Annotated in this window: 49 protein-coding genes (1 of these 49 running past the window's edge); 16 read left to right on the top strand and 33 right to left on the bottom strand. The window is 54.2% G+C overall.

The window, feature by feature from the left end; translation table 11 throughout:
- Both yejM and KGP16_RS17040 read right to left on the bottom strand, forming a co-directional pair.
- Nucleotides 1-1,390 carry the 5' portion of an LPS biosynthesis-modulating metalloenzyme YejM gene (gene yejM / locus KGP16_RS17045; RefSeq protein WP_094981900.1) on the bottom strand. The gene continues 395 nt to the left of window position 1, outside the view, so the window shows 1,390 of its 1,785 coding nt (coding positions 1-1,390); the start codon lies at nt 1,388-1,390; the stop codon falls past the left edge of the window.
- Nucleotides 1,391-1,399: 9 nt separating this feature from the next.
- Complete coding sequence (locus KGP16_RS17040; protein ID WP_021805879.1) at nt 1,400-1,627, bottom strand: YejL family protein; 228 nt, start codon at nt 1,625-1,627, stop codon at nt 1,400-1,402.
- Nucleotides 1,628-1,788: 161 nt separating this feature from the next.
- Between KGP16_RS17040 and yejK the strand changes: the two genes are divergently transcribed.
- The gene (yejK, locus tag KGP16_RS17035; protein WP_024486230.1) at nt 1,789-2,793 is read left to right on the top strand and encodes a nucleoid-associated protein YejK; all 1,005 of its coding nucleotides are present in this window, start codon (nt 1,789-1,791) and stop codon (nt 2,791-2,793) included.
- A gap of 83 nt (nt 2,794-2,876) precedes the next feature.
- Here the strand turns inward: yejK and rplY are convergent, their stop codons facing one another.
- Together rplY and KGP16_RS17025 are read right to left on the bottom strand one after the other, a co-directional pair.
- Nucleotides 2,877-3,161, bottom strand: a complete 285-nt coding sequence (rplY, locus tag KGP16_RS17030) for a 50S ribosomal protein L25 (protein ID WP_024486231.1) — start codon at nt 3,159-3,161, stop codon at nt 2,877-2,879.
- A gap of 150 nt (nt 3,162-3,311) precedes the next feature.
- Entirely contained in the window at nt 3,312-5,069 is a 1,758-nt protein-coding gene (locus KGP16_RS17025; protein WP_223500032.1) for a DEAD/DEAH box helicase, read from the bottom strand.
- A gap of 285 nt (nt 5,070-5,354) precedes the next feature.
- Here KGP16_RS17025 and rsuA point away from each other — a divergent pair, with 285 nt between their 5' ends.
- From rsuA to KGP16_RS17010, 3 genes are all read left to right on the top strand, one after another.
- On the top strand, nt 5,355-6,068 hold the full coding sequence (rsuA, locus tag KGP16_RS17020) for a 16S rRNA pseudouridine(516) synthase RsuA (protein WP_021805876.1): 714 nt from the start codon (nt 5,355-5,357) through the stop codon (nt 6,066-6,068).
- A gap of 30 nt (nt 6,069-6,098) precedes the next feature.
- A complete protein-coding gene (locus KGP16_RS17015) occupies nt 6,099-7,295 on the top strand; it encodes a Bcr/CflA family multidrug efflux MFS transporter (protein ID WP_021805875.1) in 1,197 nt (398 codons plus the stop codon).
- A 783-nt stretch (nt 7,296-8,078) separates the two neighbouring features.
- Nucleotides 8,079-8,423, top strand: coding sequence for a YejG family protein (locus tag KGP16_RS17010; protein WP_021805874.1), 345 nt, complete (start codon nt 8,079-8,081; stop codon nt 8,421-8,423).
- A gap of 9 nt (nt 8,424-8,432) precedes the next feature.
- Here the strand turns inward: KGP16_RS17010 and yejF are convergent, their stop codons facing one another.
- From yejF to KGP16_RS16970, 8 genes are all read right to left on the bottom strand, one after another.
- On the bottom strand, nt 8,433-10,028 hold the full coding sequence (gene yejF / locus KGP16_RS17005; protein WP_021805873.1) for a microcin C ABC transporter ATP-binding protein YejF: 1,596 nt from the start codon (nt 10,026-10,028) through the stop codon (nt 8,433-8,435).
- Nucleotide 10,029: 1 nt separating this feature from the next.
- The gene (locus KGP16_RS17000; protein ID WP_021805872.1) at nt 10,030-11,055 is read right to left on the bottom strand and encodes an ABC transporter permease; all 1,026 of its coding nucleotides are present in this window, start codon (nt 11,053-11,055) and stop codon (nt 10,030-10,032) included.
- A complete protein-coding gene (locus tag KGP16_RS16995) occupies nt 11,052-12,146 on the bottom strand; it encodes a microcin C ABC transporter permease YejB (RefSeq protein ID WP_021805871.1) in 1,095 nt (364 codons plus the stop codon). Before KGP16_RS16995 ends, KGP16_RS17000 begins: the two co-directional genes overlap by 4 nt.
- 10 nt (nt 12,147-12,156) lie before the next feature.
- Nucleotides 12,157-13,965: an extracellular solute-binding protein gene (locus KGP16_RS16990; protein ID WP_223500031.1), complete on the bottom strand. Its 1,809-nt coding sequence runs from the start codon at nt 13,963-13,965 to the stop codon at nt 12,157-12,159.
- Between the two features lie 134 nt (nt 13,966-14,099).
- Nucleotides 14,100-15,689, bottom strand: a complete 1,590-nt coding sequence (locus tag KGP16_RS16985) for a cyclic di-GMP phosphodiesterase (RefSeq protein WP_115158164.1) — start codon at nt 15,687-15,689, stop codon at nt 14,100-14,102.
- A 331-nt stretch (nt 15,690-16,020) separates the two neighbouring features.
- Nucleotides 16,021-16,602 carry a bifunctional murein DD-endopeptidase/murein LD-carboxypeptidase gene (mepS, locus tag KGP16_RS16980; RefSeq protein WP_021805868.1) on the bottom strand — a complete coding sequence of 194 codons (582 nt, stop codon included), beginning with the start codon at nt 16,600-16,602 and terminating at the stop codon, nt 16,021-16,023.
- Nucleotides 16,603-17,010: 408 nt separating this feature from the next.
- Entirely contained in the window at nt 17,011-17,721 is a 711-nt protein-coding gene (locus tag KGP16_RS16975) for a phosphatase PAP2 family protein (protein WP_024484957.1), read from the bottom strand.
- A 45-nt stretch (nt 17,722-17,766) separates the two neighbouring features.
- On the bottom strand, nt 17,767-18,741 hold the full coding sequence (locus KGP16_RS16970; protein ID WP_021805866.1) for a GTP-binding protein: 975 nt from the start codon (nt 18,739-18,741) through the stop codon (nt 17,767-17,769).
- Between the two features lie 316 nt (nt 18,742-19,057).
- Here KGP16_RS16970 and KGP16_RS16965 point away from each other — a divergent pair, with 316 nt between their 5' ends.
- Together KGP16_RS16965 and KGP16_RS16960 are read left to right on the top strand one after the other, a co-directional pair.
- Nucleotides 19,058-19,366, top strand: a complete 309-nt coding sequence (locus KGP16_RS16965; RefSeq protein ID WP_037375456.1) for a fimbrial protein — start codon at nt 19,058-19,060, stop codon at nt 19,364-19,366.
- Nucleotides 19,367-19,685: 319 nt separating this feature from the next.
- Nucleotides 19,686-19,997: a type 1 fimbrial protein gene (locus KGP16_RS16960; RefSeq protein ID WP_094983245.1), complete on the top strand. Its 312-nt coding sequence runs from the start codon at nt 19,686-19,688 to the stop codon at nt 19,995-19,997.
- Nucleotides 19,998-20,055: 58 nt separating this feature from the next.
- Here KGP16_RS16960 and KGP16_RS16955 read toward each other — a convergent pair whose 3' ends face one another.
- The gene (locus KGP16_RS16955; RefSeq protein WP_179253671.1) at nt 20,056-21,537 is read right to left on the bottom strand and encodes a mannitol dehydrogenase family protein; all 1,482 of its coding nucleotides are present in this window, start codon (nt 21,535-21,537) and stop codon (nt 20,056-20,058) included.
- Nucleotides 21,538-21,878: 341 nt separating this feature from the next.
- On the opposite strand from KGP16_RS16955, the gene uxuA reads away from it, so the two are divergent.
- The gene (uxuA, locus tag KGP16_RS16950) at nt 21,879-23,069 is read left to right on the top strand and encodes a mannonate dehydratase (protein ID WP_218519143.1); all 1,191 of its coding nucleotides are present in this window, start codon (nt 21,879-21,881) and stop codon (nt 23,067-23,069) included.
- A gap of 39 nt (nt 23,070-23,108) precedes the next feature.
- Here the strand turns inward: uxuA and yeiP are convergent, their stop codons facing one another.
- The 4 genes from yeiP to KGP16_RS16930 form a co-directional block, all read right to left on the bottom strand.
- Nucleotides 23,109-23,681 (bottom strand): elongation factor P-like protein YeiP, encoded by a 573-nt coding sequence (yeiP, locus tag KGP16_RS16945; protein WP_021805861.1) that lies wholly within the window; start codon nt 23,679-23,681, stop codon nt 23,109-23,111.
- 121 nt (nt 23,682-23,802) lie between these two features.
- The gene (gene mtr / locus KGP16_RS16940; RefSeq protein ID WP_021805860.1) at nt 23,803-25,047 is read right to left on the bottom strand and encodes a tryptophan permease; all 1,245 of its coding nucleotides are present in this window, start codon (nt 25,045-25,047) and stop codon (nt 23,803-23,805) included.
- 447 nt (nt 25,048-25,494) lie between these two features.
- Nucleotides 25,495-25,788, bottom strand: a complete 294-nt coding sequence (locus tag KGP16_RS16935; RefSeq protein ID WP_371822209.1) for a DUF1240 domain-containing protein — start codon at nt 25,786-25,788, stop codon at nt 25,495-25,497.
- 129 nt (nt 25,789-25,917) lie between these two features.
- Nucleotides 25,918-26,211, bottom strand: coding sequence for a DUF1240 domain-containing protein (locus tag KGP16_RS16930; RefSeq protein ID WP_223501544.1), 294 nt, complete (start codon nt 26,209-26,211; stop codon nt 25,918-25,920).
- A 254-nt stretch (nt 26,212-26,465) separates the two neighbouring features.
- On the opposite strand from KGP16_RS16930, the gene KGP16_RS16925 reads away from it, so the two are divergent.
- Entirely contained in the window at nt 26,466-26,720 is a 255-nt protein-coding gene (locus tag KGP16_RS16925) for a YkgJ family cysteine cluster protein (protein WP_021805859.1), read from the top strand.
- On the opposite strand, the gene setB is transcribed toward KGP16_RS16925, so the two are convergent.
- The 4 genes from setB to KGP16_RS16905 form a co-directional block, all read right to left on the bottom strand.
- Nucleotides 26,684-27,895: a sugar efflux transporter SetB gene (gene setB, locus KGP16_RS16920; protein ID WP_223500030.1), complete on the bottom strand. Its 1,212-nt coding sequence runs from the start codon at nt 27,893-27,895 to the stop codon at nt 26,684-26,686. The genes KGP16_RS16925 and setB overlap by 37 nt on opposite strands.
- A gap of 161 nt (nt 27,896-28,056) precedes the next feature.
- Nucleotides 28,057-30,537, bottom strand: coding sequence for a trimethylamine-N-oxide reductase TorA (torA, locus tag KGP16_RS16915; protein ID WP_223500029.1), 2,481 nt, complete (start codon nt 30,535-30,537; stop codon nt 28,057-28,059).
- A gap of 12 nt (nt 30,538-30,549) precedes the next feature.
- The gene (locus KGP16_RS16910; protein WP_021805856.1) at nt 30,550-31,710 is read right to left on the bottom strand and encodes a NapC/NirT family cytochrome c; all 1,161 of its coding nucleotides are present in this window, start codon (nt 31,708-31,710) and stop codon (nt 30,550-30,552) included.
- A 227-nt stretch (nt 31,711-31,937) separates the two neighbouring features.
- Nucleotides 31,938-32,399 carry an NUDIX domain-containing protein gene (locus KGP16_RS16905; RefSeq protein WP_024528058.1) on the bottom strand — a complete coding sequence of 154 codons (462 nt, stop codon included), beginning with the start codon at nt 32,397-32,399 and terminating at the stop codon, nt 31,938-31,940.
- 209 nt (nt 32,400-32,608) lie between these two features.
- Between KGP16_RS16905 and fruB the strand changes: the two genes are divergently transcribed.
- From fruB to fruA, 3 genes are read left to right on the top strand one after another with little or no spacing between them, the layout of a single operon-like run.
- On the top strand, nt 32,609-33,742 hold the full coding sequence (gene fruB, locus KGP16_RS16900; protein WP_223500028.1) for a fused PTS fructose transporter subunit IIA/HPr protein: 1,134 nt from the start codon (nt 32,609-32,611) through the stop codon (nt 33,740-33,742).
- Nucleotides 33,739-34,677: a 1-phosphofructokinase gene (gene fruK, locus KGP16_RS16895; protein ID WP_021805853.1), complete on the top strand. Its 939-nt coding sequence runs from the start codon at nt 33,739-33,741 to the stop codon at nt 34,675-34,677. The genes fruB and fruK overlap by 4 nt, the downstream gene beginning before the upstream one ends.
- A gap of 14 nt (nt 34,678-34,691) precedes the next feature.
- Complete coding sequence (gene fruA / locus KGP16_RS16890; RefSeq protein WP_223500027.1) at nt 34,692-36,380, top strand: PTS fructose transporter subunit IIBC; 1,689 nt, start codon at nt 34,692-34,694, stop codon at nt 36,378-36,380.
- A gap of 64 nt (nt 36,381-36,444) precedes the next feature.
- Here the strand turns inward: fruA and nfo are convergent, their stop codons facing one another.
- A complete protein-coding gene (nfo, locus tag KGP16_RS16885; protein WP_094981625.1) occupies nt 36,445-37,284 on the bottom strand; it encodes a deoxyribonuclease IV in 840 nt (279 codons plus the stop codon).
- A 106-nt stretch (nt 37,285-37,390) separates the two neighbouring features.
- The gene (locus KGP16_RS16880; protein ID WP_223500026.1) at nt 37,391-38,470 is read right to left on the bottom strand and encodes a YeiH family protein; all 1,080 of its coding nucleotides are present in this window, start codon (nt 38,468-38,470) and stop codon (nt 37,391-37,393) included.
- Nucleotides 38,471-38,728: 258 nt separating this feature from the next.
- On the opposite strand from KGP16_RS16880, the gene yieE reads away from it, so the two are divergent.
- Entirely contained in the window at nt 38,729-39,616 is an 888-nt protein-coding gene (yieE, locus tag KGP16_RS16875) for a DNA-binding transcriptional regulator YeiE (RefSeq protein ID WP_021805849.1), read from the top strand.
- A gap of 134 nt (nt 39,617-39,750) precedes the next feature.
- Nucleotides 39,751-41,232, top strand: coding sequence for an amino acid permease (locus KGP16_RS16870; protein ID WP_021805848.1), 1,482 nt, complete (start codon nt 39,751-39,753; stop codon nt 41,230-41,232).
- A 126-nt stretch (nt 41,233-41,358) separates the two neighbouring features.
- Here the strand turns inward: KGP16_RS16870 and KGP16_RS16865 are convergent, their stop codons facing one another.
- The 5 genes from KGP16_RS16865 to puuR form a co-directional block, all read right to left on the bottom strand.
- Nucleotides 41,359-43,344, bottom strand: a complete 1,986-nt coding sequence (locus KGP16_RS16865; RefSeq protein WP_094981622.1) for a ligand-gated channel protein — start codon at nt 43,342-43,344, stop codon at nt 41,359-41,361.
- 245 nt (nt 43,345-43,589) lie between these two features.
- Nucleotides 43,590-44,585 (bottom strand): ABC transporter permease, encoded by a 996-nt coding sequence (locus KGP16_RS16860; RefSeq protein WP_223500025.1) that lies wholly within the window; start codon nt 44,583-44,585, stop codon nt 43,590-43,592.
- Nucleotides 44,582-46,093, bottom strand: coding sequence for a sugar ABC transporter ATP-binding protein (locus tag KGP16_RS16855; protein ID WP_037375584.1), 1,512 nt, complete (start codon nt 46,091-46,093; stop codon nt 44,582-44,584). The genes KGP16_RS16860 and KGP16_RS16855 overlap by 4 nt, the downstream gene beginning before the upstream one ends.
- A gap of 161 nt (nt 46,094-46,254) precedes the next feature.
- Nucleotides 46,255-47,535 (bottom strand): FAD-binding oxidoreductase, encoded by a 1,281-nt coding sequence (locus KGP16_RS16850; protein WP_223500024.1) that lies wholly within the window; start codon nt 47,533-47,535, stop codon nt 46,255-46,257.
- A 20-nt stretch (nt 47,536-47,555) separates the two neighbouring features.
- Nucleotides 47,556-48,113 (bottom strand): HTH-type transcriptional regulator PuuR, encoded by a 558-nt coding sequence (puuR, locus tag KGP16_RS16845; RefSeq protein WP_021805845.1) that lies wholly within the window; start codon nt 48,111-48,113, stop codon nt 47,556-47,558.
- A gap of 397 nt (nt 48,114-48,510) precedes the next feature.
- Between puuR and KGP16_RS16840 the strand changes: the two genes are divergently transcribed.
- Together KGP16_RS16840 and KGP16_RS16835 are read left to right on the top strand one after the other, a co-directional pair.
- A complete protein-coding gene (locus KGP16_RS16840; RefSeq protein ID WP_094981620.1) occupies nt 48,511-49,929 on the top strand; it encodes a glutamine synthetase family protein in 1,419 nt (472 codons plus the stop codon).
- Nucleotides 49,930-50,415: 486 nt separating this feature from the next.
- Complete coding sequence (locus KGP16_RS16835; RefSeq protein ID WP_021805843.1) at nt 50,416-51,789, top strand: APC family permease; 1,374 nt, start codon at nt 50,416-50,418, stop codon at nt 51,787-51,789.
- Between the two features lie 97 nt (nt 51,790-51,886).
- Here the strand turns inward: KGP16_RS16835 and KGP16_RS16830 are convergent, their stop codons facing one another.
- The 4 genes from KGP16_RS16830 to KGP16_RS16815 all read right to left on the bottom strand — a co-directional run bounded on the left by KGP16_RS16830 (nt 51,887) and on the right by KGP16_RS16815 (nt 55,488).
- Nucleotides 51,887-53,359, bottom strand: coding sequence for an IS1182 family transposase (locus KGP16_RS16830; protein WP_223500023.1), 1,473 nt, complete (start codon nt 53,357-53,359; stop codon nt 51,887-51,889).
- Nucleotides 53,360-53,513: 154 nt separating this feature from the next.
- Nucleotides 53,514-54,941, bottom strand: coding sequence for an exodeoxyribonuclease I (sbcB, locus tag KGP16_RS16825; RefSeq protein ID WP_223500021.1), 1,428 nt, complete (start codon nt 54,939-54,941; stop codon nt 53,514-53,516).
- A gap of 82 nt (nt 54,942-55,023) precedes the next feature.
- A complete protein-coding gene (locus tag KGP16_RS16820; protein WP_021805841.1) occupies nt 55,024-55,227 on the bottom strand; it encodes a DNA polymerase III subunit theta in 204 nt (67 codons plus the stop codon).
- 75 nt (nt 55,228-55,302) lie between these two features.
- A complete protein-coding gene (locus KGP16_RS16815) occupies nt 55,303-55,488 on the bottom strand; it encodes a hypothetical protein (RefSeq protein ID WP_021805840.1) in 186 nt (61 codons plus the stop codon).
- A gap of 244 nt (nt 55,489-55,732) precedes the next feature.
- On the opposite strand from KGP16_RS16815, the gene KGP16_RS16810 reads away from it, so the two are divergent.
- On the top strand, nt 55,733-56,842 hold the full coding sequence (locus tag KGP16_RS16810; RefSeq protein ID WP_021805839.1) for an SDR family oxidoreductase: 1,110 nt from the start codon (nt 55,733-55,735) through the stop codon (nt 56,840-56,842).
- A 55-nt stretch (nt 56,843-56,897) separates the two neighbouring features.
- On the opposite strand, the gene KGP16_RS16805 is transcribed toward KGP16_RS16810, so the two are convergent.
- Nucleotides 56,898-57,644, bottom strand: a complete 747-nt coding sequence (locus tag KGP16_RS16805) for a helix-turn-helix transcriptional regulator (RefSeq protein WP_223500020.1) — start codon at nt 57,642-57,644, stop codon at nt 56,898-56,900.
- Between the last annotated feature and the right edge of the window lie 27 nt (nt 57,645-57,671).

Below are 57,671 nucleotides of genomic sequence, written 5' to 3'. Positions count from 1 at the left end.
CTTTACCGGTATCGTTGAATTCTATGCCGTGCTCAGCGGTGATCACCACCACGGTTTTATCCAACAGGCCTTTTTCTTTCAGCGTTGCCAGCACCTGCTCGATCTGCGCATCGACGTCTTTCGCGCCAGTACGATAGAGCTGGGTAAAGGCTTCCGGCGAGAGCTTATTGTCGCCTTCTGGGAACGTTGCACCGCTGAAATTGATATAGGAGAACCAGGGGCTATTTCCGCTCTGTGTGGCCAACCAGCTCTGCCACTGATGCGTGGTGGCAGCATCGCTCTGCACGAACGGTTCCGGCGGGAGCGAGAAATCGGTCAATAGTGCCTGGCGGTAAAGCGTGGCGTTGAAACCGTCTGAAGAGAACAGGCCGAACTGATAGCCTTGATCGCTCAGTGCGCTAATCAACGCGGCCGGTTTGCGCCCGGCCAGAATACCATCCAGATAGGTAGGTGAAATACCGTAGAACAGGCCAAACAGGCCGGTGTCCGCATGGTTACCGGAGCTGTAATGGTCGCTGAAGCGGATGTTTTCTTGGGCAAAGCGGCTCAGGCCCGGCATGTCTTGCGCCATATCCTGGGTACGCACGCCGTTCACCACGATCATCAGCAGGTTGTAGCCGCTGCCTTTATCGCTGTAGTTCAGACTATTGAGCGGGTATTCAACGGCAGCCGCTTCTGGATTGCCCTGTTGCATCAGGCGGCGCTCATATTCTTGCTGATCGAGCAGGCCGTGTTTTTCCAGGAACTTACGCGCCGTCATGGGGTAAGAGAGCGGTAAGTTGGCGCGTTGCATGGTGATCGGCCGATAGAAATTGGCATCTGCCCAAATATAAATCAGGTGCGAAGCAAAGAACGAACAGATGAACAGCACCGCCAGCGGTTTGCCGAAGTTGCGCCGGTTCAGGCTGCGCAGTTTCTGCCAGCTCCAGGTCGCAAACAGCATTTCGATCAGGAATATCACCGGCACGCAGATAAACACCAGCTGCCAGTCGCGCGCTAGCTCACTTTGGTCCGGGTTGATAACCAACTCCCACACCACCGGATTAAGGTGCAGGTGGAAGTGGGTAAAGACTTCGCTGTCGACCAGCAGCAACGTCAGCCCAGCGGTGGCCAACGTCGCGGAAATAAATCGCAGCAGGCGCTGCGACATCACCACAAAGGTGAGCGGGAAGATGATCAGCAGGTAGGCGGCAAAGACAATAAAGCTGAACTGCCCAATCAGGCTGACCAACGCATAGACTCGCCCCAGCAGTGAGGACGGCCAGTCGGTAACAAACAGGTAGCGGCTGCCCAACCCGATACTGAGCAGAATATTAAATAAGGCGAACCAGTGCCCCCAGCTAATCATCTGGGAGACTTTTTCACGATAACGCTGACGGTTTGTCACCATAAGTAATTATTAATGCGCTTTATCTTCACGGATAGAAGCCTGCAGGGCTTCAGCAAACGATCTGGCCAGTGTCTTCCGCTGTGCGGGAGCAATACTGGTGTTGATCAAATTGGTTACCATGTTGCCCAGTACCATCAAAGAGAGATCGGTGGGAGTATGGTGTTTTTCCAGAACGTTGACCAGCTCAGAGAGCAGTTGTTCAACGTGTTCGTCACTATAACGAGATGATTGTGGCATAAATATTGTGCTCAAAGCTCGACAAAGTCCCATATCTTACCGTATGGAGCCGTGATTTTCCGCTCTTTTATAGCGTGAAGATCGTTAAGGCATTGCCATGCCCGTTGTCTTTCGGCTTCGTCAGTGCTTGAATACGCGCTCAAAGAACAGGAGGATTGATCATGAGTCTGGATATCGAGCAGATTGCACTGCACCAGTTGGTAAAACGCGATGAGCAGACGCTGGAAGTGGTGTTGCGCGATTCCCTTCTTACCACCAATGCGGCGGTGGAAGAGATGATGGCAGAGCTGCATCGCGTTTACAGCGCCAAGAGTAAGGCTTACGGTCTGTTCAACGAGCAGAGCGAACTGGCGGACGCGTTGCGTAACTGCCGTAAGGGTGATGACGATTTCCTCGCATTTAGCCGTGCTGCTACCGGCCGTCTGCGCGACGAATTGGCCAAATATCCGTTTGCCGACGGTGGCGTGGTGCTGTTCGCTCATTACCGCTATCTGGCGGTGGAATACTTGCTGATCACTGTGCTGAACAGTTGCAACAGTACGCGTGTCAATGAAGAGTTGGATATCCGCACCACCCACTATCTGGACATCAACCACGCGGACATTGTGGCGCGTATCGATCTGACCGAATGGGAAACCAACCCGCAATCGACTCGCTACCTGACATTCCTCAAAGGACGGGTAGGGCGCAAGGTCTCCGATTTCTTTATGGATTTCCTGGCGGCGTCAGAAGGGCTGGATACCAAAGCGCAAAACCGTGGCTTGTTACAGGCGGTGGATGATTACTGTGCCGATGCTCAACTAGGCAAACACGAACGCCAGACGGTGCGTCAGCAGGTTTACAGCTACTGTAATGAGCAGTTGCAGGCCGGTGAAGAGATCGAACTGCAGGAGTTGTCGAAAGAGATAGCCCCGGTGGGCGAGAAGGATTTCCTGCAGTTTTCCAGCGAACAGGGCTACGAGCTGGAAGATAGTTTCCCGGCGGATCGCGGCACGTTACGCCAATTGACCAAATTTGCCGGCAGCGGCGGCGGTATCAGCCTGAACTTTGATGCGATGCTGCTGGGGGAGCGCATTTTCTGGGATGCGGCCACCGATACCCTGACGATCAGAGGTACGCCACCGAATCTGCGCGATCAGTTGCAACGTCGCACGGGCGGCAAGTAAGCATCGCAGAATGATAGCCAATAAAAAACGCCGCAATTGCGGCGTTTTTCACTTCGGCGTCCCGAAAATCGATAACGTGGCGATTAAACGCGAACGAAGTCGATGTGAGCCAGTTTTGGCTTGAACGGGTGACGCTGTACAGCCTGAACCTTAACTTTGGTTTCTTTACCGTCGACAACCAAAACTACGGCTTCGCTGTAGAATTCTGGTTTAACTTCCATGTTCTTGACAGAATCATGGTCTAGTTCGATAGCAATCGCAGCTTCTTCGCCACCATAGATGATAGCTGGGAATTTGTTTGCTGCACGCAGGCGGCGGCTCGCACCCTTACCCTGGTCTTTACGTACTTGTACGTTGATAGTGAACATTGTTTTTTCTCTTAAAAGAAAATTTACCCTGCTACAGGCGACCCAGTAACAGGCTCGATAACCTGCTTTCACACTGGGCGAACCCAGGTAAAGCGGGCGGCATTTTAACGGAAAGCCGCTCGCTGGGCAATGAAAACCTGCCGCTCGGGCCTAATACAGCTCATTGGCACGGCGAAAGCGGCCCTGATAATCAAAAACTTTTTCACGTATTTGCCAGAACTGGCCGCGTTTACGTGCGACGACAAAGTCTGGATGGCGCAACAGCGCCTGCTGAGCCAGAATGTCCGCTGCGTTTTGCCAACCGAAGGGGACGCCTGGTGCCCGTTGGTGCGGGCGCAGGAACAGCATCTCGAAGGCCTTGCGTTGTGCGGGCGTTTGCAGGCGGAACCGTTCGCTGGTGCTGGTGCCATCTTCGTCATAATAGGTGGCTTTCAGCCATTCCCCTTTGTCGTCCTTGCCGCTTTGCAGTTCCATTCCGCCACAGCGCAGGACTAGCGCATCCTTCAGCTTCAATGCGGCCTTCAGCATATCATCCGGATCGACCAGCACTTCCTGGCACTGATGGCAGCGGCGTGCCGCAATGTCGTTCTCTGCGCCGCAGTGCGGGCAGCATTTGAAACGGAAGCGATAGTCACACTGCTCGCGATGCCCCTCATCATCTTCCAGCCAGCCCTGACAGCGACGGCCATAGTGCTCGATGATGTCGCCGTTCTCGGTGCATTTGCCCCAAAACAGGTTGGCAAAACCGCAGCCAGGGCAAAAGACCTGCACCGGTTGGCTGTCTGAGTGGGGTTTGCTGACGCCGACTTCCGGCGTGAACAAATCATGGGGATTGCCTGCGTAGTCCAGGATCAGGCAGTCGGTCTTGCCTGGGGACAGCCGTAAACCGCGCCCGACGATCTGCTGATACAGGCTAACAGACTCGGTGGGCCGCAAAATAGCGATCAGATCGACATGAGGCGCATCGAAACCCGTCGTCAGCACCGCCACGTTGACCAGGTAGCGCAACTGCTGTTGCTTGAAGGCTTCGATTAGTGCGTCGCGTTCGCCGGGGGAAGTTTCTGCACTGACCAGCGCCGCCTCCCCGCTTGGCAACAAGCCATACACTTCACGGGCATGCTCCACCGTGGAGGCAAAAATCATCACGCCTTTGCGGGTTTCGGCGTATTCAACGATCTGGCTGATGATATGGGGCGTAATGCGGTTTTGCTGTTTCAGCTCGCGGTTAAGATCCGCTTCGCTGAACAGGCCGTTACTTCTGGCCTCCAGGCGGCTAAAATCGTATTGCACGATCGGCATATCCAGCCGTTCTGGCGGCACCAGGAAGCCGTGTTTAATCATATAGCGCAACGGCAGTTCATAAATGCAGTCGCGAAACAGGCTGTTGCCGTCGCCACGGGTGATGCCGTGGTAGTGATATTGATAGATCCAGCCTTTGCCCAGCCGGTAAGGGGTGGCCGTCAGACCAAGCAGGCGCAGCTGTGGGTTGGTTTTTTGCAGGTGTTGAATAATCTGTTGGTATTGGCTGTCGTCATCGTCGCTGATGCGGTGACATTCGTCGACGATCAGCAGGGAAAACGCGCCATCGAACAGCGATAAATTACGTGCTACCGATTGCACGCTACCAAACACCACCTTGCCGCTGCTCTCTTTTTGCTGAAGCCCGGCGGCGAAGATGTCGGCCTCCAGGCCGTAAGCGCAGTATTTACTATGGTTTTGCGCCACCAGCTCTTTAACGTGGGCCAGTACTAACACCCGGCCACGGGCGCGTTTTGCCAACTCGGCGATCACCAGGCTTTTGCCTGCGCCGGTTGGCAGCACGATCAGGGCCGGTTCAGGATGCTGGCGGAAATGCTTGATGGTAGCGTCGACCGCTTCCAACTGATAGGGGCGTAGGGTAAAAGCCATGCGTTAGTACCGCTCGCTGAAGTGGGCTGTAACATTCCACTGAAATTGTGACATTTTGCTCCTCAGACGGCGGAAAAATTTCTATTATTATGCCCTCTGCGGCTACGCAGTGCGAGAAGCATGGAAATTACCCCTGTTATGGCATCGTTTCCGTCGCTATACTAAGCGGCTTCCCTACGCGAACATCCTCTTCGAACCTGTTTTCTGCACCTGGTGCGACAACGGGGCGTCATATTTAGCAACCAGATCAATGCGATCATAACAACGACAGGCAAAGCAGATTCAATGCGACTGGACAAGTTTTTATCTCAGCAGTTGGGTATCAGCCGTGCGCTGGTAGCGCGTGAACTCCGTGCAAAACGTGTCACCGTAGACGGTGAAGTGGTCAAGAGCGGGGCGCTCAAGCTGGCTCCGGAACAGGAAGTGCGGTTTGATGGCAACGTGTTGTCACAGCTGAACGGGCCACGTTACTTCATGCTCAATAAGCCACAGGGGTATGTGTGCTCAACCGACGATCCGGATCATCCAACCGTGCTCTATTTCCTGGATGAACCCGTTGCGTACAAGCTGCATGCGGCAGGACGGCTGGATATTGATACCACCGGCCTGGTGCTGATGACCGATGACGGCCAGTGGTCGCACCGTATCACCTCACCGCGCCACGAGTGTGAGAAAACCTATCTGGTGACGTTGGAACATCCGTTGGCCGCTGATACCGCTCAGCAGTTCGAGCAAGGCGTGCAGCTGCATAACGAAAAAAATCTGACCAAGCCAGCGAAGTTGGAAAAAATCGAAGATACCCTGGTGCGCCTCACCATCAGCGAAGGGCGTTACCATCAGGTGAAGCGCATGTTTGCAGCCGTGGGTAACCGGGTCATCGAATTACACCGTGAGCGCATTGGCGCCATTGTGTTGGATGACGATTTGGCACCGGGGGAATATCGCCCGCTGACCGAAGAAGAGATTGCCAGCGTAGGCGCACCGCACCTGCTGGATTAATTTTTGCGACCGACCAAGGAGTCGTTGAACGTGCAACAGAACCGGACCTCTCACCTCGGTTTGATCTTTATTCTGGGCCTACTGTCCATGCTGATGCCGTTGGCGATCGACATGTACCTGCCCAGCATGCCGATAATCGCCCAGGAGTTTGGCGTGGAGTCGGGCCGGGTGCAGATGACGCTCAGCGCCTATATGCTGGGCTTTGCCGTAGGCCAACTGTTCTATGGGCCGATGTCCGACAGTATTGGTCGCAAGCCGGTGATCCTGTGGGGCACGCTGATTTTTGCTATCGCCGGTGGGGCCTGTGCGATGGCCCAATCCGTGGAGCAACTGATCAACCTGCGTTTCCTGCACGGCCTGGCCGCTGCGGCGGCAAGCGTAGTGATCAACGCCCTGATGCGTGACATGTTCACCAAGGATGAGTTCTCACGCATGATGTCGTTCGTGATCCTGGTGATGACCATTGCGCCATTGCTGGCTCCGATGATCGGTGGTGTGCTGCTGCTATGGTTCAGCTGGCATGCCATCTTCTGGACCATGGGGGCTGCGGCGTTGTTGGGGTCGGTACTGGTGGCGTTCTTTATCAAGGAGACGTTACCCAAGGAGCGGCGGCAAAAATTCCATCTGCGTACCACGCTGAGGAATTTCGGCTCGTTGTTCCGCCACAAGCGCGTGTTGAGCTATATGCTGGCCAGTGCTTTCTCGTTTGCCGGGATGTTTTCTTTCCTCAGCGCCGGGCCGTTTGTCTATATCGAGCTGAATAACGTTTCACCGCAGCATTTTGGCTATTACTTTGCGCTGAACATCGTGTTTCTGTTCCTGACAACCCTGATCAATAGCCGCAACGTGCGACGCCTAGGGGCAGTAAAAATGTTCCGTCTTGGTCTGTTTGTGCAATTGACGATGGGCGTGTGGTTGCTGGCCGTCACCGCCAGCGGGCTGGGTTTCTGGGCTTTGGTGCTTGGGGTGGCGGTTTATCTCGGCTGTATCGCCATGATCTCGTCTAACGCGATGGCGGTGATCCTGGACGATTTCCCCCATATGGCGGGAACCGCTTCTTCACTGGCCGGGACGTTGCGCTTCAGCATTGGCGCGCTGGTTGGGGCAATACTGTCCTTGGCCCCAGGTAAGAGCGCGTGGCCGATGGTTTCATCGATGGCTCTGTGCAGCATCGTTGCGGTGTTGTTCTATTTTTATGCCAGCCGTCCGCGCAATAATCCTGCCTGATTACCCCTCACCCTAACCCTCTCCCACAGGGAGAGGGGACCGATCGAGCTATTTTATCGATACTGAGATCACCTTGGCTCTTCCAATGAATGTGCCACCACTTTACGCCTGAACCCTACCACAACACCTGACTCCCTCGGGACCGGATGTGCCATAGGTTAAATCCTGCACCTGATTACAGCTCCGGACCAGCTCCCTCTCCTTAGGGAGAGGGTTGGGGTGAGAGAGATCAAATGCAATTAGCCCCCAATCTGCCTGCTTGCAAGTTTAAGTTTGTTGCTAAATATATGCAGGCTAACTAAACGTCGGCCAAACGAACTGTAGTTTTTTTGTTAAATATGACGGCGTTATTTTCCCTGGTGGCCAGAGGTGCAACCCGTTGGCTGATGGGGCATTTCCTTGGCGGTTAATCGGGCTAATATTGTTTTAAATCAAAATATTATTGATTTAACCTGCCTTGGGTATTTGAGCGAGATGTTTGCACAATGTAAAATTATACCGATTGTAAAGTAACCGCATTGCAAGAAAAAAATGTTGAGATCGCGGCGGGAAAGGGTTACATATAACGCAAAAATGCGAGCTGAGTCGCAAAACGCCGTGAGAGAACCTTCTACGGTGGAGAAAAACTGAGTGATATCAGCAAGCGCAGGATGTGGTTAATTGTTTGTTGCAAATTTTACTTTAAAATAACATTTGTAGGCGGCAAAGTCGGATGATCCCGGCTATAACTAAGTCATCCTGTGATGTAAAAAGTGTTTCATCTTTTCATACTAGGGATTTCATGTGGACAGTTTCCAGCTTTCGGTAGTGCATCGCTTGCCGCAAAGTTATCGTTGGCTATCAGGTTTTACCGGCAGCAAGGTTGAACCGATTCCGCTTAGCGGCATAGACGAAGATAACGATCTGATCGGCCTCAAGCTGCTCAGCCATGACGGGCGCGAAGCCTGGCGGGTCATGCAGCAGCTCAACCTGTCTCTGCAAGAGATCCAGGTCAACTGCTCCATTGTTGAATGGGAAGGCGAGCCTTGCCTGTTCGTTCATCAATGTGATGAAAGTGCCGCCATGTGCCGCTTGAAAAACGTCGGTGCGGCGATTGCCGAGCAGCTCAGCGCGCAGTACCCCTTCTGAATGATGCCGCTAATCAACCAACTGCAATAACTGCTGTGTATAGGCAGCAGCAGGTGCGTTGAAAATCGTCTGGCAGTTACCCTGCTCCACGACTTCTCCCTGACGCAGTACGATCACCTGATGGCACAACGATCGTACCACCTGCAAATCGTGGCTGATAAACAGATAGGCCAGCCGGTGACGGAGCTGAAGCGACTTCAGCAGCGTCAGGATCTGTGCCTGCACCGATTTATCCAGTGAGGACGTCGGTTCATCCAGGATCAACAGCTGCGGCTGCAGGATCAGCGCACGCGCGATGGCGATACGTTGTCGCTGCCCACCGGAAAACTCCGTGGGATAACGATAGCGCAGGGCCGGATCCAATCCGACTTCCTCCAACGCCTCAATCACCCGCTGTTCGCGTTGCTCTGCGGTCAGTTGCTGGTGGATCTCCAGCCCTTCGGCGATGATTTGCAGCACGTTCAGGCGTGGATTCAGCGCGGAATAGGGGTCCTGGAACACGATCTGCATCCGGCTGCGGTAAGGCAACATCTGCTGGTTATTGAACTGATGCAGCGGTTGGCCATCAAACCAGATCGCACCTTTGGAGCTCAACAGGCGCAGCAGCGCCAGGCCAGTCGTGCTCTTACCTGAACCCGATTCGCCTACCAGGCCCACGCTTTCCCCAGGCCGTATTTCGAAGCTCAGATCTTTCAGCGCGTAGTTCTGATCGACGATACGCCGTAACAGGCCACGTTTGATCGGGAAGCTGACCTGCAGGTGTTCCACTTTGAGCAGTGGCATAGGCTTATCGTTGGCTGGTAGTGGCAGAGGCTCGCCTACGTCTTCCGCAGCCAATAACTGACGGGTATAGGCGTGTTGTGGGGCACTAAACAGCCCATCGCGGCTATTTTGTTCTACGCACAACCCTTGGCGCATTACCGCCACGTTATCCGCCAACCGGCGCACGATGTTCAGGTTGTGGGTGATGAACAGCAATCCCATCCCCAGCTCCTGCTTTAACTCTTTCAGCAGCATCAGGATCTGCGCTTGAATGGTCACGTCTAGCGCGGTGGTCGGCTCATCGGCAATCAACAGCTTGGGCTTGGTCAACACCGCCATGGCGATCATCACGCGTTGACGTTCTCCGCCTGAGAGTTGATGGGGATAGTCCTTCAGGCGCGCTTTGGCGTTACGTATTCCCACCCGATCCAGGCACTGAATGATTTCGGCACGGGCGCTGTCACGGCGCATACCCATGTGGAGCATCAGCACTTCGGCCAGTTGCTTTTCGATGGTGTGCAGCGGGTTGAGCGACACCATCGGCTCCTGGAATATCATTGAGATCTGGTTGCCACGTACTTTGCGCAGTTCGGCTTCCGATGCATGTAACAGTGAGTTGCCGTTAAACAGAATATCCCCACCGGGATACACCACCGGCGGGGAAGGCAGCAGCCGCAGCACGGAGAGGGCGGTGACGCTTTTGCCTGAGCCTGATTCACCCACCAACGCCAGCGTTTCCCCTTGTTCCACCTGTAACGAGACGCCGTTGACCACCTGATTCAAGCTGCCTCCCTGGCGGAAGGCGATGCTGAGATCCTGAATAGCGAGCAGAGGAGTGGTCATATTAATGCGCCTTGCTTGGGTCGAAGGCGTCGCGCACCGCTTCGCCGATAAAGATTAACAGTGAGAGCAGCACCGCCAGCACCAAGAAGGCGGTAATGCCCAACCACGGAGCTTGCAGGTTGTTTTTGCCCTGTAAAAGGAGCTCACCCAACGAAGGCGAACCGAGCGGCAAGCCGAAGCCGAGGAAATCGAGAGAGGTAAGGGTGGTGATCGAACCACACAGAATAAACGGCAGGAAGGTCAGCGTGGCCACCATGGCGTTAGGCAGCATATGACGATACATAATCACGCGATCCGGCACGCCCATCGCTCTGGCGGCACGAATGTAGTCGTAATTACGGGTACGCAGGAATTCGGCACGCACTACGCCCACCAGGCTCATCCAGCCAAACAGGATGGTGATGCCTAACAGCCACCAGAAATTGGGTTGGATGATGCTGGACAGCAGGATGATCAGGAACAGCGTCGGCATCCCCGACCAAACCTCGATCAGCCGTTGCCCCCAAAGATCGAATCGGCCGCCATAATAGCCCTGCGTCGCTCCCGCACAGATACCAATCACGCTGGAACACAGCGTTAGCGCTAGCCCGAACAGCATTGAGATACGGAAACCGTACAGCACCCGGGCCAGCACATCGCTGCCATTACTGTCGGTGCCGAGCAGGTTTTGGCGTGACGGCGGCGACGGGAAGGGCACTTTGGTGGCAAAGTTGATGGTGTTGTAGCTAAAGCGGATCGGGGCCCAGATAGCCCAGCCGTGTTGCTCAATCTGCTTGATAACAAAGGGATCCTGAAAATCGGTAGTGGTATTCAGTTCCCCGCCGAAGGTCGTTTCGCTGTAGTTGACCATAAAAGGCACATACAGCCGGCCTTCATAGCGCACCAGCAACGGCCGGTCGTTGGCGATCAGGTTGGCGGCCAGGCTCAGTGCAAAGGCAGACAGAAAAATCCACAGCGACCAGTAACCACGGCGGTTGCTGCGAAAACGTGCCCAGCGGGCCTGATTGATGGGGCTTAAGCGGCTCATTGACGGCCCTCGAAATCAATGCGCGGATCGACCAGGGTATAGGTGATATCGCTGACGATATTCAACAGCAAGCCGATCAGGGTAAATATGTAGAGCGTTCCGAACATCACCGGATAGTCGCGTTGCAGGGTGGCATCGTAGCCCAACAGCCCAAGGCCGTTGAGCGAGAACATCACTTCGATCAACAACGAACCGGTGAAAAACATGCTGATAAAGGTGGCAGGGAAACCGGCGATCACCAGCAGCATGGCGTTACGGAACACGTGGCGGTAAAGGATCTTCTTCTCGTCCAGCCCTTTGGCACGGGCGGTGACCACATACTGTTTGCGGATCTCATCAAGAAACGAGTTTTTAGTCAGCATGGTCAGGGCGGCAAAGCCACCGATCACCGTAGCCAGCACTGGCAGGGTAATGTGCCACAGATAATCGGTGATTTTACCGTACCACGGCAGTGTGTCGAAATTGCTGGAAACCAGCCCGCGCAGTGGGAACCAGTCCAGATAGCTGCCACCGGCGAATAGCACGATCATCAGGATGGCGAACAGGAATGCCGGAATGGCGTAGCCGATGATAATCAGCGTGCTGCTCCAGGTGTCAAAGGCGCTGCCGTTGTGGATGGCCTTGCGTATCCCCAGCGGGATCGACACCAGATAAATGATCAGCGTACTCCATAGCCCCAGGGTCGCGGAAACTGGCAGACTCTGGCCAATTAGCTGCATTACCGAGGCCCCGCGGAACAGGCTTTCGCCGAAATCGAGGCGCATATAGTTCCACAGCATGGTGAAATAGCGTTCGTGCAGCGGCTTGTCGAAACCGTAACGCTTGGTGATCTCGGCGATCACTTCGGGATCCAGGCCGCGTGAGCCACGGTATTGGCCTTCGGCCACGTTGCCCGCGCCGGCCTTCATATGCCCTAGGCCTTCACCTGCGCCACCGCCGCCAAAGCCGCTGGTTTGCCCCATCTCAATAGAGGCAATGGCCTGATCGACCGGTCCACCGGGGGCGATTTGCACAATGAAAAAGTTAATGGTGATGATCGCCCACAGCGTGGGGATCACCAGCAGTAATCTGCGTATCAGATAAGCGGCCACCTGAGGCTCCTTATTGCCGTTGCGCCGGCAAGCGTGCCGCCTTGTTGACGTCGAACCACCAGTTGTCGAACCCGATCGAATAGGCCGGGCGTACCGCTGGCGAAGAGAATTTGTCCCAATAGGCGTAACGGTCGTGATTGGAGTACCACATCGGCAGCATATACATGTTCCAGGTCAACACCCGATCCAGCGCACGGCCAAGGGACAGCAACGCTTTTTCATCCCCTTGATGCTTCATGATCTGTTCTATCAGGGCATCGACGGCTGGATCGCTGACGCCAGGGCTGTTGTAGCTGGAGTTCAGATATTCTGTGGCCCAGTAGATCTGCAGGTTGGAGTTGGGGAACGGCATAGCGGGGTAGACCCTCGGCATCATATCAAAATCACGCTCGCGCATACGGCGGGTGAATTGACTGATGTCGATCTCACGGATCTGCATATCGATACCCAACCGCTTCAGATTGTGCTGGAAAGGCAGTACATATTGGAAATTGCTGCCACTCGGCAACATCAGTTCAAAGGTAAAGGGCTTACCGGTTTTGCTGTTGACCAACTGCTGGTTTTTCACTTCCCAACCGGCCTGTTTAAGCAATTCGGTGGCTTTCAGCAGGTTCGCCCGGTCATTGCCGCTGCCGTCGGATGTTGGAGGCTGGTAGATTGAGGTAAACACTTCTGCTGGCACTTTACCTTTTAGCGGGGCCAGCCAGGCCAACTCCGCAGCGTCTGGGTAGCCGCTGGCCGCGTATTCAGTATTCTGGAAATAGCTGTTGGCGCGCTGATAGGCATCGTAATACAGCGCCTTGTTCATCCAGTCGAAGTCGAAGGCCAGGGTAATGGCTTCCCGCACCCGGCGATCGGCGAAAATCGGGCGCTGGATATTGAATGCCAGCCAGCGGGCATTCTGCGCCGCCTGATTGGTTTCATCCTGTTTGATGATGAAGTTGCGCGCGAAGTTACCGCCTTGATACTGGGTGGCCCAGCTTTTTGGCGAGCCTTCGACGCGGAAATCGTAAGCCCCGGCCTTAAAGGCTTCAAGCGCCACCTTATCGTCCAGGTAATAGTCGTAACGCAGCGTGTCGAAGTTATAGCGCCCACGATTCACCGGCAGATTGGCGGCCCAATAGTCACGTACGCGCTCATAGGTAATATATTGGCCCAATCGGTAGCTGCTGATTTTATAAGGGCCACTGCTTAGTGGGGGAACAGTCAGTGGTTCATTCAGTTTATGGTCTTTCCAGAAGCTTTCTGGCATCACCGGCAGGCTTAAGAGGCCGAGTAGCTGATCTCTATCCGGTTTGGGGAGTTCTATGCGCACAGTCAGACGGGAGATGGCCTTGACGGTGACGCCTTTATACGACGAACGGAATTGCGGCACCCCTTCGGTCATAAATTTGTTGAAGGTAAAGGCCACGTCGGCGGCGGTGATCGGGCTGCCATCATGGAAGCGCGCGCGTGGGTTGATATCCAGCTCCATCCAACGCATATCTGCCGGATAGCGGGCAGATTCCGCAATCAACGGATAATAGCTGGAAGGCTCATCGTCCGAGCTGGTGAACAGCGTGTCGTAGAGTTCCCCGGTTCTTTCACCAGGTACACCGCGCGAGGCGAAACGGTTGAAGTTATCGTAGGTGCCGATGGCTGCCAGCCTAACGTCGCCGCCCTTGGGGGCCGCTGGGTTCACGTAGTCAAAATGGCTAAAGTCGGTGGAATATTTCGGTTCACCGAGCGTGGCGAAAGCGTAGCTTTCATTAAGGGTTTCGGCCTGCATGCTAAAACTGAGTGCCGAAAGCACCAAGGCAGCAAAAATGCGTACGAACATCTCTACGGTAAGCTCCTGCTAGCTATACCCGTTGCCTTTCAAGCCATGGCTTGAAATACGTCGGATATAAGTCAATTAATCCAGCCGGTAGCATAGCATTTCAGGCTGGTTTTCTGAGTAAAGAAGTTTAAATATCAGGGATTAACTGCGGCCTGATAATCAAAAACGGCCTTATTCTGGCAAAAGGCCACAAACTCCTCAATACCCAGTGGCTTACTGAAATAATAGCCCTGCATGAAATTAACGTCGCGTTCTTGCAGAAAACTCACCTGTTCGGCGGTTTCAACGCCTTCCGCCACGGTCAGCATTTTCAGCTTTTTAGACAGCGAGATCACTGCGTCCAGGACGGGAGCGGTCGCCGTATCCTGGCCAATGGTATTGACAAAACCTCGGTCGATTTTGAGGTAATCCAGGGTAAAGCGTTGTAGATAGATTAAGGCGCTGTGGCCGGTACCAAAGTCATCCACGGCGATTTCAACCCCTTGGCGATGTAGCCAGTCAAACTCTTCCAAGGCATTTTGCTCTTCCACCATGCCGCGCTCGGTGATTTCAAACACCACGGTGAAATAGTCGGTTGGCAACTTAGCCAGCAGCTCGGTGATATCGTCATGGAACGAAGGCGCATTAAGGTGAGAAGGCGCGAGGTTAATGCCCAGTTTGGCGCCTCGTGGCAGAGCTTGTACCAATTGCGGGATATCTGCCACGATCCTACGGAACAGGTGGCGGGTCAGCGCTACGATCAACCCTTCGCTTTCAGCATAGGGGATAAACAGATCGGGTGGAATGCGCCCCTCGGTGGGATGCTGCCAGCGGATCAATGCCTCAAGGCCGGCAATGGTGTTGGTTGCAGAGTGAAACACGGGTTGATATTCAGCAAAGATCTCATTGTGCTTGATGCCTCTCATCAGGGCCCGTTCGGGGCTTTGGCGCAGTATCTGCATATAGTAATACAGCGCGCCCACCATCAGGGAGAGCACCAGACTACCCAGCACGGTCAAACGGATATCATTAGCCGTCAGGGATTGGTGATAGAAGATCATACTCAGTGGATAGCCCGGGACGGCTAGTTGGCTGGCGTGGCTTTTAGGTAATTGCGCCAGCGGCAGCATATTCGAGCTGAAGGTGGTAACCGCATGCCCCCCGATCACTATGGCAAATCCGGGAGTATCCCTATCGGGCGAATTGAGCAGCAGGTAGGGGGCCAGGGTGAGATCCAGCGTGGCTAATATGCCGGTATTGCCTGGCCCTGGTTGGCGTAACCACACGGCAATCGCCGGTTTTCCAGGCACCATCGGCGTGCCTTGTTGTAATGCCATATCCAGTGGCTTATGCCAGTCGATATCGGAATAAATATGGCTCATCCGCAGCATCATGTTACCGGTTGCCGAGGAGCAATAGGCAAAACCGTCTTTTACCAGAACAAAGGTGCGTACGCCGGCGGTAAATGCAGCACGGTAGGTCAGATCGGACTGAGCCTGTTCGCAGGGTTTACCGGTAAGCGGCATGATTTGTTGCATCATTTCTTGCAGATGATCGAGGTAATTAACGGCAAATTTCTGCGTACGGGTTTCGATTTTATGCTGATATTGCGAGCGCTGATGATCGATCAGAAATAAGGTGACAGAGGTAAAAACAATGAGGAAAACGACGGCGACAATACAGCTTTTGGTCAGGCTACGTCGTGTGTTGGATGCATGGCGTGCAAATGCTCCCTTCAATCCCATTACTCGCCCCCTGAGCGCAGCATAAAAATATTATTGTTATATTGCTGGTGATTAATATATCCCACCGATCCTGCCTGCGTCATTATTCGTTTGGCTTGCAGCAAGGCTGTTTGTTTAGACACAGCGTAAATAGTGCGTTACGAAATGGCATGTCACTTGACGATAATAGGCTATTTTTTCAACCGTTGCGTGGTTTATGGCACAGTGATAAGCGAAAATAGCGATGCGGGTTTGTTCGGCGCCAGCATGACCGTGAAAAAAAACGCTGCCCTGGGGCAGCGTTCTCGTCTCGTTTGTTTGGCTTTCAGGACCAGATTCAGATACTACGCCGTTAGCTGGAGCTTTTACCCAGTAACCGGCGGCCTTCACGATAACGTTTATCCCAATAGTTATCCGAAAGGCTAGAGATTGTCACACCACTGCTGGTAGAGGCATGAACGAATTTGTCGTTACCCAGATAGATGCCGACGTGGCGGCCAGTAGAACCGGCGCGGAACAGCACTAAATCGCCTGGGCGCAGTTTGGCGCGTTGGATTTGTTTGCCCATATCTTCTTGCTCATAGGTTGAGCGGGGCAGATCCATACCAAACTGTTCGCGGAAGGTACGTTGCACAAACGCCGAGCAATCAATACCGCGCTTGCTTTCACCGCCTAAACGGTAGCGGACGCCTTTCCAATCAGCATACTGGTCCATAATCTTTGACTTGACGTCAACGTTACGCACCATCGCTTCGAATTCATCCTGAGAGGCTTGCAGTAAAAGACCGTTTTTGTCATTAACTGCATGCATCTCAGTTTGCTTACTATCTAACTTCGAAGTGTTTGTTGAGCTACAGGCGGAGAGCACCAAGGCTGCCGCAATTGCAGGTAAAACCCGCAAAAAATATCTCAGAAAAGGTTGAGATTTGACCATTGTAATTGTTTTCCCTTGAAGTCCTTAACGACGCAAGTCGTTATCTGAAAAATACCAAACGGAACGAGACTAGTTGGCACTGGCAGGAAGGACAATCAGTTAGCATCGGAAATGTGCAGGAACGCACAGTTTTCGGATTTTTACTAATGAGCCAAGCTAAACCAGGCACAAACGCATCCGAGAGTACCGGAATGACGTGAGGATTGCGAGCCTTTTTCCGACATTCTTTATATGAAATTGTGATGTAACATAATGTAAATCTTCATATAAAAAACCGCGGTTTGGCGGTTATGTTGGATTGAGGTTAATTAATGGGGTAGGCATGTTAACGGTGTGGTTGTTGAGTAAACAAGATCCGGCCGGTAAATAACCGAGAGGCGCTGGCCTCCCGGCTATCATAACCTAAAGTTATGGCTGCGTTGGGCGATACTTACCAGGTAGTTTGCAGTTCAACCAGTGGATCACAACATCGCTGGCCGGTGTCATCAGCCACCAACTGGTTCCGACCATCACCACCGACAGCGAGCCGACGGCAATATCGGTAAACCAATGTGCGCCGATCATGATGCGTGGCAGGCAGAAGACCAGGGTGATCAGCAGCGCGATGGCAAATGCCGTGCGATTAAAGTAGCGCAGCATAAAGCAGGAGAAAATCATCAGCATCATGCCATGATCGCCAGGGAAGCTGTCGCTGGAGGCGTCTTTGGTTGGGATGCCGGTGAGTTCGCTGACCCGGTTGATATTGTCAAAAGTCAGGGTTGGGCTGGCGTGTTTGACCGGCAGCAGGTGGCCAAACTGGTTGAGCACCACTCCCGTTAACAACATCACGACGCCGGTAACGATCAGACGGCGGCGGCCAAAGGCATCCTGCTTGAGGTAGAAGTAAAGGTACAACAGCCCCATGGCGATGAGTGAAATGACGTCGAATATCCGATTGTTGGTGATCGCCACCATTCTCAGAAACCAGGCATCGCTGGCCAGATGTTGGTTGAAGAAGAAAAAGATTGCTGAGTCAATCTTGAACCAGAACCCGTGATCCGTGGGTAAATACCAGGAAAGAAATAGCACGATGCCCAAGACGTTGAGCATGAGGATGAAGGGTAAATTACGGCGTGTCATGGCTAACCTGTAAAAATCAAAAAAATAATGCCAACGTTAAAAGCATTAACTTAAACGAATGTTAAACAAGGCCGCTTGCAAAGCATTCCAGTTGGCCTCGTCGCTGTGGATCAATTCGATACGGCTGTCGAGCGGAGCGGTGGGGCGCGTCTCGATACTGAGATCCTGCCCTTGGCGGTTGATCAGCAAACTGCCTTCGGCAATGCGTACCACTGCCTTGGCCCGATCAACCGGTGCTAACCTGATCCATTCCATCATACCGACGGTATCGAAGACGGTTTCTCCATCAAATATCCAGCCGCAGCTGATGAATCCTTGGCCTTGATTAAGGGCGCGGCGCCAGCGGGAGTTTTCGGGCAAACGCAACGCTGCCAATCCTTGGGTCTTGGCGTGGCTATGATGATGCTGTGCGTCCGGCAATTCTGTGCAATTGGTGCGTGGCCGATCCAACAGCTTGATATCCATGCGCCCTTGCTCGATGGTAAAGACCGGCCGCTGCTGGCCATGCAGGGTTTGCCAGGTTTCCAGTGCCAGGGCATCTTGCGGCTGCCAAGTATCCATTTTATTGGCGATGATGACGTCGGCTGCGGCCAGCTGATCGCGGAAATTTTCATTTTCGCTATAGCGAGATTCGCCGAGTTGGCGGGGATCGAGCACACAGATCGTTGCCAGCAAATCGATCCACCCACCATAGGTTTCCTGGGTCAACAGCGCCAGGATCTGCTTAGGGTGACCTAATCCAGTGGGTTCAATCAGTAACCGATCGGGTTTGGCCTGTTGCAGCAACATATTCAATCCTACCTGCATAGGTAGCCCGTTAACGCAGCACATGCAGCCTCCGGGGATCTCTTTCAATACCGCACCGCTGTCGGCCAGCAGGGCGCCATCGATACCAATCTCGCCAAACTCGTTGACCAGCACGGCCCAACGCTCATTTTCCGGCTTATTGGCCAACAGGTGTCGAATGGTGGTGGTTTTGCCGCTACCGAGAAAGCCGGTGATCAGATTGGTTTTTGTCATTTGGAGATTCCCGTTAGTGATGTTTTCAATGTATGCAGGTTGGCAATTATTTGCTTATTTATCGCTCTTGGCCAATTAGGAGGGGAAGATCACAAATTTAAGCATAAAAATCGCCTGTTTTTTGTGCGCTTGTTTTTCGCTAAAATGATAGGATTTTTCCCATAAAAACGTGGCATTAACAAAGTCAACTGTACCGTACCGTATTGTTTCCACGACCTTAATTCAACGATTAACCGTTAAAAAAACCGCCTATCCTTACGATTATTCCTAAAAAAGTAACCTATCTTTAAAGTGGCTTAACAAAAGTGAGGTTGCCATGAATAGCTTACGGTTAATTTTGATCGCAGGAGCGTTGTTTTCATGGATGGCAGCAAGTCATGCGGGTTCCACAGGTGGCGTTATCCACTTTGTGGGTGCCATTGTCGAAGGCCCTTGTACGGTAGATGTTAGCAACTCAACGGCGAATACCCAATGTTATCGTAACGGGCGAAACTACACAGGCACGCAAAGGCTGGCAAGTTTTGATGCCAGCAGTAAAGAACTTCCGCTGAATATCGGTACCACCGAAATGCGGTGGGTCGATCAGCAGAAAAAACTCGCAATAATGACAGTGATTTATCGTTAAGTCCTCTAGTCATGCCGAGTGGGGCTCGGCATGACTTCCCCAGATCCCGCATTTTGATTCGTTTTCTCCACACCTTTCATTGCCCAACCGACTGACCAGGATTGTGCACGGCAAGCCGTCTGCACAGCAGGCCGTTGTCAGAAAATAAATTAAGACTTTTCCGACTTGAAATCTGTATTTCGCGGCAATAAATTATGCGCCGCCAGAGAGGTGGATAGTTATCTAACTAGATGATAAACAGATAAAATCTCTCTAACTTGCGCTTAATCCAAGAACTTTTTTTCAGGTTTATATTGGCTTAATAACAAGTGAGGTGACCATGAAAAGCTTACGGTTATTTTTGATCGCAGGAATGTTGTTTTCATGGCTGGCAGCTGGTGTGGCTAATGCAGCTACCGGTGGCGTGATCCACTTCTATGGCGCCATTGTCGAAGGCCCTTGCACGGTGGAAGTCGCTGACTCAACGGCGCAAACGCAATGCTATCGCGACGGGCAAAACTACACCAGCAAACATCGGTTAGCGAGCCTGCAGAGCGGTAGCAAAGCGCTGCCAATGAATCTCGGCAAGAGCGAAATCAAGTGGTTGGATCAGCAGAAAAAACTCGGAATAATGACGCTGGAATACCATTAATCCACATTCAGTCAAGTGGCCGTCATGCCTGGTAGATTGGCATGGCGGCCGGTAGGGATCAATTCAACTGGGTGGTTACCCAATCTTTTACCGTCTGGCGCGCCCCTCGATCGCGCAATGACAGATAGGCTCGGGTTACCTCCGCCACAAACGTACTATCTGCTGGCAACTGCTCGCCAAACACGCTTTTCAACGCCAGCAATGCGGTCACGCGGGGTTCTCCGTCCTGTGAGCTGCTAACGGCCTGTTGCAACGTGGCCAGCATGGGGTCGCGGATATCAATCGGTTGCCCGGCGTCATCAATCCCGCCGACATAACGCATCCAGCCCGCTACGCCAAGCGCAAGCCCCGCATGGCTGCCGCCATATTGCCGATGCCAACGGATGGACTCCAGCAGGCGCTGAGGCAACTTTTGCGTGCCATCCATAGCGATCTGCCAGGTACGGTGTTGCAGTGCCGGGTTACTGTAACGTTCGATCAACTGCTCCGCGTAGGCGGCCAGATCGATGCCAGTGACCTGCAGCGTCGGAGCCTGCTCGTTCAACATCAAATGGTGTGCGGCGCGGCGATAATTCTCATCCGCCATACAGTCAACTATGTATTGGTAACCCGCCAGATAGCCGAGGTAGGCCAGGAAGGAGTGGCTGCCGTTGAGCATCCGCAGTTTCATCTGCTCGAACGGCAGAACGTCGTCCACCAGTTGCACACCGGCATCCTCCCAGCGTGGACGGCCAGCGACAAAATTATCTTCCACCACCCATTGAATGAAGGGTTCACAGGCAATAGCGCATTCATCACGCACGCCACCCAGAGCGGCGGCGATTTCATCAAGCGTTGCTGGCGTAGCGGCTGGAACGATGCGATCGACCATGGTGCTGGGGAAGGTGACGTGTTGCGCGATCCACTCGGCCAGCTGTGGATCGCGCGCTTTGGCTAGCCCAGTCACCGCATTGCGCACCACATGCCCATTCTCTGGAATGTTGTCGCAGGACAGCACGCTAAAGGCGGGTAGATGACGTTCTCGACGCCGGCGCAGTGCTTCCACCAGGATCCCCGGCACCGTGGTGGGTTGGGCCGGATTAGCCAAATCGGCTTTGATCGCGTCGTGTTGCAGGTCTAATTGGCCGCTACCGGGTTCGATACAGTAGCCTTTCTCCGTAATGGTCATGGAGACGATCGCCACCTGTGGCTCGGCCAGCTTTTCCAGCACGGCGTCGATACCTTCCAATTTGCGATGTACGCTTTCGTGAACGGCCCCCACCACGATGGCCTGATCGCCCGCCGCGCCCTTTTCCAACACGGTGTAAAGATGATCCTGGTCGCGCAGGGTCTGGAATAGCTTATCGCCGCCGAACAGACTGATCTCGCAAATCCCCCAATCGCCGCCGTTACGGTTGAGTACTCTGTCGGTCAGCAATGCCTGGTGAGCGCGGTGAAAAGCCCCAAAGCCCAGGTGGACAATTCGGCTGCGCAGGCTCTGGCGATCGTACTGGGGCAGTTGTGTCTTGGCGGGTAACGGTGAGTTGGCGATAGTTTTCATTAATGGCTCCATGACGAGAGCAAGGGGCGGTTGATCGCTGGTATAAAGCTATCAGACCAGTTAGCCGCAGGTGTATGCCCGGCTCTCGCGTATCTGTTAACAACCGCCAGTGTAGAGCGGTAGAGAGGTGAATAAAATTGGTCGGTCCAAAATATCCCAGGATCGTGAGTTGGATCAATCAATCGACGTTTCTGTTTTGACAGCATGCCGCTAATCAGTAAGGTTAAAGATGAATGATATCTACTGCAATGTGGTATAACAGGATTGATTTGATTTTGCGATCTACCTCACCACCGATATCGCTTTAACGATGACAGAGCGACTTTTACAAGGATAAATCAATGGAACAAACATGGCGTTGGTATGGGCCGAACGATCCGGTTTCGCTGGACGATGTGCGTCAGGCTGGTGCGACTGGCGTAGTGACCGCGTTACACCATATCCCTAATGGCGAAGTGTGGCCGGTTGAACAGATCAAGGCGCGGCAGGCTCTGTTAGCGGAAAAAGGGCTGGTGTGGTCGGTGGTGGAAAGTATCCCGGTGCACGAGGAAATTAAAACCCACAGCGGCAACTATCAACGTTATATCGCCAACTATCAACAATCGCTGCGCAATCTGGCGGAATGTGGCATTGATACCGTGTGCTACAACTTTATGCCGATCCTCGACTGGACGCGTACCGATCTGGAATACCAACTGCCGGACGGTTCCAAGGCTTTACGCTTTGATCAGATCGCCTTTGCGGCCTTCGATTTGCATATCCTGTGCCGCCGTGGGGCAGAAAAAGATTACACTGATGAAGAGCTGGCCCAGGCACAAAGCTATTTCAAGGCGATGAGTGCGGCAGATATTGCCAAGCTGACCGGAAATATCATTGCCGGATTGCCTGGGGCGGAAGAGGGATACACGCTCGATCAGTTCCGTGCTCGGCTGGCGGAGTACGATCATATCAATAAGGCGCAGCTGCGCGAAAATATGGCCGTCTTCCTGCGCGCTATCGTGCCGGTAGCGGAAGAGGTGGGGGTCAGGTTGGCAGTGCATCCCGATGATCCACCGCGCCCCATCCTTGGCTTGCCGCGTATTGTTTCCACCATCGAAGATATGCAGTGGCTGAAAGAGACGGTAGATAGCATCTATAACGGCTTCACCATGTGTACGGGTTCTTACGGCGTGCGTGCGGATAACGATCTGGTGCGGATGATTGAGACCTTTGGCGATCGCATTCACTTTACCCACCTGCGTGCTACTTGCCGCGAGCAAAACCCTAAAACCTTCCACGAAGGGGCGCACTTGCAAGGGGATGTGGATATGGTTGCGGTGGTTGAAGCTATTCTGGCAGAAGAACAGCGCCGTCATAAAGCGGGCGATCTGCGGCCTATCCCAATGCGACCAGACCATGGTCACCAGATGCTGGACGATCTGAAGAAGAAAACCAATCCGGGCTATTCGGCCATCGGTCGGTTGAAAGGTTTGGCGGAGGTTCGTGGGGTTGAGCTGGCGTTAAAGCGGCGGTTTTTCCCAGAGTTACTCTAGCAAAAGCAGGGCGCACTCAGGTTGCGCCCCTACCGTTGACTAGTCTGCGCGGCTCATATAGCGGCGTTCTGCAATATGAATGCGGATTTTATCACCGCTGCTCAGGTACTCGGGTACCAGAATGGTCAAGCCGGTCGCCATGGTGGCCGGCTTGTTACGCGCACTGGCAGAAGCTCCTTTGATGCCCGGAGCGGTTTCAACAATTTCCATATCCACGGTCTGCGGCAGTTCCAACGCCAGCACCTGGCCATCCAGCGTCAGTACCTGCATACCCGGCAAACCCGCTTCAGGGATGAACAGCAGCTCATCTTCGATCTGATCTTTCTTGAAGATATAAGGGGTGTAGTCTTCATCGTCCATGAACACATACTCTTCGCCGTCAATATAGGAGAAGTTTACCTTGCGGCGGGAGAGGCTGATGGTGTCCAGAATATCATCACCTTTAAAACGCTCTTCTACCTTCAGCCCGGTACGGACGTCGGAGAAGCGCATTTTATACAGCGTGCTGGCACCACGGGCGCTTGGGCTCTGGACATCGATGTCCTTTACCAGCAGCAGTTTGCCGTTGTAATTGATCGCCATACCGCGCTTGATTTCGTTCGCTCTTGCCATTGGAATACCCTGTCGAAATGGAATTTAGGAAGTTGCGACAAGTTACTCGCGCCGTGCTTTTCAGGCAAGTGCCGCGCGCAAAAAGAGTGGGGAAAAAGGGCGGCCGTAGCCGCCCTGAGGCTTATTTAAACACTGGCAGCAAATCTAATAGCGTTAGCACGTGGGCCACGGCGTTAATCGCCCCAAACAGGATGATGAACAGGATCATGCCTTGACCGCCGGGAGCACGGTAGCTCGCCTGTGGGAAACGGCGGCGGCTGGCGCGTGCCATCATCGCAGGGACGATCACCGCCCAAATGGTGGCGGCCAGGCCAGCAAAGCCGATGGCGTACAGGAAACCGTTCGGGAACAGTAACGCGGCTAACGTTGGCGGCACGAAGGTCACCAGTGCCGATTTGGTGCGGCCTGCCTGGTTATCCTTGAACTTGAAGAAGTCGGCGAGAAAATCAAACAGCCCCAGCGACACCCCCAGGAATGAACTGGCCAGCGCCATATAAGAGAAGGCATTCAGCAGTTGGCCTACCGCATAGCTACTGGAAACGTTACCCATCTGCTTGAGCAGGCTGCCGATGTTGCCCCCTTCGGCGATCACCTGTTTGAAGGCATCACGAGCGATATTGCCCTGGATCACATACTGCCACAGGATATAGATCGCCAGCGCCAGCAAGGTACCGTATACCAGGCTGCGCACCACGGCACCGCTGTCTTTCTGATAATACTTCACCAGGCCGGGCACGTTGCCGTGGTAGCCGAACGAGGTCAGCAGGTAAGGCAATGCCGCCAGCGCATAGGGCAGGTAGTTGGCGTCGCTACCACCCTGGTTGAACAACACGGCGGGTTGCACGTGGGTGAACATATCACCGACGGACAACACAAAGGTGATCACCATACCGCCAATCAGAATGGTGCTCAGGCGATCCACGGCGCGGGTGGATAACCAGACGATAAAGGCCACAACGATGGCAAACACCAATCCGGACAGGGTTTGGTTGGCGCCAAAAACGCCTTCCAGCGTATGGGCGATGATCGAACCGCCCGCCGAGATATAGGCATAGGTCAGAATATAGAGTACGAAGGTGATCGACAGGCTGTTAAGGGTATTCCAGCCTTTGCCGAGAAGATCTTTGACCACGGTGTGGAAGCTGGCGCCCGCCGGATAATTCATGGTGGCTTCCAGGATCATCAGCCCGGAGATCAGCATACAGAACCAGGTATAAATCAGCAGCGCCACGGAGCCGCTGAACCACACGCCAGAAGTTACGATAGGAATGGAGAACATACCAGCACCTACGGCGGTGCCGGCAATGATCATCGCGCCACCGAGTACGGAAGGGCGGGAAAGCTTCTGGATGGTGTCCGCAGACATTATTGCTCCTGGTTGGCCGTTGGCCTTGAGTTCTTTTGTACTAGCTCAATGGTACGTGCGCGATGTGTGCATGTAAAGCGGATATTTGGAGGGATTGGTGCAATCTTCAGCGGTTAGGAGCGTTATTTTGGTGGTTTTTTTGCTCATACAGCCCTCTCTAACAGGGCGGGGCTGCAATGGCGTTGTGGTCAGGTGCAGAAATCTGTCTGTTCGCACTCGCGAAGGGTTAGAACTGTGCTGTAGTCAGGTGCCGAAGTCTATCAGTGTCACGTTAAAATATTCCCTAAGCGAGATGGAGTTATTGCGGTGCCGAGGCCAGTTACTGACGTTAAGTTGTAGCACATTCAGTCCCCTCTCCCTGCGGGAGAGGGTTAGGGTGAGGGGCGTCACTTTACGTATTGTGATGTATTTCTTTGTCTAATTGGCGGGTATTGCGGGAAATGCCACTCATCTACAAAGTGATAAATCTTTCACATAAGTCGTTGGTGACATCCAGGAAATTTTATCGCACGTGAAATAGCCAACATGTATGAGTTTGTAGTTCACATAAAGAGATACAGGAAAACTAAAAATTAATGATGTGAACGCTATCATGATTAAATACTTGCTGATTATTATGTTATATTTAGGTTCTCTGTCAAAAATAAAGAAAAAAACAGAGCAAGAAAAAGTATAGAGTATCAAAGGCGTTGCAAAAAAGCAGATGAATACAGATGCTGAAAATGTTATTTCATCCTCCATCAATATCAATGAAATAGCGTAACTGTAAATCAATAGCGATAGACATATGAATATTGCCAGTAATGCTGATGCCCCTAATATTTTCCAGTATCTGTTTTTCACAAGACTATGCTTATCTTATGGTAGGTTTCACTGGCAAAGTGATAGGTTCGTGACATAAGTTGTAGGTGACTGCCATGATATCCTGTCACATGTTAAATAACCGGTATGCTTTAGTTTATAATCAACATATAAAGCAATGGGTAAGCTGATAACAAATGAGGTAAACATTAGATAAACCAAATATCGAGTAATTCCTTTGTCATATTTTGGGCGCTTATTGAAAATAAAAAAGTATATGCCGCTAAGCATTGCATGTAATAGTAGTGGGCAGGTAAGGAAACCGATAACAACAGATGCGGAAAAGGTTATTTCATCCTCCATGAATACTAACGCTAAAACATACTGGCAGACTAATAATGTCACAAGTGAAAACACAATTAAGAGTGTTGTTGACAGTAATATTTTAACGTATTTATTATTCACATCCATTTACTCAATCCATTGTTCGTTCTGCGCTGCCATGCTCCATTAAGGTTAGATTCTAGCACTATTAGTAAGATTTATGAATGAGTATAACTTAGCCTTGGCTTCTGTTATTGTCTCAACCACATAATCAGCCCCCCATAGGATCGCAGATGGACTGCCGTGCCGACTGTGGTGCCTGCTGTATCGCACCTTCGATTTCCAGCCCGATCCCTGGTATGCCCAACGGCAAACCGGCCAATACCCGCTGTATCCATCTGGACCCGCAACTGCGCTGTGGGATATTTCATTCGCCGCTGCGGCCCAAAGTCTGTGGCAGCCTGCAGGCCAGCCGTGAGATGTGCCACGACCGCCGTGATGAGGCGCTGATCTATCTTGCCAAGTTGGAGGCGGATACCGCCCCTTGAACGTCCTTCAGCCGCCACATACACAGTACGGCACCCAGTACCATCGCCAACGCAAAGTAAAATACCGCATGATAACTCCACATTTCAGCCACGACCCCGGCGATCGAACCGGCAATAATCCATCCTACGCGGGTGGTATTGGTAAACAGCGTGGTGGCCGCTCCGGCCTGGCCGGGCATCAAATCCTGGAAATAGAGCATACCAATTCCCGCCAACACCCCTATAAACAGCGCGTTCAGCAGTTGTAGGGCGATCAGTTGCCAGGTACCGGTAATAAATAGTAGCCCGGCATAGAACAGCATCCCGGCAATCACCGCACAGCGCATCAGGAAGCGCTTGCCAAAGCGTTGGGCCACCATGCCTGCGAGCAACATGGTCGGGATTTCCAGCCCGGCAGCGGTACCCATCAGTATTCCCGTCAGTTTTTCCGGTAACTGTAGCTCCCGCACCATGTACAGCGGCATATTGATCAAATACATACTGTTGGCCGTCCACATTAAGGTGCAGGCCACAAACAGCAATAACGTATCGCGGCGGTTCTGGCGGGGGGCTTCCAGCGTCGCCCCGCTGGTACTCTGCACTTTTGGCATGGAGGGCAACATCTTCCATACCAGCGCTCCGCAGAGAATAAAGGCGGCGGCGGCGGCCAGATACATCACCTTAAAACCAAACCCCAAGGCTAGCGCAAAGGCGATCGGCGGGCCAATCACCCAGGCCAGCGAAACCTGAGCGCGCAGGATAGAACTGAACATCACCGTTTCCCGGCCCGTATGCTCTGCATGTTCCCGTGCCAGGGCAAACATCTGTGGGTTGGCGGTCGAGCCGAAGCTGCTCAGCAGCACGCCGACGAACAGCAGCAGGTAATAGTTACGGTTCCAGGCGAACAGTGCACAAGCCAAGGCACCTAACATACAGCAGAGAAAGATCAGTGATTTGCGATCGCCCCTCTTGTCTGAGCGGCTGGCCAGAAACTGGCTGACCAAAATGCCGATCACCGCGCTGCCGGTAAAGAACAGCCCGACCATCGTTGGCCGTACGTTCACTTCGGTGGAGAGGAACAGACTCAGCGTGGGCGTCTGTAGGGCACCAGCAATCCCGGTGAGAAAGGCCACGACCAGAAATGCCAACGAAGTTAAATCGGGCAAGCGTCGTGTCGCCGCAGTTGAAGTACGCATAAGCTGAATGACTAGCCAAAGAGAAGGGAGACGCGCGCATAATACGCTCGTTTAAAAAAAACAAAAACCTGTTTCAATCAAGGAATGGGTAAATAGATTGTCTCTGTCGGCAGGAAAAGAGCAGGGCGATGTCACCATCACCCTGCGCTGGTGGCGAGCGGTTATGCGCCAGCAGGAACGTCGTGCGCGGTATTCTTCAGCACTTCGCCCTGATATTTCTCAATTTCCAGCTGTGCCATCTGGCCGCAGTTGCCCTGTGCCAGGTTGGATGAGCCAATATCGAAAGTCAGGCAGTTGACGTTGCCGTTCTTACAGATCGACCCCGGCGTTGACGGATCGGCCGGATCGTACCAGGCACCTTCGCTGATCCGCACCGCACCTGGGCGCACGTCTTCACTGACAATGGCACCAACCAGGATCTGCCCACGGTCGTTAAACGCCCGCACCAAATCGCCGTTAGTGATGTTGCGCGACTTGGCATCTTCTGGATGGATCAAGATCGCTTCACGGTCGGCCACCGCATACTTCTTACGCAGCGGCGTGTTGTCGAGCTGTGAGTGAAGGCGGTTGGTCGGGTGCGCGGTATTCAGTGACAGCGGGTATTTGGCTGCCTCTGGGCCACAGTACCATTCATGCGGCGGCATCCAGGTCGGGATACCTTTGCAATCCAGATACTCCATCTTCGAGATGGCATCGGAATAGATCTCAATCTTGCCGGACGGAGTCCCCAATGGATTAAGCAGCGGGTTTTCACGGTAATCGGCGAAACGTACCCACTGTTTGTTTTCCTGCGGGATCGGGAAACGAATGTAGTTGTTCGACGCCCAGAACATGTCAAACGGCGGCAGGGCAACGCGGGCGGCGCGGGCCTGCAACTTCATGTCGTCGTACATGCCTTTCAGCCACTGGGTTTCGTCTTTGCCTTCGGTAAAGGCATCCAGCACGCCAAGCTTGGCGGCCAGAGCGGCGAAGATATCGAAGTCGTTGCGTGACTCATGCTGCGGCGGTACGCACTGATGCATCGGGAAGACGTACAGCTGCGAGTAGTCGCCGCCCATCTCCAGATCGTTACGCTCATAGCTGGTGGTCGCAGGCAGCACGATATCCGCATGCTTGGCGGTGGCCGTCCAGTACGGTTCGTTAACCACGATGGTTTCCGGCCGCTGCCAGGCTTTGACCAGATTGTTGGTATCCTGATGCTGGTGGAAGGTATTACCACCGGCCACGTATACCATCTTCACGTCTGGGTAGGTGACATCGGTCCCATTGAAGTGAATGGTCTTGCCTGGGTTGGTCAGGCACTCGGCGATACGAGCCACCGGGATTGGCGTTGGTGAATTCTTCGGTGCATTCCCCGCAGAGATACCGGAGAGGATGCCGCCTTTAGCCGTTGGGCTACCGCCGGAAGAGTAGTGATAGCTAAAGCCAAAGCCGCCGCCCGGCAGGCCGATCTGGCCAAGCATGGCCGCCACGGTCACCAGCAACCAGTGCTGCTGCTCACCGTGATGCTGACGCTGGATCCCCCAGCCGCCCATGATCATGGTGCGCTGTTTTGCCATATCGCGCGCCAACTGGCGCAGCACTTCGGCATCGACGCCGCTGATATCGGCAGCCCACTCGGCAGTTTTCGGCGTACCGTCGGTTTCACCCAGCAGATAGGCCTGGAACTTGTCGAAGCCCACGGTGTAGGTTTTCAGGAAGTCCGGGTTATGCAGCTTTTCGGTCAACAGGGTGTGGGCGATACCGATCAGCATCGCGCTGTCGGTATACGGACGCGGAGCGATCCACTGTGCGCCGACATACTTGGCACTGTCACTGTGCACCGGATCGATGCTGATGATGCGGGTGCCTTTCTTCTTCAGCGCCTCAAAGCCGGTCTGGCCGACGTGGTCTGGCACGTTCCAGCTGTTTTTCAGCGTAACCATAGGGTTACAGCCCCACAGGATCACCAGTTGGCTGTTGTCGATGACGTTTGGCCAGGCAGTTTGCTGTTCGTAAACCTCCATTGACCCCATCACGTGCGACATGATCACCTGTGCAGCACCGGTAGAATAGTCACCGGCATAGCCAAGGAAGCCGCCGCTCAGGTTCATCAGGCGTTGCAGCAGGGTACGGCTGTTGTGCAGCATGCCCACGCTTTTCCAGCCGTAAGAACCGGCATAAATTGACTGAGGGCCGTGATCTTTTTGCAAACGGATGATTTCGTTACCGACCAGATCGATAGCCTTATCCCAACTGACGCGCACCCATTCATCGTTGCCGCGCAGCTCGGTACGGCTGCCAGGGCCGCCTTCCAACCAGCTTTTACGTACCATTGGATACTTGATACGGTTTTCCGCATGGACCTGGTGGGGGGCCATGGTGATCAGATCGTTCGGGTAAGGGTCGTCTTTGACCGGCAACACGCCGACCATTTTCCCGTCTTGCACGATGGCTTCAAATGCGCCCCAGTGCGCCCCGGTCAGGATGCCCTTCTGCGCTTGGCGTAGGGCCACGAACTGTGGCAATGCCTGGCTGATGGCTTCCGCCAATGCTGATTTAGGCCACAGACCCGCAAACAGAGGCACGGCGGCCAGGGCGCTGGCACCGGTCAGGAAACGACGGCGGCTCATGGCCAATGGTTGTTGTTGGTACTTGCTCATTTCGCTTCTCCCTTAACTTTTGGCCGGTGTGGCAGGTTGCATATCGCTGGCATGTTTCTGAACGTACTGCGTCAGAACGCGCAGTTGTTCTTGCGACAGCGAGGTGCGAGGAGCCATACCTTTAATCACGCCGATCCACTGGTTGGCGTTGAAGCGATCAAGGGCGGTCAGGCCGTGGCAGCCGGTACAGTTGGCGGACATCATATCGGCGGTGTAACGCCAGATTTTCTGCTGATCGTCGATCAGTTGCTTACGTGGCAACCAGACCTGCAGAGACACCTGATGCCAGACCAGGCCGGTTTCGGCATCAGTCATGGTGCTGCCGGTTTTCAGCAGTTTACGCGCGTCTTCGCCCAGCAGAACGCTGAGGATACGTTTACCTTGTGCTGCGTAGAAGACTTCACTGACGCCATCCTGTTGCCAGCCGCTAACGTCTACCAGCACCTTGTCACCTTCCTGTTTCACGACGTGAACTTCGGTTGAAGGCATCAGGTTACCGGCATTATGCGTATCGTCGGCTTTCAGGAAGAACGGTTCGGTAGCGATGGTAAACAGCGTGGTTGCTGTTGGTGAGGTTTCCGCCGCGGCTTTTGCCAGTTCGGCAGCACCGGCCTGTGCGGCACCGCTCATATCCGGCAGGATATGCGCTACGCCTTTATGGCAGTCGATACAGGTTTCACCTTGCTTGATGGCCACCGGATGCTGAATACGGGCTTCAGGACGCTGGGCGGTGATATCCATGGCATCGAAGCTATGGCAAGAACGGCAAGTGGCTGAATCGTTTTCTTTCAACGTTTTCCAGACCGATTGTGCCATGGCCAGCTTATGGGCTTCGTATTTTTCCGGGGTGTCGATTTTGCCGGTCATTTCGCCGTAAATGTCTTTCACCGCACGGATCTTGGTCCACAGGTAATCGAGTGGCTCATGAGGGACGTGGCAATCGGCACATTCCGCGCGGATCCCCTTGGCGTTCTGGAAGTGGACACTGCCTTGATATTCGGCCAGAGGTTGTTGCATGGTGTGGCAGGAGACACAGAAGGCGGTATCGCTGGTTTTATGGAAGACCGTTGCGGTCCCTGCCAGCAGTGCGGCACCGAGAACAATCCCGATCACCAAAATCCATAGCCATCCCCACCGGCGTCGCTTTTCAAAGCCAGCTTGTTTTTTGCTCATATTGAACCCACTTATAGTTATGAAATACCAAGGAAAAACTTGCCAAAAAGGTTTCGACACCAGGTCAAAAACACCTGAATTAGTATAGGTATTTTCGCAAAAGAAACCTAATACCTTAGGGGTATTTACAGCGAAAAGTAGAGTGATTGAGCAATAAAGTAGCGTTATGTTCTAATTTATATAATGCTCTGCTTTAGATGAACAGAGGAGAAGCAGAGGGAATAACGTCACAGTATAGGCAGATATACCTGCTGGCTCAGCCATAGGTGGATCGCCGTTCTGCTTGCTTCAAAATGGGGTTCCGGCAGGTCGTGCGGGGAACACCAGCGCCATTCGGCACATTTTTCCGGCTCTTTCAGCTCGGCTTCTCCTCCTGGATGCTGAACCAGCATACAGATCGACACCGTATGTTTTCCCTCTGCCCGCCAGGTTTGCAGATTATTGCTGACGCCAATAAAGGTTGGCGGAGCTATCTGCAACCCGGTCTCTTCGGCGATTTCGCGTTGGGCGCACTGTTCAAAGGTTTCCCCCGCGTCCAGATGCCCCCCAGGGATCGACCAAAAAGGGGCATGGGTGCTGCAGCGTTTCCCCAGCAGGATTTGCCCTTGAGCGTTAACGATTATGACCCCGATACCGGTGGCAACCATGTTGTTATCTTCCTTCAGCACTGTTTCAGCACAGTATGCCATTTTCCCCCGTGGAAGGGGGTTTTAGCCAGAAAAGTGTGCGTAAGGTCAAAAAACTATCACGCGGAGATCGAGAAAACTTGCTTTCGGTGATAGCTGCTCACACACTCATTGAAACGTTTCAGCGTCATCGATGGCCTGGTTAGGCGATGGGTAACGCTCCTTTTTCTTAACTTGGCTGAAACGATTCAATTCAGCAGGAGAGGAGAACCATGTTCCAGTTGTCACAGCAAGATATTCACCTGGGAGCTGCCGCTAGCGGCAAACAGGAAGCCATCCGGCAGGTAGCGGCAGCGCTTACCTCCGCCGGATGCGTCAGCGCCGCCTATGTTGACGGCATGCTGCAGCGCGAGCTGCAAACCTCTACTTATCTGGGCAACGGCATCGCCATTCCACATGGCACTACAGATACCCGCGATCTGGTGCTGAACACCGGTGTTCAGGTATTCCAGTTTCCACAGGGTATCGAGTGGGGCGAAGGCCAGACGGCCTATGTGGTGATCGGTATTGCCGCGCGTTCCGATGAACACCTGGCGCTACTGCGTCAGCTCACGCACGTGCTCAGTGATGACAGCGTCGCCGAACAGCTGGCAAAAACGACTTCAGCTGAAGAACTGCGCAGTTTGCTGATGGGCGAGAAACTGGCGGCTGAATTCAAGTTTGATGCCTCATTGATTGCTCTTGATGTGGCCGCTGATTCGCTGATGACGCTGCAAGCGTTGAACGCGGGCCGTCTGCAAAAAATCGGTGCGGTTAACGCCCAGTTTGTCAGCGATGTGATCACCCGCAAGCCGCTGAATCTGGGGCAGGGGATCTGGTTGAGTGACAGCACTGAAGGCAACCTGACCAGCGCCGCTACCGTCAGCCGCCCGGCACAGGCGTTTGATGAAGAGGGCGAAAAGGTCGCGCTGTTGCTGACCGTCGCCGTCGCCGATCAACAGCCGCTGACGGTGCTGAACTATTTAAGCGATCTGTTAGTGAACCAAAAAGCTGAACGCTTGCTGAACGCCGATGCGGTGGGCGTGCTGGCGTTACTGACCAGCGAAGTTACTGAAGAGAGCGCGGTTCTGAGTGCGGAATACGTGGTGCGCAACGAGCATGGCCTGCATGCCCGCCCAGGCACTGCGCTGGTCAACGTAATCAAACAGTTCTCCAGTGAAATTACCGTTACCAATCTCGACGGCAGCGGTAAACCGGCTAACGGCCGTAGCCTGATGAAGGTTGTGGCACTGGGCGTGAAAAAAGGTCATCACCTGCGCTTTACCGCCAGTGGTGACGATGCTGAAGCAGCGCTGAAAGCCATCGGCGAAGCCATCAGTGAAGGTCTTGGCGAGGGTGCAGCATGAGCAGAAGAGTAGCCACCATAACCCTGAATCCGGCTTACGATCTGGTGGGCTTTTGCCCGGAGATCGAACGGGGTGAGGTTAACCTGGTAAGAACTGCCGGTCTCCATGCGGCAGGTAAAGGGATCAACGTTGCCAAGGTACTGAAAGATTTGGGTATCGACGTCACCGTTGGCGGTTTCCTTGGTAAAGATAACCAGGATGGTTTCCAACTGCTGTTCAGCGATTTGGGCATTGCCAACCGTTTCCAGGTGGTCCCTGGGCGTACACGTATCAACGTTAAGCTGACGGAAAAAGACGGTGAAGTGACCGATTTCAACTTCTCCGGTTTTGAAGTGACGCCGCAGGATTGGGAACGCTTTGTGGTGGATTCCCTGAGCTGGCTGGGCCAGTTCGACATGGTAGCGGTCAGCGGTAGCTTGCCTGCCGGGGTTGCTCCGGAAGCCTTCACCGAGTGGATGACCCGCCTGCGTGCGCAGTGTCCGTGCATCATTTTTGACAGCAGCCGTGAAGCGCTGGTGGCTGGGCTGAAAGCCTCGCCATGGTTGGTAAAACCTAACCGTCGTGAACTGGAAATCTGGGCAGGCAAACCCCTGCCGAAGTTGGAAGATGTAGTGGAAGCCGCTCACGCCCTGCGTGAACAGGGCATTGCCCACGTGGTGATCTCACTGGGTGCTGAAGGCGCGCTGTGGGTTAACGCCTCCGGCGCCTGGATCGCCAAACCGCCAGCCTGTGAGGTGGTCAGCACCGTGGGGGCTGGTGATTCCATGGTCGGCGGCCTGATTTACGGCCTGCTGATGCGTGAATCCAGCGAGCATACCTTGCGCTTGGCCACTGCCGTGGCTGCCCTGGCGGTGAGCCAGAGCAACGTTGGCATCACCGATCGCCCGCAGTTGGCCGCGATGATGGCGCGCGTCGATCTGAAACCCTTTAACTAATCGCAGGAGTCAGAATGAAAACGCTGCTGATGATAGACAGTTCGCTCGGGCAGGCTCGTAGCCACCTGGCGAAACGCATGCTTGAGGCCGCTGCGGCCAAAACCGGCCTGACGCTGGTTAATACGGCCAACGAGGCCGAACTGGTGGTAGTGGCTGGTGTTGCTGCACCTGCTGACGCTGAGCTGAACGGCAAACAGGTTTATATCGGAGATGTGGAACACGCGGTGCGTGAGCCAGAAGCCTTCCTGGCCACGGCACAGGCGCAAGCCAAACCGTATCAGGCTCCGGCCCAGACGGTAGCACCGGCAAAATCCGCCGGTCCGAAACGCATTGTTGCCGTTACCGCTTGCCCGACCGGCGTTGCGCATACCTTTATGGCGGCCGAAGCCATCGAGAGCGAAGCCAAGAAACGTGGCTGGTGGGTGAAGGTTGAAACCCGCGGTTCCGTCGGTGCCGGGAATGCGATCACCCCAGAAGAAGTGGCGGCGGCCGAGCTGGTGATTGTCGCGGCAGATATCGAAGTGGATCTGGACAAGTTTGCCGGCAAGCCGATGTACCGCACCTCGACCGGTTTGGCGTTGAAGAAAACCGCGCAGGAGCTGGATAAGGCACAGGTAGAAGCCGAGATTTTCCAACCGCAAAAAAGTGGCAGTACCGCGAGCTCAGGCAAGAAGAAAGAGAGCGCAGGGCCTTATCGCCACCTGCTGACCGGCGTGTCTTACATGCTGCCGATGGTGGTGGCGGGCGGTCTGTGTATTGCGCTGTCGTTCGTGTTTGGTATCAAGGCGTTTGAAGTCAAAGGGACGCTGGCTGCGGCGCTGATGCAGATCGGTGGTGGTTCGGCCTTTGCGCTGATGGTGCCGGTTCTGGCGGGCTACATCGCGTTCTCCATTGCGGATCGTCCTGGCCTGACGCCGGGCCTGATCGGCGGTATGTTGGCAGTTAGCACCGGAGCGGGTTTCCTTGGCGGTATCATTGCCGGTTTCCTGGCGGGTTACGTGGCCAAGGCCATCAGCGGTAAGTTGCGTTTGCCACCGAGTATGGAAGCGCTCAAGCCGATCCTGATTATTCCGCTGGTTGCCAGCCTGATCACCGGTTTGATCATGATTTACGTAGTGGGCACACCCGTTGCCAAAATCATGGTTGGCCTGACCAACTGGTTGCAATCGCTGGGCACCGCCAACGCGGTACTGCTGGGCGCAATCCTCGGTGCAATGATGTGTACCGATATGGGTGGTCCGGTTAACAAGGCGGCCTATGCCTTTGGTGTAGCGCTGTTGAGTTCTTCGGTCTACGCACCTATGGCAGCGATTATGGCGGCAGGTATGGTGCCACCGCTGGCGATGGGGCTGGCGACCATTCTGGCTCGTCGCAAGTTCGAGAAGTCCGAGCAGGAAGGGGGCAAGGCCGCGTTGGTGTTGGGCCTGTGTTTTATCACTGAAGGGGCAATTCCGTTTGCTGCCCGTGACCCAATGCGCGTTCTGCCGTGCTGTATCGCAGGTGGAGCCCTGACAGGTGCACTGTCGATGGCCTTCGGTGCAAAACTGATGGCACCACACGGTGGGCTGTTCGTGCTGTTGATCCCTGGTGCTATCTCGCCGGTGCTGCTGTATCTGCTGGCGATTGTGGCGGGTACCCTGCTGGCGGGCGTGGCCTATGCGGTCCTTAAACGTTCTGAAGCGCCGGTAGCCACGGTGGCGTAACGGCAACCACGCAATAAAAAGCCGGCATCTGAAAAATGCCGGCTTTTTTATGTCTGCAGAAAAATTACTGCTGCGCCTTCAGCCAGGCAATTTCCTCGGCCCAGATATCCGGGTTCACCGTCTCCAGGATCAGCGGGATGTTATCGAAGCGCTCGTCGCGCATGATATAGCTGAACACGGTCTTACCAATATTGCCTTCACCCAGGCTGTGGTGGCGGTCAACGCGGCTGCCAAACTCGCTCTTGGCATCGTTAAGATGCATACCGCGCAGGTAATTAAAGCCCACCACGTCGCCCAGCTCTTTAAACGTCTTCTGGCAATCTTCTTCGGTACGCAGATCGTAACCGGCGGCGAAGGCATGACAGGTATCAATACAGACACCGACGCGGCTCTTGTCTTCTACACCGTCGATGATCGCCGCCAGATGTTCAAATTTGAACCCCAGATTGCTGCCTTGCCCGGCGGTATTCTCGATCACGGCGGTGACGCCGTGGGTTTTATCCAGCACGATGTTGATCGACTCGGCGATCCTTGCCAGGCACTTATCCTCATCTATCTGCATCAGGTGGCTGCCCGGGTGGAAGTTCAGCAGCGTCAGCCCCAGTTGCTCACAGCGTTGCATCTCATCAAGAAACGCCTCACGGGACTTCTCCAGCGCTTCCGTTACCGGATGGCCAAGGTTAATCAGATAGCTGTCATGCGGCAGGATTTGCCCTGGGCCGTAGCCGTACTGTGCGCAGGCACTTTTAAACTTGTCTATCACGTCGGCAGGCAGCGGGGCAGCCTTCCATTGACGCTGATTTTTAGTGAACAGGGCGAATGCGGTCGCCTCTAATTCGTGTGCGCGGATCACGGCCTGATCTACGCCGCCAGAAGCGCTGACGTGTGCACCGACAAACTTCATTTTCATTCTCCTGTGTTAACGCTGCCATTATGGCATTGATAAGCGAAGGATTGAATGGTGGGGGTAAAACAAGCAGGCCCGAAAGCTCGGGCCTGAAGAGGGGGGATTACAACAGGTGCTGCACCAACAGGTTGATGGCACCGCCGCCAACGATCAGCCAGACAAACAGCAGCGTTGCCAGCAGAATGGGTTTCACACCCGCCTGACGTACCGCACTAATGTGGGTGGTCAGCCCTAAAGCGGCCATTGCCATGGCCAGCATCCAGGTGTCGATGGTGATCAGATGCTGTACCAGCGAAGCCGGGATCAGGTTGAACGAGTTCAGCCCGGCAACGGCGATAAACAGCACAGCAAACCACGGAATGGTGATGGCCGATTTTTCACTCTTGCTGCCGTTACCGGCCCGGCGGCTGATATAGCCAGACAGCAACAGCAGGAACGGGGCTAACATCATGACGCGGATCATCTTGGAGATCACCGCCGCGTTTTCCGCATTTGGGCCGATGGCATGGCCAGCAGCAACCACCTGAGCCACCTCATGGATTGTCGAGCCGGCGTAGATGCCGAAGGTTTCCTGTGTCAACGGCAGCCACTGGAAGTGCTCATTCAGTTGATACAGCCACGGATAGGCAAAGATCGCCAGCGTACCAAACACCACTACGGTAGAGACTGCGACGGCAACCTTACTGGAGTCTGCCTTCAGCACCGGCTCGGTGGCCATTACGGCTGCGGCTCCGCAGATGCTGCTACCGGCACCGATCAGCATGGTGGTTTGGCTGTCGAGGCCGAACACTTTTTTACCCAACCAGCAGGCCAGCAAGAAAGTGCTGCTCAGGGTCAGGGCATCGATAATGATCCCGCTGGCCCCCACGTCGGCAATTTGCTGGAAGGTTAAACGAAAGCCATAAAGAATGATCCCCAGGCGTAGCAGCCGCTGTTTGGCCAGCTGTACGCCGGTATGGCAGCTAGGCTGCAACCAGGGATAAAGAGTGTTGCCGACCAGGATGCCGCACAGGATCGCCAGCGTCAGGGCGCCTAATCCCAACCCGGCAACCCAGGGAACATCGCCCGCCCAGACCGAAAACGCGGTCAGCGCGCCGGTCAGCAGTAAGCCTGGTATCAACCGTGGTAGTCCAAACAGCGGAAAACGCTGTTCGGGATAGGTATGAGTGCTGTGACTCGCCATGATTATTCTGTCCTCTGCTAAATTCCTGAGTGCAATGATAAAAGCAGGTGACCTAAAAGAGAAATTGATTATATATTTATAACTTATCGGAATAAGTGGTTGATCGGCTGGACGGTCGACTACTCCGCCAAGCCTAATCCTGTAAACGTGATAACCTTATAAGGCAGGGCAGTAAGCATTACCAATGCCGTGTAACTGATTTTTGGTGTTTTCATTTTAATGGTTTTGTCTGACCATTCTCTTTATGTCGAGGCTGTTATGCATATCACTTTGCGCCAACTGGAAGTTTTTACCGAGGTGCTGAAAAGCGGATCCACCACTCAGGCCTCAGTGGTATTGGCTTTATCACAATCGGCAGTCAGCGCGGCGCTGGCCGATCTGGAAGGGCAACTGAAGGTGTTGTTGTTCGATCGCGTGGGTAAACGCCTGGTGATCAACGAACATGGCCGCTTGCTATACCCCAAAGCGCTGGCTCTGTTGGAGCAGGCTGGGGAAATTGAACAACTGTTCCTGCATGACAGCGGCGCGTTACGCATCGCCGCCAGCAGCACCATCGGCAACTATATGCTGCCAGAGATGATCGCCCACTATCGCAAAGATTTTCCTGCTACAGCGTTGGAACTGAACGTGGGCAATAGTCAGGAGGTGATTGTTGCGGTAGCCGATTTTCGTGTCGATTTGGGGCTGATCGAAGGGCCGTGCCACATGCCTGAGTTGGTCACCCAGCCGTGGCTTGAAGATGAACTGGTGGTGTTTGCCGCGCCGGATAACCCATTGTTACAGCAACCGGTGACCCTGGCAACGCTGGCCAGCGCCCCTTGGATCCTGCGGGAGCGGGGGTCTGGCACCCGTGAAGTACTGGACCATCTGCTGTTGGCGCACCTGCCAAACTTCCAGTTGGTGATGGAGTTGGGCAACTCGGAAGCGATCAAGCATGCAGTGCGCCACGGCATCGGCATCAGTTGCCTGTCACGTCGCGTAGTGGAAGAACAGTTGGCTAGCGGTGTATTGGTGGAACTGAGCATCCCTCTACCGCCATTGATGCGCACGTTGTATCTGATCCATCATCGGCAAAAACACATTTCCAATGCGCTACAGCGTTTCTTGAGCTATTGCGTTGGGCAAAAACCGGACAAGATCGCATAAAGTCATCATTAGGGCCGCTGCTAATAATTGGCGGCGGATTATGAAGCTATCTTATATCAGGGCAATGTTACTAGTTCGCTGGCGGGTATTTGTTACAATCCGGCCCTCATTTTTGACGAGCAGATAGGGTAAGAATGGCTCAGCAGGATATAAAAACAGCGGGGCAGAAAGCACCCGGATTACGCCGCGAGCTGAAAGCGCGGCATTTAACCATGATTGCCATTGGCGGTTCCATCGGTACCGGCCTGTTTGTTGCCTCTGGCGCAACGGTTTCCCAGGCAGGCCCAGGCGGCGCGTTACTCTCCTATGCATTGATTGGTCTGATGGTGTATTTCCTGATGACCAGCCTGGGTGAGCTGGCGGCGTTTATGCCGGTTTCAGGATCGTTTTCCACCTATGGTGCCAAGTATGTTGAAGAAGGTTTCGGCTTTGCGCTGGGCTGGAACTACTGGTACAACTGGGCGGTGACCATTGCGGTCGACCTGGTAGCGTCACAGTTGGTGATGAACTATTGGTTCCCAGACACGCCAGGCTGGATCTGGAGCGCCCTGTTCCTTGGCCTGATGTTCTTGCTTAACTACATCTCGGTCAAAGGCTTCGGTGAAGCGGAATACTGGTTCTCGCTGATCAAGGTGAGCACGGTAATTATCTTTATCGTCCTTGGCGTACTGATGATCTTCGGTATCTTGAAGGGCGGTGAAAATGCCGGTTGGCATAACTGGACGATCGGCGATGCACCGTTTGCCGGTGGCTTCTCGGCCATGATTGGCGTGGCAATGATCGTCGGCTTCTCGTTCCAGGGCACCGAGCTGATCGGTATCGCGGCGGGCGAGTCGGAAGATCCGGGCAAGAACATTCCACGCGCAGTGCGTCAGGTGTTCTGGCGTATTCTGTTGTTCTATATCTTCGCGATCCTGATTATCAGCCTGATCATTCCTTATACCGATCCGAGCCTGTTACGCAATGACGTGAAAGACATCAGCGTCAGCCCGTTCACGCTGGTATTCGAACATGCTGGCCTGCTCTCTGCGGCGGCGGTGATGAACGCGGTGATCCTGACGGCGGTACTCTCTGCGGGTAACTCCGGGATGTATGCCTCAACCCGTATGCTGTTCACGCTGGCTTCGGAAGGTAAGGCGCCACGTATTTTCGCCAAGCTGTCAAAAGGTGGAGTGCCACGTAATGCGCTGTATGCCACCACCGTTGTAGCGGCGCTGTGCTTCCTTAGCTCGATGTTTGGTAATCAGTCCGTTTATCTGTGGCTGCTTAATACCTCGGGCATGACCGGCTTTATCGCCTGGTTGGGGATCGCCATCAGCCACTACCGTTTCCGTCGCGGCTATGTGATGCAAGGGAATAGCCTGAGCGATCTGCCGTATCAATCCGGTTTCTTCCCGTTGGGGCCAATGTTTGCCTTCGTGCTGTGCTTGATCATCACGCTGGGGCAGAACTATCAGGCCTTCCTGGCGGACCGTATCGACTGGTACGGCGTGACGGCAACCTACATCGGTATTCCACTGTTCCTGATTATCTGGTTCGGTTATAAGCTGACGCGCGGCACCAAAGTGGTGAAGTACAGCGAAATGGAATTCCCGAAATGGAACCCTGATAAGTAAGCGATTAGTTCTAGGCGCGGCGGGTTACCGCCGCGTTCTCCCCCCCTCAAAAATCCCCCCAGCTAAAAACCAAACAAAAAAAGGGCCGCACGATGGCAGCCCCTTGGTACAAACTCTGTTTGGCAATCAGAAGTTGTAAGTCATGCCCACGGTATAACGACGGCCATCCAGCGTGGTATTGTAGTGCTCGTAATCCACGGTTTTATCCAGAATGTTGTAAACCCCGCCGCTAAGCTGCAGGTTTTTCAGCGCCTGGTAACTCACCCCGGCATCAACAAAAGTATAGGATGGCGTGCTGACCGCCATGGAGGTGCGGCTCAGGTATTCCGAGGTTTCGCTGCGGAAGTTAACGCGTGACCACAGGCCGAGATCCTCGGTGGCTTGCCAATCCAGCACGCCATTGATCATGTGCTTCGGCATCTGGTTCAGCGCCTTGCCCTGGAACTCACCGCTCTTTTGTTCAGACTCGGTAAAGGTGTAGTTGGTGCTCAGCTTCCAGTCTTCGGTGATCTGCCAACCGGCGGTCACTTCGATACCACGCATATTGGCTTTATCCACGTTGACGCGGTCACTGACGAAATCATAGTGCTCGTCACCGATGGTGCAGGCCGGATCCTCTGAACTGTTACAGCGGCGAACTTCGGTGATTTTGTCTTTGAAATCGGTATTGTACAGGGTAATGCCTGCGTTCAGCCCCTGCTGGTTATCCCACAGGATGCCGACCTCTTCACTGATGCTTTTCTCTGGCTTCAGATTCGGGTTACCCACGATGATGCCGTTGCTCACGCCACCGCCGGTGATCTGGCCCCAGTTGGCAGAGGACTGGCGCAGGTCCGGCGAGCGATAACCCGCAGAAACCCCGCCTTTCACGGTCCACATCTCTGTCAGGTGCCACACGCCGTACATGCGCGGTGTCCAGTGGCTGCCGTAGTTCTGATCGCGATCCATACGGATGCCAGTGGTCAGGCTAAAATCGTTGGTCAGCGCCCATTCATCTTCGGCGAACAGTGCCCAACTCCAGCGGGTCAGTTGGTCCAGACCGTCAGCCGCCTTAAGCTGGTTGCCACCGTCATTCAGTTTCTCGTAACGGTATTGCCCACCGAGGTTCAGCATGTGGGAACCAAGATCAAATTGGGTCTGGGTGTTGAAGATGGTGTTGTACAGCTTCATGTTGCGTCCGGGGTTATTGGTCTCTTCCCGCTGAACGTAGCTGGTGCTGTTACCAAAGTCGTAATAGCCGTTATGGGTGATCGAGTAGTTATTACGGGTATACAGGTTGTCGCTGGGGTTGTTCGGCGTACAAACGCCTTTTTTACATTTTTCTGCTGCTACGGACTTACCCGGCGTACTGTTACGATCTTGCAGGGAACGACCGATTTCGAAATCAAAATCGTTTTTCTCATCCGGCGTCAGGCTGAATACCGCCGTGCCGCTGCGCATACGCTGTTCGTTAAAGCCATTGGTAAAGTGGTCTTCCCCACGATGGGAGAACAGACCATTCACCCGCAGGCCAAGCAGCCCATCGATCAGCGGGCCAGAGGCGTAGGCGTTGGTCTGGTAAATATCACCGGAATCCCGGTCTTCCTGAATGGTGGCATCGCCTTGCAGGGAGCCAACCCAGTCTTTAGTGGTGGAGGTTTTGCGCGTGATGATGTTGATCACCCCACCCATGGCATCGGAGCCATAGAGAGAAGACATTGGCCCGCGTACCACTTCAATACGTTCAATAGCCTGCAATGGCGGCAGCCAACCTTGCTCGATACCGGCGTTGTCGCTGTTAGGGCGGGTGCCTCGGGTATCGACACGTTTACCATCGATCAGGATCAGCGTGTATTTAGAGGACATCCCACGAATGCTGATGTCGCTGCTGCTGGCACCGCCGGTTACCACCACGCCCGGCACGTCTTTCAACGCATCGGTGACGTCGCGGTACGCGCGGGTTTCCAACTGTTGGCGAGGGATCACCGATATGGTGGCCGGCGAGTCTTGAATTCTTTGCTGGAAACCGGAGGCGGTGACCACCATGGTATCTTCTGTTTGTGCCAGAGCGCTGCCGCTGGCGAGTGATGCGAGGATTAACGCGGTTAAAGTGTTATAGCTTGGCTTTTCCATGGGTTAAATATTCCCGTCCGAGGTCAACAGGTTTTCCTGTTAGTTGTTTGATTTAAAAGAATATGTTTTCACGCTGCCGCGAGAATTTTCGTTGCGTGAGGAAAACGTCAGGCCATTGTAAGGAAATCGTCATGAATGTAAATACAAATGATAACAACTATCATTTGTATATTTGTTCGGTAATATATTAAAACCCGAGGAAAAGGGGGGATAGCCCGGCGCAGCGCGGTGGTGCGCCGGGTGGATTAGCGTTTTTGGATGTAGGTGATCGCCAGTGCCAATGCCAGCACCAGCCCTTTAATGATATCCATAGCGTAGTAGGGCACGGAGAGCATCACCAAGCCGTTTTGCAATACGCCCAGGATAATCGCGCCAACCAGGGTACCCAGCGCATTAGGTTTGCCGGAGCCCGCCAGGGAGAAACCGATATAGGCCGCCGCTACCGCATCCATCAGGTAACCGCCTCCGGCGTTAACCTGTGAGGAACCGATACGTGACGCCAGCAAAATGCCGCCAAGGCCCGCCAGCAGCGAAGAAAGCAGGTATGCGGTAACCCTGTAACGTACCGTGCGGATACCGGAAAGCCGGGCGGCCTCCGGGTTACCGCCGATGGCATACATCCGGCGGCCATGCTTGGTCAGCGACAGGAAAAGCTGCATGATCACCGTCACCGCCAGCATAATCAGCACGATCACCGGCACCTGCCCCAGAGAGGAAAACACCTCTGGGATCATGCCTTCGGCCATATCCCCGTTTGGCAGCACCATATTCTGGGTGATGGAGCCGCCGTAGCTGTAGGTCATGGCCACGCCCTGGATAACGAACAGGCTGGCGAGCGTGGCGAGCATATCGGGGATCTTTAGCACCACGATCAAAAAGGCATTGAACAGGCCGACCAGCGTACACAGCAGCAGCGTTAGCACAATGGCACCGGTAGTGCCGAAGCCGTACCAGGCAAACAACGAAATCACTAACGCATTAGCCAACGACGCCGTAGAACCGACGGAGAGATCGAAGCCGCCCACCGAGAGTGAGATCGACACGCCAATGGCAATCACCGTCACGATGGCGATCGAACGCAGAATGTTGATGATGTTGTTGGCTTCGAGGAAATTGTCGGAAGCCAGGCCAAACAGCGCGATCAAGGCGACAACGGTGAGCAACATCCCCCATTTATACAAAAACTCAAACAGCTGGTGGCGCCAGGGCAGAACGCTTTTCAGGGACAATGCTTTACTCACGCAGGAGTTCCTCCGGTGGAATACAGTAACAGGGTTTCTTCATCAATATCGGCGGCGTTGAGCTCCGCGACTACGCGGCCATCCCATAACACGCAGATGCGATCGCACAGGCCCACCAGCTCGGAAAACTCGCCGGAAGCATAGATAATGCCTTTGCCGTCACGAGCCAAACCGTCGATCAGCCGGAACAGATCCTGTTTGGCCTTGATATCTACGCCTTTGGTGGGTTCGTCAAAGATCAGCACCTCGGCGTTGCCACGTAACCATTTGCCGATCGCCACTTTTTGCTGATTGCCGCCCGACAGGCGGGCCAGCTTTTGCTGTGGGCCGGAGGCCCGTACGCCAAGCCGTTGCATTATCTCTAAGGCCCAGCGCAGTTCCTGGCGGCGGCTGAACAGGCTCCAGCGGGAGAAGCTATCATCGGCACTGACGCTCAGGTTCATTGGGACGGCTTCGTGGATAAAAATGCCCTCCTTGCGGCGCTCTTCCGGCACCAGCGCCAGGCCTTGTTCTACCGAAAGATGCGGTGAATGCGGTGCCCAAGGTTTGCCGCGCAGCTCTCCCTGCGTCAATTTACTGGGGGTTGCGCCGAACAACGCTTTGCAAAGCTCGGTTTTTCCTGCGCCCGCCAGCCCGGCAATGCCTAGGATCTCCCCTTGATGCAGGGTTAAAGAAACGTCACGCAGTTTATGGCGATCGTGCAATCCCTCTACCCGCAGCAACGGGCGCGAGCCGTGCTGTGGGCGCGGGGCCGGGAAGATATCGTCCAGCGAATGGCCCAGCATTTTTTCGACGATCTGTTCACCGCTCAGGCCCTGCATGCTGCTTTCACCGGCATGGCGACCGTCGCGCAGGACCGTCAAATGATCACAGACGGTTTTCAATTCGTGGATACGATGGGAAATAAACACGATGCCGATGCCTTCGGCGCGCAGGCGGCGCACGATGTGGAACAGGCGTTCGCTCTCATTGCTGTCCAGCGGAGCCGTCGGCTCATCAAGCACCAGAAAACGGCAGCGGTGGGATAGCGCCCGAGCTAGCAGCACCTGCTGTTTCTCCGCCAACGTACAGGCTTCCAGGCGTTGGCGTGGGTTGATATTCAGCCCAAGCTGCTGCAACAGCGCGGCAGCCTGGCGATGCAACTGCCGCCAGTTCAGCAGATGGCCCGGCTGATTGAGCCAGTCCAGCATGATGTTTTCCGCGACGGACAGCGTGGGGATCAGCGCTACATCCACCTCCTGCTGCACCACCTGGATCCCGTGCTGGCGGGCCTGCAGCGGCGAATGAATATCGACCTTTTGGCCGTCGATAAAAATTTCACCCTGGTAATGGTTATGCGCGCCGGAGAGAATGCCCATCAGCGTGGATTTGCCCGCGCCGTTGGCTCCCACCAGCGCATGGGTTGAACCGCCTTGCAGCGTAAAATCGACGTTTTGCAGAGCGTTGAACCCGGCAAAGGCGATGGAGATATTGCGCATCTCCAGGCGTGAAGCGGTATTGGTCGGCATAGTTTGGCTGAAGACGTTGCGCCCCTCGTGTTTCAAATCGCGGCGTGGTGGCGGCAACGTGAAATTCATTTGGATGTATAGACGGCTAAAGAAACTCTTTTGTAACATGAATTGCCATTTTTGCAACATGCAAAATGGCATAACGTAGATAAAAAGCGGGATCAGAACCCTAAGCGATCGCGCAGGGCATAGTAGGCGGCACCTAGGGCGGTAAATGGCACCCGTAAATGGCGGCCACCGAAGAACGGCAAATGGGGGAGTTGAGCGAATGCGTCAAAGCGTTCCGCGTCGCCGCGCAGCACTTCGGCAATCAGTTTGCCTGCCAGATGGGTCAAGGTCACGCCGTGGCCGCTGTCGCCTTGCAGGTAGTAAACGTTATTTTCCAGGCGGCCAAACTGTGGCATGCGCGACAGGGTCAGCAGGAAATTGCCGGTCCAGCGGTAATCGATGCGCACCTTCTTCAACTGCGGGAAGGTTTTGAGCATCAAGGGCCGGATCCTGGCTTCGATATCTGCTGGATCCTGTGCGCCATAGACCACGCCACCGCCGTATAACAAACGGTTGTCTGCCGTCAGGCGAAAGTAATCCAGCAGATAGTTGCAGTCTTCAACGCAGTAATTATCGGGCAGCAGCGATAGAGCCATATCCGCAGATAAAGGTTCGGTGGCGATGATTTGCGAGCCGCAGGGCATACTCAGGCGGCCGAGGCGGGGTTCCAGCTTTTCCCCCAGATAGGCGTTGCCTGCCAGGATCACCAAGCTTGCGCTGACGGAGCCAAGAGCAGTGTGTAGTGTGGCGGGCTGACCATAATCGATATGGGTGACCGCCGATTGTTCAAACAGCCGCCCGCCGTGGCGGCGTACCGCTTCGGCTTCACCCAGCGCCAGATTTAACGGATGCAAATGGCCACCTTGGCGATCCAGCAGCCCGCCGACATAGCGTTCGCTGGCCACGGTGCGGCGCATGGTTTCCCCGTCCAGCAGTTCCAGTTGCTGGTGGCCATAACGCTGCCAATGCGCCATTTTTTCCGTTAGCGCGTTAAATTGTTTGGTGGTTAAGGCGGCAGAAACCGCTCCGGGGCGATAGTCACAGGCGATGGCGTAGCGATCGATACGCTGGCGAATGATCTCCGCCCCTTCAAACATCATGCTGCCGAGCATGGCTGCAGTTTGCTGGCCGTAGCGAGCCTCGATCACATCGATATCGCGGCTGTAGGAGTTCACCACCTGCCCACCGTTGCGCCCACTGGCTCCCCAACCGATGCGGGCGGCTTCCAGCACCACCACGTCGTAACCGGCCTCGGTCAGGTGCAGGGCGCTGGAGAGGCCGCTAAAACCGCCACCGACGATGCAGACATCGCAGCGGATAGCCTCGTTCAACTGGGGATAAGGAGCATGGGGGTTGGCGCTGGCGGCATAATAGCTGGCAACATGTTCCATCATCACTCCTCCGGCGGGTCTTGTCAGAAGGTGGTTGGGGTATGCGCGCTGACGATCTTGCAAACGCGCGTTGAGGTATTGCTGAAGCTGTGGGGCATGCCGGTGTTGATGGCATAGCTCTGGCCAGCGGTCAGCAGATAGGTCTGGCCATTGACCGTCAGCATGATCTCTCCTTCCAGTAGCGTGCCGATCTCTTCGCCTTGATGTTTGATCTTCTCACCGGTGGTGGTGCCCGGTTGATAAGTCTCCAGCATCATGGCCAGGCTGCGGGTAGGGCTGCCGTTATGCACCAGCTTCATCGAAACGCCCTGGCTGCCGATCTCGATCAGATCGTCCGGCTCGATCACCACTTTGGGTTCATCTGGCCGTTCAGGTTCAGCAAAAAATTCAGACAGCGATAGCCCATAGACCTTCAGCAGTTTCTGCAGCGTACTAATGGCAGGGCTGACTTTGTCCTGCTCAATGGTGCTGATGGCGCTGTGGGTTAATCCGGACAGTTCGGCGACCCTGCGCTGTGACAAACCCAAGTGCTGACGGATCTGCGACAGGCGCTTGCCTGGTGCCAAGCTGACTTCGCTCATAGCGGTAGTTCCTTCTGATAGGAGCGACAGGTTGGGATCAAACCCGGAGCCGGGTACCTGTCTGAGTGATATCGAAACCACATGATATCGGTAGTTGGGCGGCCATTGTAAAATATATTGCCCATGTTTCCCCCTGGTCTGGCGGAAGAAATTCTGTACCAACAAAGCGCAAACAACGCCTTTTCGGTCAATATTTTATCAATTTAGCAGTCCATGGCGAATAATCAAACGCCATTGTAACATTTGCAAACCATTTATGTTAAAGCTATGTTTCATATTATGGGTGTTATTTTGAGCGCCAGCCTGTGGCGCACTCTACAGAGAAATCAGACCATGTGTTAAGTCAATCGGCAAGCGGATGCGAAGGCATTCCCAAGAGCACAACGGCAGGTGATGTATGCAAACCAATAGCGCAGTAGTAGAAGATTTTGCACAGCATAATGAAGAAAGGCGAAGTAGCGCGTTCCAAAGTGAGGTTGCTCACTATTTGGAACGCCACCCTGCCACGCAGTATATCGATATCCTTCTCACCGATCTCAATGGTTCCTTCCGCGGTAAACGCATTCCCGTCTCCGGGCTGAAAAAAGTTGAAAAAGGCTGCTATTTCCCCGCTTCGGTGTTCGCTATGGACATTTTGGGCAACGTGGTGGAAGAGGCTGGGTTGGGGCAGGAACTGGGCGAGCCGGATCGGATCTGCATGCCCGTGCCCGGTACGCTGACGCCGTCGGCGGCGGATCCGCAACATATCGGTCAGGTGCTGCTGACCATGCTGGATGAAGATGGTACTCCCTTTGACGTTGAACCCCGCAATGTACTGAACCGAATATGGCAGGCGTTGCGCCAGCGCGGACTGTTCCCGGTGGTAGCGGTAGAGCTGGAGTTTTATCTCATCGATCGACAGCGAGACTCGGAAGGTTATCTGCAGCCGCCGTGCGCACCTGGCACCCAGGAGCGCAACGTACAGAGCCAAGTCTATTCGCTGGATAACCTCAACCATTTTGCTGGGGTGCTCAACGACATCGACACATTGGCACAGATGCAAGGGCTACCGGCGGATGGCGCGGTGGCTGAAGCTTCCCCCGGCCAGTTCGAGGTGAACCTGAATCATACCGACAACGTGCTGCAAGCCTGCGATCATGCGCTGGCGCTGAAGCGGTTGGTGCGCCAAGTGGCCGAACATCACCATATGCATGCCACCTTTATGGCGAAACCTTATGAGGATTACGCGGGAAGTGGCATGCACGTCCATCTCAGCGTGGTAGACAGTGCGGGGAAAAACCTGTTTGCCGAAGCGGATGGCGAAGACTCGGCGCTGCTTAAGCGGACATTAGCCGGGATGATCGCCTTGATGCCCGCATCGATGGCGGTGCTGGCGCCCAACGTGAATGCGTTCCGCCGTTTCCAGCCGGGGATGTATGTGCCGGTCCAGGCGTCCTGGGGGCATAACAACCGTACCGTGGCGTTACGTATTCCCTGTGGCGATGCGCAGAACCACCGCGTGGAGTACCGCGTTGCCGGTGCCGATGCCAACCCTTATCTGGTGGTGGCGACTATCCTGGCGGGGATGCTGTACGGGCTGGACACCGAATTACCGCTGCCTGAGCCAGTGACCGGCAACGGTTTGGAACAGGAGGGGCTACCGTTCCCGATCCGCCAAAGCGATGCCCTGTACGAATTCGAGCATCAGCATGAACTGACGCACTACCTCGGCGAACGCTTTTCACAGGTTTATCACGCCTGCAAAATGGGGGAACTGATGCAGTTTGAACGGTTGGTGACGGAAACCGAGATCGACTGGATGCTGAAAAATGCCTGATATCAGGTACCCTGATGGCAATGAAGGGCGTTTTTCCTGATATTAAGCAAAAGAATTTGTATTAGAAGGTTTCAGGATCTTGTCTTTCTGCGATCTTATGGCAAAATACGCGAAATGCAGATAGCCGACGTTTTAACGCGTCGGTTATTTTTTTTGCATTATGTTCTACCAACGTGCGTTTCATACATCAAGCGAGGCCGGACATCGAGCCGGATAGATAAATAGGTTCGTCGCGATCAACCAAAACTTTATGGTCGTGACTCATGAGGATAAGAAAGATGGGGCAATTTTTCACCTTGGCACCGGTGCACGCCGGTTTCCGTTGCGGTCGCAGCGATTATGGAGCAACACAGGCTATTGTGCCTAGTTATCCAGCTTCCCTCATCCCCCTTTTAGAATTCAGTCGCACGTTGCGAAGTTTCCCCGCAACCTTGAGTCTTGGCGTGTCTATTATCCGCAAGACTGAAGGTAAGGGGGGGCTACGCGATGTCCGATAACATCATCACCGCCGCACCCGCTGCCGGCCAACGCGCCCAACTGCGTAAAACACTGACTTTAGTCCCGGTCGTCATGATGGGTCTGGCCTATTTGCAGCCCATGACCATCTTTGACACCTTCGGCATCGTTTCCGGCCTGACCGACGGTCACGTCGCGACCGCGTACGCCTTTGCTCTGCTGGCGATCCTGTTTACCGCCCTGAGCTACGGCAAACTGGTGAAGAAATTCCCTTCCGCCGGTTCTGCCTATACCTATGCCCAGAAAGCCATTAGCCCGCACGTCGGCTTTATGGTGGGTTGGTCATCACTGCTGGACTACCTGTTCATGCCGATGATCAACATCCTGTTGGCAAAAATTTACCTGGAAGCCATTTTCCCGGGTGTGCCTTCGTGGATCTTCGTTGCGGCCCTGGTTGGGCTGATGACGGCGTTCAACCTGCGTGGCATCAAGCTGGTGGCCAACCTGAACTCCATAATCGTGGTGGTACAGGTGGCAATCATGATCGTGTTCCTGGGCCTGGTCATTAACGGTATCTCCCACGGTGAAGGCGCCGGTACGCTGGTGAGCAGCCGTCCGTTCTGGTCTGACAACGCGCACGTGGTGCCGATGATCACCGGTGCGACCATTCTGTGCTTCTCGTTCCTCGGCTTTGACGGCATCAGCTCGTTATCCGAAGAAACCAAAGATGCAGAAAACGTGATCCCGAAAGCCATCTTCCTGACGGCCTTGATCGGCGGCGTGATCTTTATCGTGGTGTCGTACTTCGTGCAGCTGTACTTCCCGGATATCTCGCGCTTCAAAGATCCTGATGCGTCACAGCCGGAAATCATGCTGTATGTGGCTGGCAAGTTCTTCCAGTCGGTGATCCTGGTGTTCTCATGCGTAACCGTACTGGCTTCCGGTATGGCATCTCACGCGGGTGTTTCCCGCCTGATGTACGTCATGGGCCGTGATGGCGTATTCCCGGAGCGTTTCTTCGGTTATGTGCATCCAAAATGGCGTACTCCGGCGCTGAACGTGCTGCTGGTCGGTGCGATTGCGCTGTCTGCCGTTTCGTTCGATCTGGTCACGGCTACGGCACTGATCAACTTTGGCGCACTGATTGCGTTCACCTTCGTTAACCTGTCGGTGATCTCACAGTTCTACATTCGCGAGAAACGTAACCGTACGCTGAAAGACACCTTCAACTACCTGATCCTGCCGGTGTTGGGGGCGTTAACCGTCGGTGCATTGTGGGTCAACCTGGAAGTCAGTTCCATGACGCTGGGTCTGGTCTGGGCGGCGATTGGTCTGCTGTATCTGACGTTTGTCACCCGTAGCTTCAGCCTGCCGGTGCCACAAGCAAGCGAAGACGTGGCTTAATCCATTCTTCTGCTTCGCGATAGCAAAAAGGGTTCCACATGTTGGAACCCTTCAGACTGATGACGAACCCCATTATTTTGATGGGGTTCGTTTGTTTTTAGCGACCGTAGGTCGCGATCGCGATATTTTCACACCACACTGCTTTTTGCTTTTTCTGAGTGCCTCTATGGGGCTCCTGTCCTTCCATAAGCCCTTTCAGCCACTTATAAACAGCATAAAGAAGCGCCAGCAGCGCCATCTTCTTCATATTTTGCGCTGTCGCCGCAAGCAGACACTGCATCTGCACTTTCGACAGACCGCGGAACCGCGCATATCGATGCCCATGGTGCTGTTTCGCATCCGCGAAGCTTCTTTCAACCGTTTCTTTGCGCCGCGCATACACCTTCTTGCCCCATTTCGTCAGTCGCAACCTGTTCGCTTCCTCTTTCGCCCCTTCCCATACGTGCCGCGTTATCGTTTTCTGTGCTTTGCTGTTCTGCGTGCATTGCCCTCTCTGCTCGCACCGCTGGCACACTGCCGGCTCTGAACGATAATGCCGATAGCCGTTGCGGTCCGTTGTGCCGTATATCAGGAGTTCCTCCGCCGGACACACATACACATCACGCGCCTCGTCATACCTGAAGTGCTTTTTCTGGAAGTCATTCAGCCCTTTGTATGGCCTGCGATAACCCGGTACCAACGCGATACTCATCTCCTGCGTCAGATGGCACACCGCCGAGGTAAAATAACCCGCATCCACACCCACGGCGACCGTATCAAGGTTGAACCGCTCCACCTGCCGTGCCAGCCTGCCAATGAACGGCTGGCTATCGTGCACATTGCCCGGCGTGACATGGGTATCCATGATGATGCCGTGCTTGCCGTCCACCGAGCGGTGGTCCAGATAGAAGAAGCCCTTTGGCTTGTTGTCCCGGTGCATAAAGCCGCTTTCTGGGTCGGTGATGCTGACTTTGGTGTTTTTAACGGCGTCGTTTTTGGTTGTTTTTCTTGCGGCGGGCAGCGGCTTTTTTTCGCGTTTCTTCCTGTCGGCCTCCACGGCATCATTCAACTGTGTGAAGTATTCACTGACGCCTTCAGGGCGCAGTTCATTCACGGCCTTGCGCGGGTTGGCATCGGCTTTCAGGTGGGTGCTGTCGGTGTAGAGCACACGTCCGTTTGCCATCCCCTGACCCAGAGCCTGTAACACGATATGGTCAAAAATCTGCTGGAAGACATCGCTGTTGTTGAAGCGACGAATGCGGTTCTGGCTCAGGGTTGAGGCGTCGGGGACCTTCTCGGTCAGCCCCATACGCAGGAACCAGCGGTAAGCGACATTGACCTGGATTTCCTTGACCAGACGGCGCTCTGAGGGGACACCGAAGAGGTAGCCCAACAGCATCATTTTAATCAGGCGAACGGGGTCGATTGCGGGTCTGCCATTATCGGGGCAATAAAGGTGAGCAACGGCATCGCGGATAAATTCAAAATCAATGGCGGCATCGATTTTACGGACCAGATGGTCTTCGGGAACCAGTTCATCAAGGGTAATGGTTTCAAACTGGTACTGATGGGGAGAAGGTTCTTTGAGCATGGCAGTCAGTCCGTTTTTTGCACTGACCTTATTAGATCAAAGTCCTGGCCTCACGGCCAGGACTTTGTCAGCAGTCTCAAGGGTTCCACATGTTGGAACCCTTTTTATTTGCTTGAAGAAATGTAATGCCACTCAGTGAGAAGGTGTGTTGAGGCTACCCCACCAACTGTTTACCGTAATCAAACAGCGCTTTTAGCAGCGCCATCTTCTCTGTATCCCCTTCGTGCAGGTTGTACAGCGACTCCAGTTGCAAGATATAACTTTGCACCCGCTCGGCACTGAGCACCTCCTGGCGGTGCTGCAACCAACGGCGCTGCTCTGCGTCGTCCAGCGTATTGGGGTAGTTACGGGCCCGGAAGCGGAACAGCAGCTCTTTCATCCGGCCATCGCTGAAGGTCAAATCCAGCGCGGGTAAATTCTGCGGTTTGGTTTGCTGAATGATCCTCATCGCTGCTTTGTCGGCATCGCTGAAGAAACCGTCGTACAGTTTGGCATCCACATCATCGTTCGGGGTGAAAGGAGCAGCTTCGGCAAATAGGGCCACCACTTTTTCACGGATCTCCGGGTGTTGGCGCAGCACCTTCAGATTATCCAGACACGCCTGACGATCGATGCCTAGCCTGTCTGCGTTTTCTGGCAGCAACGTCTTGGCCGGAGCCAGCACCGGGCATTTATTGATATGCACCAGCTTGATCGGCACCGGGGCCTGATCGGCCGCCAATTGATCGCGGCGGGTGTAGAGGCGTTCTCGCAGCTCGTCGGCATTCAGTTCCAGCAGCGGGGTAATATCCCCTGCCAGATCGCACATAATCACCGCATTTTTATTGTCCGGGTGCCAGGCCAGGGGTGAAACCCAACTGGTGTTACCCCGTGCCGCGCCAAACATGCCGGAAACGTGCATTAACGGCGTCATTTCCGCGACATCGATCAGCGCATTGAGCTTGTGCTTGTTGCGGTGCTGTAACAGGTAGTCAAACAGCCTTGGCTGCGCCTGTTTGACCAGCTTGGCCATGGCGATGGTGGCATGCACATCGGACATCGCATCGTGAGCGTGTTCGTGTTCAACGCCGTTGGCACGCGTCAGATGTTCCAGACGGAAGCTGGGAAAGCCATCTTCATTTTCTGGCCAGATGATGCCTTCCGGGCGCAGGGCGTAGCAGGCCCGCATCACATCCAGCAGATCCCAGCGGGAATTGCCATTTTGCCAACTGTAGGCGTAAGGATCGTAGAAGCTGCGGTAAAAGATGTTGCGGCTGACTTCATCATCAAAGCGGATATTGTTGTAACCCAGAATGCAGGTGCCAGGGACGCTGAACGCTTCATGAATACGGCGGGCAAACTCGGCCTCGTTAACACCTTTGGCCAGCGCCTGCTGAGGCGTGATGCCGGTGATCATCACCGCTTCGGGGTCAGGCAGGTAGTCATCGGCTGGCGCACAGTAAAACACCTGCGGTTCTTCGATAATGTTGAAATCCATATCGGTACGCACCCCGGCAAACTGCGCCGGACGGTCCATTGACGGGCTTTTGCCGAAGGTTTCGTAGTCGTGGATGTAGAATGTGGCCGGTGCCTTGCTGCTCAAAGTCGCATCTCTTGTTGGCGTAGGGAATAGCCCTATTGTAACGGCGCGATCACCGATGCCAAGTATTGGTTAAGGCTTAACGTTAAATTGAGTGGCGCTGCGCAGTACGATAGAAGTTCAACCGTTGCTGAAAGTAGCCGCGTAGATGCGTGGGGACGTGCGTTTCGGCGCTTTCCCACTCGGCGGCGTAGCCGTAGCGTTCGCTATAAATAATTCTGAGTGCCAGCAAATCGGTTTGGATCTTTTCACGTTCTTGCTGGGGTAGGCCATCCAGTGGTCGTGGCATGTCTTTCTCCCTATTCGATAGCGCATAATATTTGGCTAAAGAGAATTTGTCGCTACCTCATTCAGGGCAGAACCTTCATAGCGCCTGTGCCAGAGTGGGGTGGTGCTTTACTGGCTTGATGCTCATCGCTTGTTCTTGCTGGCCATGATCGTGCTGATGATCCAATGATTTAGCATAGGTATACAGACCGCTAATCAGGGCAAGCCAGAATAGCGTGCAAACCGTTAATACAGCCAGCCAGACCTTTTGGTTGTAGCTCATGATAGCTCCTAAAAAGCGTATGGGATTAATCTGGTTAATTAAATCAGAGATAACATAAATGTTAATTAAACAAACGGAATGAAAGAGGCGTTGAGCTGTTACTCATTGTCTGTGAGTGTTTCAGGATATTCCTTAAGAGAATATTAATAGGGGTAGTTACGTAATCAGTTAATTTCTATTTACTTCTGGTTTATAAATATAGGCATACACTCCACCTCATTCAATGCAAATGTAGGTATGTAAGATGAAAACGTTACTGTTGACTGGAGCGACTGGCTTTCTCGGTGGTGCGGTGCTTGAAAAGTTACTGAAAGAAAATCAGAAGGTTAACTATCTATTATTGGTGCGTGCGGAAACAGAAGAGCAGGGCTTGAACCGTATTTTCACTAATATGGAAAAGTTCAATATAGATAAAAATATTCTGAATAAGCTCACTGTAGAGAATATTTTACTGGGTGACTTAAGCGAACCTGAATACTTTTTGTCTGACGCCCGCATTAACCAGGTAACCCATGTCGTTAACTGTGCCGCGGTGGCGTCATTTGGTAACAACCCCCTTATTTGGAAGGTTAACGTTGAAGGCACTCTGGCATTTGCGCAGCGAATGGCTCAGGTGGTTGGATTAAAACGTTTTCTGCATGTGGGCACGGCAATGTCTTGCTCACCTCAGGTGGGGTCGTTGGTGGCAGAAAGCGCCGAGTTTGAGGAAACCGCCGAACACTTGGTGGAATATACCCGCTCCAAATCGACCATCGAGCAACTGATGCGGCAAACCTGCCCACAGCTGCCGCTGGTGATCGCCCGGCCCTCGATCGTGGTGGGGCATACGCAGTTGGGTTGCAAACCCTCCAGCAGTATTTTCTGGGTATTCAGTATGGCGTTGATGTTGCGTAAGTTTATGTGTTCGCTGCAAGATAGTATCGATGTGATCCCGGTGGACTATTGCGCCGATGCGTTAGTGATGCTGCTTAACCGCGAGAGCTTGGATAACGATGTTTACCATATTTCGGCGGGGGAGGAGAGCAGCGTCAGTTTTGCAGATATCGATTATGCCATCGCCGCCGCATTAGAGGAGCCACCGGTGGGCGATCGCTATGCACAGGTCAGCTACGAAGCCCTGTTGCAAATGCGCAAACAGTTGAAGGATATCTTCGGGCCGTGCAATGAGCGCCTGATGTTGAAAGCGATGCGTCTGTACGGCTCCTTTGCCATGCTGAACGTGCGCTTTAGCAACGAAAAAATCCTCAAGCTGGGTATGCCTAAACCGCCGCGCTTTACCGATTATATTGGCCGCTGTGTGCAATCGACGCGTGGGTTGTCGATACCGCAGCAAATGGCGGTGGATTTTAAATAGAGGCTGAATGGTTGGTTACGGAGGGGCGCCGCATGCTGCGCCCGCTTCCAGGATCTTACCAGGAGGAGGAAGACCAGAATACCCGGCCCAGCACTACCAGTTGCTCTTTGCGCTGTGGATAGCTGAGCTGCTCATCCTGATACTCTTCCCGATTCAGAGAGCGGATGACCACGCCACCGTCGGGCTGCTCAATCAGGATCTTGACCCGTAACAGATTGCCGTGGCGGATGGCATAGGTTTTCCCTTCGCGGATGCGGGTATCGACGGTATTGATACCCACCACATCACCATCCTGCAATCGGGGTTCCATGCTGGAGCCGGAGATGCGGATAATGCGTGCCGCGTTCACCGGCACCCCCATCTTGTGCAGATAGTAGCGGCGGAAGATCAGCGAGAACTCTTCACTATCGACAATTTCGTAGCAGCCGTCACCGGCGGAGAAATCGATATCCAGCAATGGGATCTCCACAAACTCTTCCTTGTCCTGCTCGGTATCTTCCCATACCACGGGTTTGAGCCGTGCCGGTTGGAAATCCGATTCGGCTGCCACGTTGGCAAACGGCTGTTCCAGCGCCTTTTCATGGAATACATCGAACCAGCCTTTGGGCAAGCCGAGTTTGGCCTCAATGCGTCTGGCGAGGTTGTCGCCAAGGTTGCGGGAGGATTTTTCACCGGTGATCTGGCTCAGCGTTGGCGCAGAAGATCCCACCAGGATGGCGAACTCATTCTGGTTGGTGCCTTGCCGGGCGAAACGTGCCATCAGATCGCGCAGGTTGTTGCGCCTGATTTCTTTGGTTTCCATGGGCCGATGATCTCACTCTTTAGCAAA

Origin of the sequence: Serratia sp. JSRIV006 (genome assembly GCF_019968685.1) — a bacterium.
Lineage (GTDB): Bacteria > Pseudomonadota > Gammaproteobacteria > Enterobacterales > Enterobacteriaceae > Chania > Chania fonticola_B.
The sequence above is the reverse complement of the archived record's forward strand: the minus strand, read 5'-3'. Positions and strand labels throughout refer to the sequence as shown.

Excerpts from the sequence above, each read along its gene's own strand:
- yejF (WP_021805873.1), bottom strand. The coding sequence starts at position 10,028 with ATGACCACTCCTCTGCTCGCTATTCAGGATCTCAGCATCGCCTTCCGC.
- setB (WP_223500030.1), bottom strand. The coding sequence starts at position 27,895 with ATGCGTACTTCAACTGCGGCGACACGACGCTTGCCCGATTTAACTTCG.
- KGP16_RS17000 (WP_021805872.1), bottom strand. The coding sequence starts at position 11,055 with ATGAGCCGCTTAAGCCCCATCAATCAGGCCCGCTGGGCACGTTTTCGC.
- KGP16_RS16870 (WP_021805848.1), top strand. The coding sequence starts at position 39,751 with ATGGCTCAGCAGGATATAAAAACAGCGGGGCAGAAAGCACCCGGATTA.
- KGP16_RS16970 (WP_021805866.1), bottom strand. The coding sequence starts at position 18,741 with ATGACAAAAACCAATCTGATCACCGGCTTTCTCGGTAGCGGCAAAACC.
- KGP16_RS16805 (WP_223500020.1), bottom strand. The coding sequence starts at position 57,644 with ATGGAAACCAAAGAAATCAGGCGCAACAACCTGCGCGATCTGATGGCA.
- yieE (WP_021805849.1), top strand. The coding sequence starts at position 38,729 with ATGCATATCACTTTGCGCCAACTGGAAGTTTTTACCGAGGTGCTGAAA.
- fruB (WP_223500028.1), top strand. The coding sequence starts at position 32,609 with ATGTTCCAGTTGTCACAGCAAGATATTCACCTGGGAGCTGCCGCTAGC.
- KGP16_RS16960 (WP_094983245.1), top strand. The coding sequence starts at position 19,686 with ATGAAAAGCTTACGGTTATTTTTGATCGCAGGAATGTTGTTTTCATGG.
- KGP16_RS16975 (WP_024484957.1), bottom strand. The coding sequence starts at position 17,721 with ATGACACGCCGTAATTTACCCTTCATCCTCATGCTCAACGTCTTGGGC.
- KGP16_RS16835 (WP_021805843.1), top strand. The coding sequence starts at position 50,416 with ATGTCCGATAACATCATCACCGCCGCACCCGCTGCCGGCCAACGCGCC.
- KGP16_RS16990 (WP_223500031.1), bottom strand. The coding sequence starts at position 13,965 with ATGTTCGTACGCATTTTTGCTGCCTTGGTGCTTTCGGCACTCAGTTTT.
- uxuA (WP_218519143.1), top strand. The coding sequence starts at position 21,879 with ATGGAACAAACATGGCGTTGGTATGGGCCGAACGATCCGGTTTCGCTG.
- KGP16_RS17025 (WP_223500032.1), bottom strand. The coding sequence starts at position 5,069 with ATGGCTTTTACCCTACGCCCCTATCAGTTGGAAGCGGTCGACGCTACC.
- KGP16_RS16985 (WP_115158164.1), bottom strand. The coding sequence starts at position 15,689 with ATGGGATTGAAGGGAGCATTTGCACGCCATGCATCCAACACACGACGT.
- puuR (WP_021805845.1), bottom strand. The coding sequence starts at position 48,113 with ATGAGCGAAGTCAGCTTGGCACCAGGCAAGCGCCTGTCGCAGATCCGT.
- KGP16_RS16910 (WP_021805856.1), bottom strand. The coding sequence starts at position 31,710 with ATGAGCAAAAAACAAGCTGGCTTTGAAAAGCGACGCCGGTGGGGATGG.
- mtr (WP_021805860.1), bottom strand. The coding sequence starts at position 25,047 with ATGTCTGCGGACACCATCCAGAAGCTTTCCCGCCCTTCCGTACTCGGT.
- fruA (WP_223500027.1), top strand. The coding sequence starts at position 34,692 with ATGAAAACGCTGCTGATGATAGACAGTTCGCTCGGGCAGGCTCGTAGC.
- KGP16_RS16850 (WP_223500024.1), bottom strand. The coding sequence starts at position 47,535 with ATGATGGAACATGTTGCCAGCTATTATGCCGCCAGCGCCAACCCCCAT.
- yejK (WP_024486230.1), top strand. The coding sequence starts at position 1,789 with ATGAGTCTGGATATCGAGCAGATTGCACTGCACCAGTTGGTAAAACGC.
- nfo (WP_094981625.1), bottom strand. The coding sequence starts at position 37,284 with ATGAAGTTTGTCGGTGCACACGTCAGCGCTTCTGGCGGCGTAGATCAG.
- KGP16_RS16930 (WP_223501544.1), bottom strand. The coding sequence starts at position 26,211 with ATGGAGGATGAAATAACCTTTTCCGCATCTGTTGTTATCGGTTTCCTT.
- KGP16_RS16955 (WP_179253671.1), bottom strand. The coding sequence starts at position 21,537 with ATGAAAACTATCGCCAACTCACCGTTACCCGCCAAGACACAACTGCCC.
- KGP16_RS16905 (WP_024528058.1), bottom strand. The coding sequence starts at position 32,399 with ATGGCATACTGTGCTGAAACAGTGCTGAAGGAAGATAACAACATGGTT.
- rsuA (WP_021805876.1), top strand. The coding sequence starts at position 5,355 with ATGCGACTGGACAAGTTTTTATCTCAGCAGTTGGGTATCAGCCGTGCG.
- KGP16_RS16840 (WP_094981620.1), top strand. The coding sequence starts at position 48,511 with ATGCAAACCAATAGCGCAGTAGTAGAAGATTTTGCACAGCATAATGAA.
- mepS (WP_021805868.1), bottom strand. The coding sequence starts at position 16,602 with ATGGTCAAATCTCAACCTTTTCTGAGATATTTTTTGCGGGTTTTACCT.
- KGP16_RS16925 (WP_021805859.1), top strand. The coding sequence starts at position 26,466 with ATGGACTGCCGTGCCGACTGTGGTGCCTGCTGTATCGCACCTTCGATT.
- KGP16_RS16865 (WP_094981622.1), bottom strand. The coding sequence starts at position 43,344 with ATGGAAAAGCCAAGCTATAACACTTTAACCGCGTTAATCCTCGCATCA.
- KGP16_RS16965 (WP_037375456.1), top strand. The coding sequence starts at position 19,058 with ATGAATAGCTTACGGTTAATTTTGATCGCAGGAGCGTTGTTTTCATGG.
- KGP16_RS16830 (WP_223500023.1), bottom strand. The coding sequence starts at position 53,359 with ATGCTCAAAGAACCTTCTCCCCATCAGTACCAGTTTGAAACCATTACC.
- KGP16_RS16810 (WP_021805839.1), top strand. The coding sequence starts at position 55,733 with ATGAAAACGTTACTGTTGACTGGAGCGACTGGCTTTCTCGGTGGTGCG.
- KGP16_RS17040 (WP_021805879.1), bottom strand. The coding sequence starts at position 1,627 with ATGCCACAATCATCTCGTTATAGTGACGAACACGTTGAACAACTGCTC.
- KGP16_RS16935 (WP_371822209.1), bottom strand. The coding sequence starts at position 25,788 with ATGGAGGATGAAATAACATTTTCAGCATCTGTATTCATCTGCTTTTTT.
- KGP16_RS16880 (WP_223500026.1), bottom strand. The coding sequence starts at position 38,470 with ATGGCGAGTCACAGCACTCATACCTATCCCGAACAGCGTTTTCCGCTG.
- yeiP (WP_021805861.1), bottom strand. The coding sequence starts at position 23,681 with ATGGCAAGAGCGAACGAAATCAAGCGCGGTATGGCGATCAATTACAAC.
- KGP16_RS16820 (WP_021805841.1), bottom strand. The coding sequence starts at position 55,227 with ATGCCACGACCACTGGATGGCCTACCCCAGCAAGAACGTGAAAAGATC.
- fruK (WP_021805853.1), top strand. The coding sequence starts at position 33,739 with ATGAGCAGAAGAGTAGCCACCATAACCCTGAATCCGGCTTACGATCTG.
- torA (WP_223500029.1), bottom strand. The coding sequence starts at position 30,537 with ATGAGCAAGTACCAACAACAACCATTGGCCATGAGCCGCCGTCGTTTC.
- rplY (WP_024486231.1), bottom strand. The coding sequence starts at position 3,161 with ATGTTCACTATCAACGTACAAGTACGTAAAGACCAGGGTAAGGGTGCG.
- KGP16_RS16815 (WP_021805840.1), bottom strand. The coding sequence starts at position 55,488 with ATGAGCTACAACCAAAAGGTCTGGCTGGCTGTATTAACGGTTTGCACG.
- KGP16_RS16855 (WP_037375584.1), bottom strand. The coding sequence starts at position 46,093 with ATGCCGACCAATACCGCTTCACGCCTGGAGATGCGCAATATCTCCATC.